Origin of the sequence: Rhodococcus sp. 105337 (assembly GCF_012844225.1) — a bacterium.
Lineage (GTDB): Bacteria > Actinomycetota > Actinomycetes > Mycobacteriales > Mycobacteriaceae > Rhodococcus.
Map to the genome: position 1 here is coordinate 57672 of NZ_JABAGQ010000013.1, position 57671 is coordinate 115342.

Genomic DNA, 57671 nt, shown 5'->3' on the forward strand with positions numbered 1-57671 from the left:
GAGTACTGCAAGCAGTCGGTGCTGCGGTACACGGGCGAGTGGCGCGACTATGTCACCCGGCAGGCCCGGTGGGTCGACTTCGACAACGACTACAAGACGCTGGACCTGGACTTCATGGAGTCGGTCATGTGGGCGTTCAAGTCGTTGTACGACAAGGGCCTGATCTACCAGGGTTTCCGCGTGCTGCCCTACAGCTGGTACGAGCAGACTCCCTTGTCCAACCAGGAGACCCGTCTCGACGACGCGTACAAGATGCGTCAGGACCCGGCCGTCACCGTGGACATGGTGCTGCGGGCACCGGGCAGCGAGCTCGACGGGGCGAACGCGCTGATCTGGACCACGACGCCGTGGACGCTGCCGTCCAACCTCGCGATCGCGGTACACCCCGACATCACCTATGTCGCGGTGCGGGCGGGCAGCGGTGACGAGGCCAAGACCTATCTGCTCGCGAAGGACCGGCTCGGCCATTACAGCCGCGAGCTCGGAGACGAGCCGGAGGTGCTCGCCGAGTACACCGGAGCGGATCTGGTCGGTCTCGCGTACGAGCCGCCGTTCGATTTCTTCGTCGGCCGGGACAACGCGCACCAGGTGATCGCCGCCGACTACGTCACCACCGACTCCGGTACCGGAATCGTCCACCTCGCACCGGCTTTCGGTGAAGAGGACATGGAGTACTGCCAGCGCAACGGCATCGAACTGGTGCAGCCGCTCGACCCGGGTGGCAAGTTCACCTCGATGGTGCCGCCGTACGAGGGCCTCCAGGTCTTCGACGCCAACCCGGTCATCATCAAGGACCTCAAGGCCGCCGGAAAACTCTTGCGCCACGAGACGATCGAGCACTCGTACCCGCATTCCTGGCGTTCGGGCCAGCCACTGATCTACATGGCGGTGCCGTCGTGGTTCGTCGCGGTCACCGAGTTCCGCGACCGCATGGTCGAGCTGAACAAGCAGATCACCTGGGTGCCCGAACACATCCGCGACGGACAGTTCGGTAAGTGGCTCGAGGGTGCACGCGACTGGAACATCAGCCGGAACCGCTACTGGGGCAGCCCGATCCCGGTCTGGGTGTCGGACAACCCGGAGTATCCCCGAGTGGACGTCTACGGCTCGCTCGACGAACTCGAGCGTGACTTCGGCGTGCGGCCCGACGATCTGCACCGGCCCATGATCGACCTGCTCACCCGGCCCAATCCCGACGATCCCACCGGGGCGTCGACGATGCGCCGGGTTCCCGAGGTGCTCGACTGCTGGTTCGAATCGGGCTCGATGCCGTTCGCGCAGGTGCACTACCCGTTCGAGAACACCGACTGGTTCGACTCGCACTTCCCCGGCGATTTCATCGTCGAGTACAACGGGCAGACGCGCGGCTGGTTCTACACGCTGCACGTCCTCGCGACCGCGCTGTTCGACCGTCCGGCGTTCAAAACCGTTGCTGCCCATGGCATCGTCCTCGGCGAGGACGGCCTCAAGATGAGCAAGTCGAAGGGCAACTACCCCGACGTCAACGAGGTGTTCTCCCGCGACGGCTCCGACGCCATGCGGTGGTTCCTCATGTCGTCGCCCATCCTGCGCGGCGGCAACCTGGTCGTCACCGAGCAGGGCATCCGCGAGGGCGTGCGACAGGCGCTGCTGCCGCTGTGGAACGCATGGAGCTTCCTGCAGCTGTACGCGTCGACCCCCGGAACGTGGCGCACCGACTCGTCGAACGTCCTCGACCGGTACATCCTGGCCAAGCTGGCCGAGACCCGCGACGTCATCACCGACGCGCTCGAGGCCGTGGACATCGCCGGTGCCTGCGACGAGTTGCGCACATTCTGTGACGCACTGACCAACTGGTACGTGCGACGGTCCCGCTCGCGGTTCTGGGACGAGGACCGCGACGCGATCGACACCCTGCACACGGTCCTCGAAGTCGTGACGCGGCTCGCGGCGCCGCTCCTGCCGCTGGCCACCGAAGTGATCTGGCGTGGGCTGACCGGCGAGCGCTCGGTGCATCTCGCCGACTGGCCCACCGCGGAGGAACTGCCCGCCGATCCCGCGCTCGTCACCGCGATGGACGAGGTCCGCGGTGTCTGCTCGACGGTGCTGTCGCTGCGCAAGGCACAGCATCTCCGCGTGCGGCTGCCGTTGCCGCTCGTCACGGTCGCGACCCCGGGCTCGGCGCACCTCGAACCGTTCGTCGACCTGATCAAGGACGAGGTCAACGTCAAGAAGGTCGTGACCACCGACGACGTGGAAGCGCACGGCCGCTTCGAGATCGCGGTGAACGCACGGGTCGCCGGACCGCGCCTCGGTAAGGACGTCCAGAAGGTCATCAAGGCAGTCAAGGCAGGGGACTGGACCGAGTCCGAGGACGGCGTCGTCACCGCAGCTGGCATCGAGTTGCTGCCGGAGGAGTACACGAGCAGGCTCGTCGCGGCGGAACCGGAATCCACCGCCGCACTGCCCGACGGCAACGGGCTCGTCGTCCTCGACACGGCCGTGTCCGAGGAACTCGAGGCGGAGGGCTGGGCCAAGGACCGCATCCGGGAGCTGCAGGACGCGCGCCGCAACCTGGGTCTGGATGTGTCCGACCGGATCTCGGTGCAGTTCGAGGTTCCCGCAGACCGCGCCGAGTGGGCGGCCCGGCACCGTGATCTGATCGCCGGTGAAGTCCTCGCGACGACGTTCGACCTCGGCCCCACCGGACCGGACGCGATCGAGCTGGGTGAAGGAGTCCGCGCGTCCATCACCAAGGCGTGAAGGCGCGGGCGGGCAGGCGTGAGCGCGTCGGTGTGGGGCTCTAACCTGGAGACGTGCCCGCCTCCGTGAGTCGGCGCTGGGTTCTGCACCTGGACCTCGACGCGTTCTTCGCGTCCGCCGAGCAACTGACCCGGCCGACCCTTCGGGGTCGGCCGGTGCTCGTCGGTGGGCTCGGTGCGCGCGGGGTCGTCGCGGGCGCGAGTTACGAGGCTCGTGTGTACGGCGCAGGCTCCGCCATGCCGATGAGCCGCGCACGCCGGCTCATCGGAGCGTCGGCAGTGGTGCTGCCACCGCGGGGGGTGGTCTACCACCACCTGAGTTCGGTCGTGTTCGAGACCTTGCGTGCCCACGTGCCGGTGCTCGAGACCCTGTCCCTCGACGAAGCGTTCGCCGAACCGACCGGGCTCGCGGGAGCGTCCGCCGCCGAGGTCGAGCGGTTCTGCACGGAACTGCGCGCACACGTGCTCGAGCGCACCGGACTGGTTGCCTCCATCGGGGCGGGTTCGGGAAAGCAGATCGCCAAGATCGGGTCGGGTCTCGCGAAGCCCGACGGACTTCTCGTCGTTCCGCCCGACGAGGAATTGGCGCTGCTGCACGGTCTTCCGGTCCGCAAGCTGTGGGGTATCGGACCGGTCTCGGAAGAGCGGCTGCGCAAGCTCGGAATCGACACCATCGGCGATCTCGCATCGATGCCGGTCGCGGAAGCCGCGTCCATCCTCGGGCCCACCGTGGGCCCGGGGCTGCACCGGCTCGCCAACGGGCACGACGACCGGCCCGTCGCGGAGCGGGCCGAAGCCAAACAGATCAGCGCCGAAACCACCTACGCCACCGACATCGTCGCGCTCCCGGACCTGCGACGCGCCATCTCGGCGAGTGCGCTCGCGGCGCACACCCGGCTGTGCAAAGACGGTCGTGCCGCGCGCACGGTGGTGCTCAAGCTGCGGAAATCCGACATGTCGGTGCTGACCCGGTCCTCGACGCTGCCGTACGCCACCGAAGACCTGCAGGTGCTCACCGCGGCCGCGCAACGGCTCTCCCTCGACCCGCTCGACATCGGCCCGATCCGCCTCGTCGGGGTCGGCTTCGCCGGATTGTCGGCGTCGGTGCAGGACACCTTGTTCCCGGAACTGGACCGGTCGGACGGCGATGCGCCGGACACCGTCGCCGACGACGCGGATCTCCCGGCGATCGCGCCGGTGCTCGCGGACCGGTGGCGTCCGGGAACGGATGTGTTCCATCCCGAATACGGGCACGGGTGGGTGCAGGGAGCGGGCCACGGGGTCGTCACCGTGCGATTCGAGACCCGCTCGACGGGACCGGGACCTGCTCGTACACTCCCTGAAGACGACTCGCGTCTCGAGATGGCCGATCCGCTGGCGAGCTTGAACTGACACGGGTTCTCACTACCCTCACGGTGTTCTTACTACCGCCGGGTACTGTTGCGGACGATCGCAACCGGATGAACCGGGCACGAATACTCGTGCACGACCGAGAAACGAGAAGGACGACAAGTTGAAGCTTCGCAAGATCACCGTGGCCACGGTGGCGCTCGCCGCCGCCCTCACGATGTCCGCCTGCAGCTCGGATGACGGAGGTAGCACCGAGACCACCGCGAAGACCACGACGGCAACCACGACGACCGAGGTCGTTGCGGACTACCCGCCCGTCCCGACCCCGGAGGAACTGCAGGCCTCGCTCGACCGCGCGTTCGACGAGACCGTGCCCGCCGAGGAGAAGACCGACCTGGTGCAGGGCGCCGAGCTCGATCCCACCCTGATCGACCAGGTCGCCATCGCTGCGAAGCAGGCCGGTGCGGTGATCACCATCATCGACGTCAACGACAACGAGAACGGCACCGCCACCGCCGGCATCGAAACCCAGCTCGGCGACCAGGTCGCCACCGGCACCGTCGATTTCGTCGCGGAGGACGGTGTCTGGAAGCTGTCGAAGAACAACGCCTGCGGCATCGTCGCGGCCGCGCAGCTGCAGACCCCTGCCTGCCCCTGATATCCCTGCCCGACCCTGATACAAGGGTTAGGCACAGAACGGTGCCCTACGCGGATTTCCGCGTAGGGCACCGTTTTTCGCTGTTCGGGCCCGCTCAGTTCTCGGGGGAGTGCCATTCCACGCGGTCGACCTGCGACTGCGCGAGCCGGGTGGTGGCGTCGGGGTCGACGTAGACCTGGTCGCCCGACAGCACGAGTGTCCCCTCGACTGGCAACGGAAGCATCGGATCGAATGTCATGCTGCCTTCCCCGGCCATCGTGTAGTGCTCGATGTCGAGTTGGCCCTGTCCGTTGGGCAGCATCCACACCGAGCCCTGCGGTGTCTGCTCGACCCGGACGTCGACGGTGACGCGCTCGTCGTCGTCGGAGACCAGCGTGGCGGTGCTCACCTGGTCGATCGTGACGCCGGCGCTCATCACCTGCTGACGGATCTGCCACACCGCGCCCACGCCGATCTCGGCGTCCGGGAACGAGACCATGCGGTACACGGACTGATAGAACGCCTGCTCGATCGCGGAGCGGGCGACGTTCGCCGTTTCCACCGTCGGCGCCAATCGGAGTGCACTGATCGCGCCGGTCGGGGCGACCGTCAGCCCGGCCCGGGAGCCGGCAGCGTCGGCGAGCGCCGACGCGAGCATCGGATCGGGCGACGTCCCTTCGCCGAGAACGATGTCGACGAGCGTGCTCGGCTGGGTGTCGGAGACCGCCTGCGTCACCGACGCGGCGAGGGGAAGGTTGAGTTCGGGAGTGGAGAAGTCCTGACGTGGCTCTTTGTCGATCTGCTGGAACACCTCCGAGCGGGTGGTCAGCACGACGTTCTGCTCGACGTCGGCCGGAGGTGCGAGCCGCACCACCGCGCGGGGCTCGCTGCCCGCCTCCAACACCGTGGTCGTCACCGCGGATACGGGCACCGTCACCTCGGAGGATGTCGCCGCGGATGTAGCAGGGGCCCCCTCCGAAGAATCGCCGCATCCGGTGACGAACGCGGCGAGGGAGAGAACGGCGGCGAGGGCACACGGCCTCGGGTGAGGGAATCTGGACAGCACAGGCACATCACCAGGGTAGCCACGGCGGGAGGGGTGACCGCTCACTCGTGCGGGTAGGGGATGATGTAAAGGTGACTGACGAAGCTTCCCGCCCCGATCCCGCGGGCGATCCCGCTGTGCCGAGGGCGGTGGAGACGCCCACGCCCGACGCGGTAGCGGCACCCCTGCCCGAGGCGGTAGCGGCCCCCCTGCCCGAGGCGGTAGCGGCACCCCTGCCCGACGCGGCAGAGGAACCCTTGCACGGCGCGGTGAAGTCCCCGGTCGGTCGTCGGGCGACCCGCGCCCTCTTCGTCCTCGCGTTCCTGATCTACGTGGCGGACCTCGTGACGAAGGTGCTCGCCGTCCGCTTCATCGATCCTGCCGATCCGGTGTCCATCGTCGGCGACACGGTGACGCTCACGCTCGTCCGTAATCCCGGTGCCGCGTTCTCCATGGCCACGGGCATGACCTGGCTGCTGACCATCGTCGCGATCGGCGTGGTCATCGGCGTGATCAAGATCGGGAGGACACTGCAGTCGCGCTGGTGGGCGCTGGGCCTCGGCCTGGTACTCGGCGGGGCGCTGGGCAACCTCACCGACCGCCTCTTCCGTTCCCCCGGCCCGCTGCAGGGTCACGTGGTGGACTTCGTGTCGGTCGGATGGTGGCCGGTGTTCAACGTCGCCGACTCCGCGATCGTGTGCGGAGCGATCCTCCTCGTCGCGCTGACCGTGTTCGGTATCGAGCCGAACGGCAGCAGGTCCACGAAATCCGACACCACCGGAAAGGAAAGCCGCCAGTGAGGGAAACCCGGTCGATGCCTGTACCCGACGGGCTCGACGGGATGCGTGTCGACGCCGGCCTCGCCCGCCTGCTCGGTTTGTCCCGTACCGCCGTCGCCGCACTCACCGAGGAGGGCGCCGTCCTCGTGGACGGGACGCCCGTCGGCAAGTCCGATCGTCTCTCGGCCGGGTCGTGGCTCGAGGTCGAACTCCCCGAGCCGCCGCGTCCGCTGACCATCGAGCCACAGCCCGTCGAGGGCATGGAAATCCTGTACGCCGACGACGACATCGTCGCGGTCGACAAGCCCGTCGGGGTGGCGGCGCACGCGAGCGTGGGGTGGACCGGGCCGACCGTCATCGGCGGTCTCGCAGCCGCAGGGTTCCGCATCTCCACGTCCGGTCTGCACGAACGGCAGGGCATCGTGCACCGTCTCGACGTCGGGACTTCGGGGGTGATGGTCGTGGCGACCTCCGAGCGGGCCTACACCGTGCTCAAACGCGCCTTCAAGCAGCGCACCATCGACAAGCGGTACCACGCGCTGGTGCAGGGCCACCCGGATCCGAGCAGCGGCACCATCGACGCACCCATCGGCCGGCACCGCAGCAGCGACTGGAAATTCACCGTGGCCGCGGACGGCAAGCCCAGCGTCACCCACTACGACACCATCGAAGCGTTCCAGGCCGCGAGCCTGCTCGACGTCCACCTCGAGACCGGCCGCACGCACCAGATCCGGGTGCACTTCTCGGCGTTGCGGCACCCGTGCTGCGGCGACCTCACCTACGGTGCCGACCCGCGCCTCGCGGCCAGGCTCGGTCTCGAGCGCCAGTGGCTGCACGCAAAGTCGCTGGGGTTCGCGCACCCGACCCAGGGGCAGTGGATCGAGATCGAGAGCAAGTACCCGGCCGATCTGGAACACGCACTCGACGTGCTCCGCAGCGCCTGACCGATGAGGCGCGCGCTCCCGTGGGCGGCTGTCGCCGTCCTCGTTCTCGCCGTGCTCGTCGCAGGGTGGCTCTCGCCCGTGCGGCCCGCCTCGGTACGGAGCGACGGCCTCGGTCCGGACAGCGGTGAACTCGTCGCCGACTATCTCGCACGCGCCGACGCGAGCCTTGCCGACGCGGAACGCGAACCGGACGCCCCGCACTGGGGCCTGATCTCGTTCGAGCGGGAGGTCGACACGGCCGCCGTCGCGGCTCTGCCCGGGCAACTGCGGATCGCGCAGGTGTTGTTTCGCGTTCCGATCGACCGAGTGCAGACGCCGCTCGTCCCGGTGGCCGTGTCGGCGCATCCGGAGGCGCTGCGCAAGGCTCCGCTCGTGGCGGCGGGACGGTTGCGTCTCCAGTCGTCCGGTCCCGACCGGGCCGCGCGGATCGCGGCGGTGTCGGCGGACCGGCTGGCCGCGGGCTGTGCCTGCGTCGTCGGCGTCGCGGTGCGGGGCACCGCCGCACAGTTGCGTGCCGCCGCCGACGACCCGGCAGTACGCGCGGTGGAAGTACTCCCGTCCGATGCCGTCGCGGGACGTTTCTCCCTGATCCCGCTGCTGCCCGAGCATGCCGAGACCGTCGTGCCCGGCCCGGACGACGCCGAACCCTGAGATCGTCCGCCCTCGGCGTGAGCCGGGATCGTCGCAGCCGTACGGTGTCCTCGTGAACCGCCCGACCGCTCCCGTTCTGCGCACAGGCGTGCTGTGCGGCCTCGGCGCATACCTGTCCTGGGGGCTTTTTCCCGCCTTCTTCGGGCTTCTCGCGCCGGCCGGTGCCATCGAGATCCTCGCGCACCGGGTGCTGTGGACGCTCGTGCTCATGGTCGTCGTGCTCGCCGTGATGGGCAGGCTCGGTTCGCTGCGCGGCCTGTCCCTGCGCACCTGGGCACTCGTCGCGGCGGCCTCGGCGGCGATCGCGGTCAACTGGGGCACCTACATCTACGGGGTCACGTCGGGGCGCGTCGTCGAAACCGCACTGGGGTACTTCATCAATCCGCTCGTGAGCGTGCTGTTCGGCGTGCTGTTCTTCCGCGAGCGGCTGCGGCCGGCCCAGATCGCTGCGCTCGTGCTCGCGGTGTGTGCGGTCCTGGTCATCACCGTCGACTACGGGCGGCCCCCGGTCCTGGCGCTGACGCTGGCGCTGTCGTTCGCGTTGTACGGAGTGATCAAGAAGGTCGTGCCACTCGACCCGAGGACATCGCTGGCGGGGGAGGGCGTGGTCGCGGCTCCGTTCGCGCTGGGATACGTGATCTTTCTCGCTGTGACGGGGACCGGCACCTTCATCGGTTTCGGCGCGGGTCACACCGCTTTGCTGATGTCCGCCGGGGTGGTCACCGCCGTGCCGTTGCTGTTGTTCGGGGCTGCCGCCCAACGCGTTCCGCTGGCTACGCTGGGGATGTTGCAGTACCTGACGCCCAGCCTGCAGATGGCGTGGGGGGTACTCGTGCTCCACGAGGACATGCCGGCGTCGCGGTGGATCGGTTTCGTCCTGATCTGGGTGGCCCTTGTGGTGTACAGCACCGACGCGCTGATCCGGTCGCGTCGTGGGCGCGCCGCGGTCAAGGCTGTCGGTAGCTCGGCTTAGACTCGTCGGTGCCCACAGACATCCCGGGAGAGGCACGCGTGGCTGACTCGTTCGTTCATCTGCACAACCACACCGAGTACTCGATGCTCGACGGCGCCGCCAAGGTCGGCCCGTTGTTCGCCGAGGCGCAGCGGCTGGGGATGACGGCCGTCGGCATGACCGACCACGGAAACATGTACGGCGCCAGCGAGTTCTACAACGTCGCCAAGAAGTACGACATCAAGCCCATCATCGGTATCGAGGCATACGTCGCGCCCGGCTCCCGCTTCGACACCAAGCGTGTCAAGTGGGGCGACCCGAGCCAGAAGTCCGACGACGTCTCCGGCTCGGGTGCCTATACCCACATGACGATGGTCGCGGAGAATGCCGCCGGCCTGCGGAACCTGTTCAAGTTGTCCTCCCTGGCTTCGATCGAGGGCCAGTTGGGCAAGTGGGCGCGCATGGACGAAGAACTCATCGCGTCGCACGCCGAGGGCATCATCGCCACCACCGGCTGTCCGTCGGGCGAGATCCAGACCCGCCTGCGGCTCGGCCACGACCGCGAGGCCCTCGAGGCCGCAGCGAAGTGGCAGGAGATCTGGGGCAAGGACAACTTCTTCCTCGAACTGATGGATCACGGTCTGTCCATCGAACGCCGGGTCCGTGAGGGCCTGCTCGAGATCGGCAACAAGCTCGGTATCCCGCCGCTGGCCACCAACGACTGCCACTACGTGACCAAGGACGCCGCGGAGAACCACGAAGCGCTGCTGTGCATCCAGACCGGCAAGACGCTCTCCGATCCCACCCGGTTCAAGTTCGACGGTGACGGCTACTACCTCAAGTCCGCCGACGAGATGCGCGCCATCTGGGACGCCGAGGTGCCCGGCGCGTGCGACAACTCGGTGCTGATCGGCGAACGCGTGCAGCCGTACGACGACGTGTGGACCCACCGCGACCGCATGCCGATCTTCCCGGTGCCCGAAGGCCACACCCAGGAGAGCTTCCTGCGCCACGAGGTGATGCGCGGACTCGACCGCAGGTTCCCGTCCGGCCCGCCGCAGGAGTACCTCGCACGCGCCGACTACGAGATCGGCGTCATCAACGAGATGGGCTTCCCGGCCTACTTCCTCGTCGTCGGCGACCTGATCAATCACGCTCGGGAGGTCGGTATCCGGGTCGGACCCGGTCGTGGTTCGGCCGCGGGTTCGCTCGTCGCCTACGCGATGGGCATCACCAACATCGATCCCATCCCGCACGGACTGCTCTTCGAGCGATTCCTCAACCCCGAGCGCGTGTCGATGCCCGATATCGATATCGACTTCGACGACCGCCGCCGCGGCGAGATGGTGCGGTACGCCTCGGAGAAGTGGGGCACCGACAAGGTGGCGCAGGTCATCACGTTCGGCACCATCAAGACCAAAGCTGCGATCAAGGACTCCGCCCGAGTGCAGTTCGGGCAGCCCGGTTTCGCCATCGCGGACCAGATCACCAAGGCGCTGCCGCCGCCGATCATGGCGAAGGACATCTCGGTGTCCGGCATCACCGATCCGAGCCACGAGCGGTACAAGGAAGCCGTCGAGGTGCGCGCGCTGATCGACTCGAACCCCGACGTGCGGAAGATCTACGAGACCGCGAAAGGTCTCGAAGGCCTGATCCGTAACGCGGGCGTGCACGCCTGCGCGGTGATCATGTCGTCCGAGCCGCTGATGGACGCGATCCCGCTGTGGAAGCGTGCGCAGGACGGCGCGATCATCACCGGCTGGGACTACCCGTCGTGCGAGGCCATCGGCCTGCTGAAGATGGACTTCCTCGGGCTGCGCAACCTCACCGTGATCGGTGACGCGATCGAGAACATCAAGGTCAACCGCGGGATCGATCTCGATCTCGACACTCTTCCGCTCGAAGACCCGGCGACCTACGAACTCCTCGCGCGCGGCGACACCCTCGGCGTGTTCCAGCTCGACGGCAGCGCCATGCGCGATCTGCTGCGCCGGATGCAGCCCACCGGCTTCGAGGACATCGTCGCCGTCCTGGCGTTGTATCGCCCCGGCCCGATGGGCATGAACGCCCACAACGACTACGCCGACCGTAAGAACGGCCGGCAGCAGGTCACCCCGATTCATCCCGAGCTCGAGGAACCGCTCAAGGAGATCCTCTCCGACACCTACGGTCTGATCGTCTACCAGGAGCAGATCATGCAGATCGCTCAGAAGGTGGCCGGTTATTCGCTCGGGCAGGCCGACATCCTCCGGCGCGCCATGGGTAAGAAGAAGCTCTCGGTGCTCGAGGAAGCGTATGCGGGCTTCCGGGAAGGCATGCTGAAGAACGGCTTCTCCGAGCCGGCGATCAAGGCCCTGTGGGACACGATCCTCCCGTTCGCGGGTTACGCGTTCAACAAGTCGCACGCAGCCGGCTACGGTCTCGTCTCCTTCTGGACGGCGTACCTGAAGGCGAACTACCCCGCCGAGTACATGGCGGGTCTGCTCACCTCGGTCGGCGACGACAAGGACAAGGCCGCGATCTACCTGTCCGACTGCCGCAAGATGGGCATCACCGTGCTGCCCCCCGACGTCAACGAGTCGCACACCAACTTCATGTCGGTGGGTGAGGACATCCGGTTCGGGCTCGGCGCGGTGCGCAACGTGGGCACCAACGTCGTGGCATCGATCATCAAGGCCCGTGAGGAGAAGGGGAGGTTCACCGACTTCTCCGACTACCTCGACAAGATCGACACGGTCGCCTGCTCGAAGAAGGTCACCGAATCTCTCATCAAGGCAGGCGGTTTCGATTCGCTCGGGCATCCCCGTAAGGGATTGATGCTCGTGCACGCCGACGCGATCGACGCGGTGATGAGCACCAAGAAGGCCGAGGCCATCGGCCAGTTCGACCTGTTCGGCGGCGCCGACGCCGACGAGTCGGTCGCGTCGGTGTTCAACGTGAAGATTCCCGACGAGGAGTGGGACAGCAAGCATCGTCTCGCGCTCGAACGCGAGATGCTCGGTCTCTACGTCTCGGGGCATCCCCTCAACGGTGTCGAGCACGTACTCGCCGCCCAATCCGACACGCACATTCCGGCGATCCTCGAGGGCGGGTTCAAGGACGGTACGCAGGTCACCGTCGGCGGCATCCTCGCGTCGGTGAACCGGCGCATCAACAAGAACGGTCTCGCGTGGGCGTCGGCTCAGCTCGAAGACCTCACCGGCGGCATCGAGGTGCTCTTCTTCCCGCAGGCCTACGCCGTCTACGGCATGGACGTCGTCGAGGACTCGGTTGTGCTCGTCAAGGCGCGGGTCTCCGTCCGCGACGACCGCATCTCGTTGATCGCCAACGACCTCGCCGTACCCGACCTGTCCCAGATCGGGGTCGCGAAACCGGTGTCGGTGTCGATGCCGACACGGCTGTGCACTCCCGACAAGGTCGGGGCGCTGAAGAATGTGCTCACGAGGCATCCGGGGACGGCCGATGTGAACGTGCGACTGATCACGGGGAGCAAGGTCACGGTGCTCCGACTCGACGACAGCCTGCGCGTCGAACCCTCGTCCGCGCTGATGGGTGACCTGAAGGCGCTGCTCGGTCCCAGCTGTCTGGCGACCTGACCGGGGACTCGGCACCGGGCTCCGGGGTCGGGGTGTTCCAGCTGTTGTTCCGCGACCGCGGCACACCGCAAAGCCGGAGTCGGGCCCGAGCCGCGCAACCCCTACACCGAGCTGCGCGATGCGCTGGTGGCTCGGGATAGACGAGAAGGCCCTCGCGCTCGAAGGCCCCGGTAGCGGGGTAGTTGTCGACAGTGGGCGATTCGGCAGCCCCCGCCGAATCCGGCACCGCTGCCACAGAAGATCGCCGCGCAGCCGCACTGCGGGGTCTCGTGTGCGCCACCCACCGACCCGGCGAAAGCTCGCCGTACGTGAGACTGCGCGTCAACACCCGATTCCTGATCGGGATCATCGCTGCTCCCAGCGGCGTCGCCGATGCCCTCGACCGCATCGACCTGTACGAACCGACGACACGGTGCCGGCCGCGGTCAACGACAGCATCGTCGAGTGCAGCCATATCAGGCGAGCCCGCCGACCCCGAAAACCGGATAGCGTTGCAGCCCTTCTCGACTGCTTACGCGCCCGGTTCTGGATCGACTCTGCGTGCAGGATCGGGTGCGGATTCGAGACCAGAAGATGAGTGACCGCCCATGCGTGGCTCGCTGGTTCGGGCAGACCGCGGCTGCTGCGCATGCGCTGCCGCAGCGGCAGCCAGTGCGGACAGCAGGGCGTCGCGTCCGCTGCGATCGGGTGCGACCTCGACCCCGGCCTCGTTGCGGCTACCCGGTCGGTTTGGGTTCACATCGGGGTCGGCGACGTGTGTGCGGATGAGAGCGGCGAGACGGCCCGGCGCGATCGTGAGGCCGTCGACCGGGCGGCGTCGGTCGATCATCGACACCAGAGCGAACAGTGCCTTGGCCGCATCGCCACGGGCACCCTTGTGTGGAGTGTCGAGCTTCCACTCGGGGAGCCGATCCCGATACTCGTGGGCGATGACCAACAGGGCGCACAGATCCGTGACGTCCTTCGGTGCGAGGCGGCTGCGCCAGGCAAGCGCTTTGAGCACGACCGCCTGCTCGACGTCGGGGACCGGCACCTCGAACAGCAACGTCTCGGAGGTGGTCAGGCGTGCGCGGACCCGCACGTCGAGCGCGTCGGTGGCGAGCGCGAGATTCAGGCCGGGAATCGCATGGAATCCTCGGCCGTCGTACTCGATCTTCGCCAAGGGTCGTCCGCTGGTGCCGGGGACCAGCAGGTCCACCGACAGTGGGGTCGCCGAGCCGGAGGGCGCTTCGTAGTGATTGCCCGTCACCAGCCGGTATCCGCGTTCGACGAGCGCGTCGTGCAGAGCGCTGTCGGCAGCCGCGACGGTGTCCATGCCGGCGTCCGCGTCGGCGGTCACCCGAGCGACCGAGTCGGTCGTCGGATAGATCCGGTTGAGCAGGTGCACCATGTGCCCGCCGATCACCCGATAGTTGCTGCCGTAGGCCGCCGCCGCGAGATCGGCGAGGGCGCGCAGCCCGCGATCGGCCGCGTTCGATGCGGCAAGGACTTCGACCTCTATCACAGTGCACCCTTCTTGATCGCGGCGAGCAGGTGCTCGGCGGCCTCGTGTGCGTCGGCACCGGAACTGTGGAGCACATCGTGCACGGCGATCAGCGGATCGGCCAGCAGTGCCGGTTCGCCCGCTGCGGCGGCGGTGCGCCACAGTGTCGGATCCGCCGGCACGGTGACCGCCAGCGTATGGGCCTCTGCGGAGGCGGGACCGAACCCGGCCGTGGCCACGTCGACGAACTCCGGGACATAGAGCACGGCCTGGGCCGGTAGACGCCACGGTGCGTACACGTCCGCGGCCGCATCCCCACTGAGGAGGGCGGTGACACCCCGGTCGGTGCAGAACTCCACCGCGGTGGCCGCTTGGGCGAGAACCGGGTCCGCGCCGTACCAGTACGTCGTCGCACCGCCCGGGCCGGGATAGTCGGCAAGATAGTCCTCGAGCAGTGCCTCGCGGGAGTCGGCGACCCAGCCCGCGGGGGTCCGGTGCACGTGAGGGCACTGTTGCAGCGCCAGCGACACCGCCTGCTGGGTGACGTCCAAAGTCGCTGCGAGTTCTCGTTGGGGCATCGGCTGGTCGGTCAACAGGAGCAACCGTTCGATCGCCCAGCGGGTCCACGGTTTGCGGCCGCGGGCCGGGTGCCCGGCGGACGCGGGCCGGGGGGCGGATTCGGGTGCCACCGGGTAGCGGGTGCCACCGAGCACGATCAGATTCTCACCGGGGGCGATCACGTCGACTTCGCCATCCAAGGCGAGAGTGCGCAGGTGCGGGGTGGCGTGTGGTGTGACGATCAGCAGGTGGCGAGCCGGGATCGGAGTTTTGCGAAGGGCGGTGAGCGTGTGTGGGGTGGGGGGACGCCGCCGCACTCGCACGATGGTGGACCGCGTACGGCCGTCGGGAAGCGTCAGGTCCAGCTCGTGCAGGGAGCCCGACGCGATGCGGATGCCGGCTCGGCGCAGCAGTTCTACCGCGTTGGTGAGGAGCTGTGCTGTCTCTTTCATGCTGGTTCACCCCCTCTGCCTGAGGATACAAGCATAGATGGAAATACCTGTCTTAGCTTGTATCGCTCAGCAAATCCCTAGGGACGGAGCGGTGACGCAGGGGTAGTAGGCGCTGGCTCCGACGCTGCGTTTAGACGCCAGATGCATTGCCGGATCAGCGGAGGTTGTTGTGCACGACGCGGTCGATCGGTTCGTTGGTACTCACCCCAGACGTGGCTAGCTCGAGTGACCCTGTCGATGACAGGACTGCGATTCCGTGGATGCCCACCCACAGGGCGGCGGCCACCTCTGCCGGGTCCGGCGTGGTCGTCGACTGTTGAACCAACCGGAGCACCTCTCGTTCCGGTCGCGATCACTGGAACCACGCCCGATCGCAGCGTGCCGTGGTGGCGTCGTCGGATGGTGGTCGAGGCCCTCGAACCGCTGGATCTGTCCGTCTATCGGAGAGCCGGCGTCGACGGCGTACGCGCAGCCACTGACGCCGTGATGGCCGCGATCCGGTCCCGAACAGGACAGGAATACGTCGACACCTACGCCAAGGGTTGGGTGCCACCGGCTGCCAGTCCTGAAGCGGCGTGACCAGCAAGGAGTCGCTATGGGTTGCTCTCGCGGTGGCCTGTCACGCGAGCCGACACCAACGCCATCTCGTCGACGGCACTTGTGTCGAGGTCATCGGTTCCTATCTCCAAATCCCAAGTTGCCCCATCGATGACTTCGCGGGCAATGTTGAGGTGTCCGAGATGACAGCTGGTCTCCCCGAGGAGATGCACAACACCCCTTGAGCGCGGATGTGGTGACGCGCTCGAACCGCCAGCACCTCAGTGCCGTTGAGGCCGGGATCGACTTCGAAGTCGCCAGGTACGGAGTAGTTGGGAGAGTTGCCGAGCATGATCTCGTCCAGAAAGAAGCGCACTCCCTCTCGTACATGGACGCTCATGCCGAGTGGAGACCACCCCGACTGCACGGCGGATTGGCGGAGCTCGCTCTCCGACAGTCCGACGAGCATTGTGGGGAACTCGCTCCACCTGCCTCGACAGCGCGCGAAGCAGCGGACGGTTGCCCGTCATGGGTTCGCCCTGGGGTCTGCTGACAAGTGCACTCATCTGCAGAGACCGTCTGATGCGACTCGATTTTCGGATCGTGTCGAAGATGATCGACCGGCTCCGATGTCACACTAGAAGGGCCGGGAGGCGGCTCTCGACGGAAGGCAGACCGATGAAGTACGTGATCCTTATCCACTCGAATCCCCAGCCCTGGGGCCACCCGACCGGTGACTACCTGGCAGAGCACCAGGCGCTGCCGCAGGCACAGCGCGAGAGGATGAACGCCGACTTCGAGTCCCTGCTCGGTCAGATGCAGGAGAGTGGCGAGTTGCTCGGCGGCGAAGCGCTCGGAGATCCAGCCGCATCGAAGCTGTACCGTTGGCAGGCCGGGGAACCCACCTCCAGCGACGGACCTTACGCGGAGAGCAAGGAGCACCTGGCCGGCTTTTTCATGATCGACGTCGACTCACCGAGTCGCGCCGAGGAGATTGTCGCAAGGTTCGCCGGGCCGGGTGAGACCGTCGAACTGCGGCCCGTCATGTGGCCCGGAGGCGATAGCAGCGAATGACTGCCACGGTCGGCGAGGATGTGTGGCGGCGCGAGACGCCACACATCCTCGCTGCGCTCGTCAGGAGGTATGGCGACTTCGCCGCCTGCGAGGACGCCGTGCAGGAGGCCCTGATCGAGGCATCCCGTCAGTGGCCCGCGAGAGGCGTGCCGGAGAAACCCCGAGGCTGGCTGCTGCGCGTGGCATCGCGACGCCTCATCGATGCCCGACGCCAGGACGCTGCGCGACGAGATCGCGAACGACACGTCTTTACGTCGGACCAGCCCTATCACGCGGTCGAGGCTGAATCGATGGTCGAGAACCAGGATGCTTCCCTGGAAGTCCTGACCCTGTGCTGCCATCCAGCGCTGACGCCGGAGTCACAGGTGACGCTCGCCTTGAGGACGGTGCTCGGGCTCACCACCAAGCAGATCGCCGCCGTACACATTATTCCGTCCTCCACCGCCGGTCAGCGAATCAGTCGAGCCAAGGCGGCCATCGATCTGCACCGCAGACGATTCCCGCCACCCGCATCGCCGAAAGAGCGACTTCCAGCTCTGATGCACGCGCTGTACCTGATGTACACCGCCGGACACAGCCGCGCTGACGGGAAACAACTGCTCGACGCTGCGGTCACGACCGAGGCGATCCGCTTGGCGCGCCTCCTGTACAAGGGGTTCCGCGATGAGCCGGAGACGGCGGGGCTGCTCGCACTGATGCTGCTCAGCGAAGCGCGTCGGCCTGCGCGCATCACGGTACGCGGCGACCTGATACCACTCAGGGATCAAGACCGCTCCCTGTGGGATCGGGAAGTGATAGCCGAGGGGATCGACCTCATCGAACATGCACTGCCCACCGGTCCGGTGGGCGCCTACCAGCTACAGGCCGCGATCTCGGCGGTGCACGCGGAGGCTCCCGGCTGGGAGGACACCGATTGGGAGCAGATCGCAGAGCTGTACGCCATGCTCGCCCATGTCGCCCCGTCGCCGGCCGTCACCTTGAACTACGCGGTGGCCGTCAGCGAAACACAGGGGCCGGTGAGCGCGTTGAGCATGGTGGAACCGCTCCTCGACGATCCGCGTATGAGCGGAAGTCACCGCCTGCACGCAGTACGGGCTCCCCTCCTTGAAGCCTGCGGTCGCCGGGAAGATGCGCTGGAGGCGTTCAGGACCGCGAGCAGGCTGTGCACAAACATTCCCGAACAGCGCTTCCTCAACAGCCAGATCACCCGTGTACAGGCTGACGCGATCGAGTAACAACCCCCTGCGTTCTGCTGCCGGCACGCATTCACCTGCGACGGGCAACTGCTCCGACGCGGCCTGCCTCTATTAGAGGCCACACCACCACGTCGCAGTCACTCCGGCATCAGCATGCCGCCGAGGACTCGGCGCACCACAGGCTCGAACATGTCACCGGGCTGGTCGGCGCCGGGATCCGAAATATGGAGCGCAGCTGCAAGATACGGATGATTGCCAACCGCGGCCGTTTTGTGCAAGTACATCACCTGAGAGGATCGACGCTCCCGACTTGCCGTTCCACCACCGACCTCGGCACGAGCGAACTGCTGGACAAGGGTGTTCAGAACGGCCACCACCTGAAGCTTCACCGCCCCCGTCGCGTCGACCGCCGCCATGGCCCGGAGCGCATACTCGAGAAAGTCGATTCCGCGAGGGCCGACGCGCATCGACTCGACCGGAATATCAAGCAGCCACGGGTATTTCACGTGAACGCCCTTCGCGCGAGCCGCGAGGGCGGTGAGGTCGTCGATCGCCTCGCCGCGCAGCGCCACATCGAGGTCGATCTCCCCGGCAGCGGCATCCACCATGAGGTCGAATACTTCGTCGTGCCCCGCCACGTAGCGGTACAGAGCCGACTGACTCACTCCGAGTTTCTGCGCGATCCGGCGAGTGGAGACGGCCGGCAATCCCCCCTCGTTTGCAAGTTCCATCGCCGCGGTAGCGACATCGTCGCGGCTGTGCGCCGGCGCCGGACCGCGTGTGCCGTACGAGCGTTCCCACACTGTCGTGTGCGGTTGCTTCATTCCGGACTGTGTCACTCGACGCCACTCTCCACTCGTTGCTGCCTGTCTTGACCTATACTAAAACTGCGTTCGGTGAACGCAATAAATGGAGGTTCAGGATGGCACTCGACAATCAATGGGGACCGCGGCGATGGGCACAGAACGGATCGGTACGTCTCGCGTTCGATCAATTCCGGCCGGAACTCGGCGGAGAACCGCTACTGATCGCGACGGGGCTGGGTGTCGATCGGCATGCGGTTCCCGACGGGTTCTGTGAGCAACTGGCCGACCACGGTTTCGCTGTCGTGCGGTACGACCAGCGTGACGGCGGCGAGTCGACACATCTGCCGCCGACGGCCGTACGAAACCCGATCGCCGCGCTGCTGGCCAAACGCGGGGAGACCTACACCGCCGAAGACATGGCGGACGACGCAATTGCGGTGATCGACGAGCTCGACTGGAGCTCGGCGCATGTGCTCGGAGTCTCGCTCGGTGGTGCCCTCGCGCAACGCGTCGCCCTTCGGCATCCCGACCGAGTGCGTTCCCTCACGTCGGTCGCGGCCGTCCCGGGCGATGTCGCCGGGTTGCGCACATTCCGCTACATCCGTTTGCGCACGCTTTCGAAGTTTGCGCGCCTCAGGTTTCCCGATACCCGAGAGGGCGGGATCGAGGCCGGCCTCGCGGTAGCACGACTGGTGACGTCCCCTCGCCGCGAGTTCGACGAAGCCGAAATGCGCGCACGATTGGAAAGTAATCCCGACCCTGGGATGCACGACCAACAGGCACAGAGCCGGCAAGTCGGCGCTCGGTGGAGCGGGCCACCGATCACCGCGATCACGCAGCCCACACTGGTGGTGCACGGCGAGGACGATCCTCTGATCAAACCCGAAGCCGCGCATGCCATCACAGCCAGGATCCCCGGCTCACGCATGCTCATCCTCCCGGAAGCCGGGCACGAGCTGCCTGCGCACGCATGGAAACCACTCGCTGCCGCAATCCGCGAACTTGCAGACACCACTACCTGTGCGAGGTCACGAACTCTTTCGAGCACGGATCGGCTCGGCCGGTCGCATCTGTTCACCCACGATCAGCGGCACGCCATCACGGAGGGGACAGACCATCGATACTCACGCGGTACTCGATGCCCTCGAGTGTTGCCATGGTCCAGCCGTCCTTGACTCGGTATCGGCACAGTGCGTTCCGGCCGCATCAACCAGACCGGAGAGGTAGGCGTCGTCCTCGAGTTGCCGCAGTACCAGGTCACGCTGCCCGCATCAACCAGTCACCGTTCACGCCTCGGGGCCGTCCCGTCCGGGCGGTTACGACCGCCGGTAATACGCCCGGCGGACCCACCACACGAGCGTGGTGGCTGCTGCGGCAGTGAGCACCGCGGTCTGTGCGGTGCCGGTGAGGACGAGCAGCGCCACGAGTACCAGGAACCCGACTGCGAGGGCCTCGAGTTTGTACATCGGCCATGCGGAACCGGCGATGTCGATGTGGCTGTCGCGCGCAGCGTCACGGGTCGGCGACTCGAGTGTCGTCATCGCACCTCCTGCGGGTCGGGAAAGCCTTCTGTCAGGGTAGTCGCATCCGAGAATTCGGGTCAACGAACTTTCGGACGGACGTGTGGCGGATCACGGGAACGTGTTCACTGGGTGCATGCCCCTTACCGGAGAATATGAACCCAGCCCCTCGTCCTGGGCGGCCGATCAGGTCGCGACCTACGAGTCGTCGGGCGGCACCGAGGGCACCACCCTCGGCGGCAGGCCCGTGGTGATCCTGACAACTCGCGGTGCCAAGACCGGCAAGCTGCGCAAGACCCCGTTGATGCGGGTCGAACACGACGGCACGTATGCCGTCGTCGCCTCGCTCGGGGGCGCTCCCAAGAATCCGGTGTGGTACTACAACGTCGTCGCAGATCCGCACGTCGAATTGCGCGACGGCACCGAGGTCTACGACATGATCGCTCGCGAAGTGCACGGTGACGAGAAGGCGCTGTGGTGGGAGCGGGCGGTCGAGGCGTACCCCGACTACGCCGACTATCAGACCAAGACGGAGCGTGCCATCCCCGTTTTCGTCCTCGAGCGGACCTAGCACGATGGCCGGGCGCACCGTCGCGGACCAGCTTGTGGCTCAGCTCGTCGATGCCGGCGTCCGCCGGATCTACGGCATTGTGGGCGACAGCCTCAATCCGGTCGTCGATGCGGTGCGCCGCACCGGCGGCGCCGCCCGGGGTGGCATCGACTGGATCCACGTGCGCCACGAGGAGGCGGCCGCGTTCGCGGCGTCGGCCGACGCGCAGATCACCGGTGAACTGGCTGTGTGCGCAGGTTCCTGCGGTCCGGGAAACCTCCACCTGATCAACGGGCTGTACGACGCCCACCGGTCGGGCGCCCCTGTCCTGGCGATCGCGTCCCACATCCCGTCGACGCAGATCGGAACGGCCTATTTCCAGGAGACCCACCCTGACCGGTTGTTCGTCGAATGCTCGGCCTACACCGAATTGATCGGCGCGGCCGCGCAAGCGCCGCGCGTCGTGCACAGCGCGATGGCGCATGCCCTGGCAGCCCCGGGTGTGGCGGTGGCGATCCTGCCCGGCGACATCGCCGCGCTGCCTGCGGCTGGTACGGCACCGCGCCTCGTCCGCACGGGCGCACCCACGCTCGTTCCCGATCCCGCCGACGTCCATGCGCTCGCCGAGGCCGTCAACGCAGCGGACAAGATCGCGATCTTTGCCGGCGAAGGGGTGCGGGGAGCGCGCGAGGAGTTGCTCGCGCTCGCCGATACGGTCGCGGCGCCGATCGGGCACAGCCTGCGCGGCAAGGAATGGATTCAGTACGAGAACCCGTTCGACGTGGGAATGACCGGCCTGCTCGGATACGGCGCCGCACACGACGGTTTGCACGGTGCGGATCTGCTGCTGCTCATCGGCACCGATTTCCCGTACGACCAGTTCCTTCCCGATGTCCGGACCGCCCAGATCGACGTCGATGCCGCGAGGCTGGGCCGCCGCACCGAGCTTTCGCTCGCGGTGCACGGGGACGCGGCCGCAACCTTGCGTGCCCTGCAACCCCTGCTCCAGCGCAAGACCGACCGGGGATTTCTGGAACACACCCTCCAGCGGCATCGCGACCTGATGGAGAAGGTCGTCGGGGCGTACACGACACCGGTGGGCCAGCGAAAGCCCATCCATCCCGAGTATGCGGCCTCGATCCTCGACGACGTCGCAGCGGACGACGCGGTGTTCACAGCGGACACCGGGATGTGCAACGTGTGGTCCGCCCGGTACCTGAACCCGAACGGCCGACGGCGATTTCTGGCGTCGGCCCTGCACGGTTCGATGGCCAACGCATTGCCGCACGCGATCGGCGCACAGATCGCCGCACCCGGACGGCAGGTCGTGTCCGTGAGCGGCGACGGCGGACTGGCGATGCTGCTCGGGGAACTGATCACGGTGGCGATGCACCGGCTTCCCATCAAGATCGTCTTGTTCGACAATTCGACCCTCGGGATGGTCAAACTCGAAATGCTGGTCGACGGTCTCGCGGACTTCGGGGTCGACGTCCCGGCGGTGGACTATGCGAAGGTGGCCGACGCGCTGGGGTTCTTCACCCGCCGCGTGGAAGATCCGGGCGACGTGGAGCACGCGCTGCGGGATGCGTTCGCCCAGCCGGGACCGGCGCTGATCGATGTGGTCACCGACCCACGAGCGTTGTCGCTCCCGCCGACGATCACCGGAGAACAGGTCAAGGGCTTCGCCCTGGCCATGTCGAAAGTCGTCATGAACGGGGGAGTGGGCGAAGCCGTGCAGATGGCGAAGTCGAACCTTCGCAACGTGCCGAGGCCGTCGCAGTTCGGCTCCTGACCGGGGCGTCCCGTGGCGTCCGAGAGGCGCGGGTGGGGGTCCCGCGTTGTCGCGCAACCACAGGTAGTGGCAGCATTGACCGGTGACCTCCACCGCGCGAACAGCAGAACCGACACACGAGACGACCGTGCCCAGCGCGGCTGACATCGATGCGGCTGCCGAGCGAATTTCCGCGGTCGTCGCCCCGACCCCCCTCGAACCGAACCCCCGGCTGTCCGCGCTGACCGGCGCCCACGTCTACCTCAAACGCGAGGACCTCACGCGGGTGCGGTCGTTCAAGTTGCGCGGCGCCTACAACGCAATGGCTCAACTCGACGCCAGCGAGCGTGCGGCCGGGGTGGTCACCGCGAGCGCCGGCAACCATGCGCAGGGTGTGGCATACGCCTGCCGCGCGATGGGAATCACCGGCCGTATCTACGTTCCGACGCGCACCCCGAAGCAGAAGCGCGACCGTATCCGCGCGCACGGTGGTGATTTCGTCGAGCTCATCGGTGTCGGCGACACCTTCGACGCGGCGGCCGCCGCGGCCGCCGCAGACGTCGCGCGGACCGGCGCCACGATGATCCCGCCGTTCGACGACGCGCGTACCGCCGCCGGCCAGGGCACCATCGCCCGGGAGATCCTGGAACAGTTGCACGGAGACCTCGACGTGCTGATCGTGCCGGTCGGCGGAGGCGGACTCATCGCCGGACTCGCGGCGTACCTGCGCGAACGATCGCCGCACACATCCATCGTCGGTGTCGAGCCTGCCGGTGCGGCGTCGATGACCGCTGCGCTGGTCGCGGGTGGTCCGGTGACGTTGCCGGAGGTCGAACCGTTCGTGGACGGCGCCGCGGTCAAACGGATCGGTGATCTTCCGTACGCCGTGGTCTCCCGTCTCGGCGCGGAGGTCGTCACCCACTCGAACCTTCCGCTCGTGGCCGCGCTGCGCCGGGAGGGTCTCGGCAGCGGGCCGTTCGGGTTGGCACAGGTCGACGAGGGAGCAATCTGCACCGCCATGCTCGAGCTGTACCAGAACGAAGGCGTCATCGCGGAGCCTGCCGGCGCGCTGGCAGTGACCGCGCTCGAGTCACTCGCGGTGCAGCCGGGAGCCAATGTCGTGTGCCTGGTGTCCGGTGGCAACAACGACGTCTCGCGCTACGGCGAGATCATCGAGAGGTCGCTCGTGCACCGTGGTCTCAAGCACTACTTCCTGGTGGATTTCCCGCAGGAGCCCGGATCGTTGCGCAGGTTCCTCGACGAGGTGCTCGGCCCCGACGACGACATCACCCTTTTCGAGTACGTCAAGCGCAACAACCGCGAGACGGGTGCGGCGCTGGTCGGCATCGAACTCGGTGCGGCAGAGAATCTTTCGTCGCTGCTTCATCGGATGGACGCGTCGCCTGTCGAGGCGCAGCGGCTCGAGCCCGGGTCGCCGGCCTACCGTTATCTGACGTAGGCCGGCGTCCCCGCCGACGGAGATTTCTCGTCAGACGAGCGGTTCCGATCGGGTCGCGCCGGTACGGGATTCGAGAATCACGAAGGAATGTCCCGGCACGAGCACTGCGGATTCGGTGCGATTGACGGTCGGTTCGTCCCACCACAGGATGGGGCGCCCTCCGACCGGTACCGTCACCGGATCCGGTCCCAGATTGCACACCACTCGTAATGCCCCACGGTACAAGGTGATCCAGCGTTCCTCTTCGTCGTAGGTGACGTGGAGATGCTCGAGCCACGGATCGCTGACTTCGGCCCGCGCGCGGCGCAGCGCGATCAGCTCCCGGTAACAGTCCAGCAGTCGTGCGTGCTCGGGTGCGGTGCGCTCGTCCCAGTTCAGTTTCGAGACCTCGAAGGTGGCCGGATCCTGCGGATTGGGAACGTCCTCGGTGTTCCACCCGTGTTCACCGAACTCCCGGCGCCGGCCCTCCACGACCGCCGCGGCGAGTTCCGGTTCGGGATGCGAGGTGAAGTAGCGGAACGGTGTACCGGCACCCCATTCTTCGCCCATGAACAGCATCGGCGTATACGGCGAGGTGAGGACGAGAGCAGCCCGAACGGCAAGCTGCCCGGCGTCGAGATAGGCACCGGGCCGGTCGCCGAGCGCCCGGTTGCCGATCTGGTCGTGGGTGCACGTGTAGGCGACCAGTGAACTCGCGGGCGTGCGGCGGATATCGAGGGGACGACCGTGTATCCGCCCGCGGAACGTCGAATACGTTCCGGCATGGAAGAACCCGTGTCCCAGTGTCTGCGCCAGGCATTCGAGAGACCCGAAATCGCCGTAGTAGCCCTGACGTTCCCCCGACACGGCGGTGTGGATCGCATGGTGGATGTCGTCGGCCCACTGTGCCTGCAACCCGTACCCGCCACCGGAGCGCGGGGTGATCATGCGGGGATCGTTGAGGTCGCTCTCCGCGATGAGGCTCAGGGGGCGTCCGAGATGCGTGGAGAGACGGAATGTTTCGACTGCCAGTTCCTCGAGAAGGTGGGTCGCGGTGTGGTCGAGGAGGGCGTGAACCGCGTCGAGCCGGAGCGCGTCGATGTGGAAGTCCCGGAACCAGCGGAGCGCGTTGTCGAGGATGTACCGGCGGACCTCGCCGGAGTCCGTGCCGTCCAGATTGATGCTGTCGCCCCAGATGCCCGGGGCGGGCGCCACATACGGGCCGAACCTGCCGAGATAGTTACCCGACGGGCCGAGATGGTTGTAGACCACGTCCAGCGCCACCGCGATACCTCGCGCGTGCGCAGCGTCGACGAAACGTTGCAGTGCGGCCGGGCCGCCGTAGGGCTCGTGCACCGCGTACCACAACACACCGTCGTAGCCCCATCCGTGGGGGCCGTTGAAGGCGTTGAGCGGCATGAGTTCGACGAAGCCGACACCGAGATCGGCGAGTTCGTCGAGCCGGCCGATCGCCGCGTCGAGCGTGCCCTCCTCGGTGAACGTGCCGATGTGAAGTTCGTAGAGGACGCTGCCCGGGAGTTGCCGGCCGGTCCACAACCGGTCGGACCACCCGCCGGGGTCGACGGCATGGAGTTGTGACAGTCCGTGCACCCCGTCGGGTTGCCTCGGAGAGCGGGGGTCCGGGAGCACCGTGTCGGTGTCGCCGTCGAGGACGAAGCCGTATCGGGCGTCGGGGGGGACGTCGACTTCGGCACGCCACCACCCTCGCCTGTCACGCTCCATGGGATGAAGAGCCTCGTGGGCGTACAACTGCACTGATGATGGGATCGGGGCCCAGACCTCGAAGGTATGCACCACACCAGCATGCCGTGTGTTCGCCTGCGGTGCAGCGTGTCACCTACGCCGGGACCGATTTCGGCGCGTCGGCGCTGCACGCGGTGCTGCTAGGGTGATCGTGATGTCCGAGCCCGTCCGAAGAACCTACAGCTCGCCGCTCAGAGAAGAAGCGGCGCGCCGGACCAGGGCCGCGATCCGTGGGGCAGCGGCGCGCCTCTTCGTTCGCGACGGATACGTGAGCACTACGGTGCGGCACATCGCCGAAGAGGCAGGTGTCGCGGTGCGGACCGTCTTCACCGCCTACCCCGGTGGAAAGGCAGATCTGTTTCGCGAAGCCCTCGACGAAGCCGTCGCAGGCCCCGGTGACACGTCGGCAACTCAGGGGCGTCCCACCGTGCGGCGACCCGGTGACCGCCCGATGACCGAGGCCGACCTGATCGTCGAGCGGGTCGTCGACTACGGCGCCGAGATGCTCGAACGTGCCGGCGGGCTCCTCATGACTTCCGTCGAGTCGTCGGGCGCCGACCCCGATATGCGCCGGTTCGCGGAAGAAGACGCACGTGCGACCGCCGACAACGCGCGCACCATCGCGGAAGGCCTGTACGAGGGCGGCTGGCTGCGTCCCGACATCACCGCCGAGCACGCCGCCGACGTGCTGTACACACTCATCTCGCCGCAGGTGCACTCGCTGTTACGCCGTGACTGTGGGTGGGACATCGCGCATTACCGCTCGTGGCTCGCGTCGACGCTCCGCGCGACACTTCTCCGCTGACCGGATCTACCGGCCACCGTCGGCGTCGAGGTAGAGCCAGTCGCCGTTCTCCCGCACGAACCGGCTGTGCTCGTGCATCGAGTCGGACACTCCTACGTGCGTCCAGTGGGCGCGGAACTCGACGGTGCCTTCCGCGTGGAGGAAACCCCCGCCGGTAGTGTGCAGGATTTCCAGACCGGTCCAGTGTTGTTCGGGATCCAGGTCGAGGCGTGCGGGCCGGGTGGACGGGTGCCAGGTGCGACGGAGATAGTCGACATCGCCGAGGACGAACGCGGTGTACCGCGACCGCATCAGTTGTTCGGCGGTCGGTGCGCTGCGCCCGGCGAGAAATACTCCGCAGCATTCGCCCAGGGGGATACCGCGCCCGCACGGGCACGCGGTGTCGGCGGAATGCACAGAATTCTGACGGCGTCGGACCATCGCGCCATTGTCCCACTGCCGCAGATCCCTCACCGAGGGGCGTGTGGTGGTGCAGAATGCCGACCATGCACGCTCAGCGATACGTCGGGGTGGTCGGACCGGGTGAGGCCACGCCCGAGCAGCGACGGATCGCCCGCACGCTGGGCGGTCTGCTCGCGGGGCGCCGCGCGATCGTGGTGACCGGGGGATTGGGCGGGGTCATGGCCGCGGCGTCCCGGGGAGCGATCGAGGCGGGCGGCACCACCGTCGGATTCCTCCCCGGTGACGATCGTGCCGACGGCAATCCGTATCTGACGGTGGCGATCCCCACCGGACTGGGCGAGATGCGTAACGCGCTTCTCGTCCGCAGTTGTGACGCTCTCGTGGTCGTCGGCGGCAGTTGGGGGACGATGAGTGAAATCGCGCTCGCGGTGCGAACGGGTGTGCCTGTCTTCTCCGTCGGCGGATGGAAGATGCCCGCTGGTGGCGTGCTCGACGTCGAATCTCCGGCCGAGGCGGTGGAGTGCGTGCACGCGCTGCTGTGGCGCCAAGAACCCCGGTAAGGCGCGCAACACCGGCCATCCGATGGGATGGCCGGTGCTGCAACGGATGCCGAGAGGAGACGGCGCCGTGTTTCCTGGTCCGGTACGGACGTCTACGAGTTCGCGAGTTCGTAACGCCGGCGGTACTCGCTCTTGGACGTCTCGCTGATGTCGACGTCCGTGGCCCGGGCGCGCAGAGCACCGACCGTCGCCTGCTCACGAGGGATGTGGGCGAACGGGTCCCAATCGAAGAACCGCGCGGCGTTACCGAAGGTGATCTTGTCGATCTCCTCGTCGGTGCACTCGGAGGCGACCAGTTCCTCCATGAGCATCTCGGGGGAGTTCGGCCACGTCGAATCCGAGTGCGGGTAGTCGCACTCCCACGCGATGGTGTCGATGCCCAAGTGGTTGCGGTTGTTCAGGCCGCTCGGCTCGGTGATGTAGCACGCCAGGAAGTTCTTGCGCCACACGTCCGTCGGGGTCATACCCGTGGGCAGGAAGCTCACTCCCGTCCACGACTGGTTGACGATGTGCCGCTCGAGACGGTCGAGCCACGGAGCCACCCAGCCCACGCCGCCCTCGCTCATGGCGAATTTGAGGTCCGGGAACTTCCGGAAGACCCCGCTGAGCATGACGTCGTTCGCGGCGATCGTGGAGATGAGCGGCGTCAGCACCATCATGTCGTCGATGTTGAAGCCTTCGGGCCGCTTGACCAGGCTGAAGCCGCCACCGATGTGCAGGCTGAGCACGATGTTGTGGTCGACGCAGGCCTTGAAGATCGGGTCCCAGTAGCCGGACTTGAAGTCCGGGTAACCTTCGCCGACACCGTAGGGAGTTTCGGGGATGCTGATCGAGCGGCAGCCCATGGCGGCGAGTCGCGCGATCTCCTTGACGGATTCGTCGACGTCGAAGAACGGGATGATCCCGAGCGGAATGAATCGTCCCGGGTGGGCGTTGGGGACCTCGCCGACCACCCAGTCGTTGAACGCCTTACAGGCGGCGAGGGACAGCTTCTTGTCGGGAAGGCTTGCCAGGTGGGTGCCGGCGAAGCCGGGGAAGGTGGCGAACAGCGTTGCGGCGAGGGTGCCGTTGGCATCCATGTCACGCACGCGCATGTCCATGTCGTAGACGCCGGGACGCATTTCGGCGTATCCGGTGGGGTCCATGCCCCATTCGCTCTTGGGCCAGGAGACGACGGCGTTGAGGCCGGAGCTTCCCACGACCTTGTCCTGGAACAGCCAGGCCTGCACGTTGGGATTGCGCGGATGGGCGGTCAGGCGCGGTGCCTGGTCCATCAGGCTCTTGGGGAAATACTTTTCGAAGATGTCAGCTGGCTCCACGACGTGGTCGTCGATGCTGATCATCACCATGTCATCAATGTTCATTTGGGTCCGTTCCTCTCCTGTCCTGCGCGGTGAGCGCTCGCAGCGATCCCGGTCACACAAGAGAATATCGCTTCCATGCACGAGAATCAGGTTCAACACTACTGAAAATGGTGCTTCTTGGGAATCCTCGGCCGCCGGAGGTCGGGTTGGCCGTCGTTCCGGTAGGGGAGGTGGGGCCGAGGGAATGTCCGGCGCCCGCTCACCGCGCTGTCCCGTGCCGATAGGTTCCCCTTCGATGAATTCGCTGAAATGCCAGTTCAGCGACAGTTTTTCGGGGCCGAAGACGCTAGGATCGGCCTCATGGTCCGGCACCGTCGACGAGGGATGTTCCGCGGTGCGGCAAGGAGGTCGTGTGGCAGACGAGGACACCCAGCGAGAGGCAGCCGGTTCCGGGGGTCAGGGAGGACGTAGTGGTGGCGCAGAGCGGAGAGTTCCCCCTGCCGGTCGAGGACAGCGATCCGGCGACGGAGGCCGAGCGGTGGGCCGACCGGACAGCGGAGCAGAAGTGGGAAACGGCTCGGACGGCGCGGGACCCGGATCGGTGGCGGACGCAGAACGTCCGGCCGAACCCGCTTGCGGTGCGTTGCTGAGAACGCCTCGGCGACCGAGCAGGTCTGTGGTCTCGACGGTGACGACCGGCCTGACGCCGCGGATCTCGTCTCCCTCGGCGAGCGCCTGACCGGCCTCCGCGTGCAGTGGCGTGAGCTGCACGACCTGGAAGCTCGACTCCGCAGCGAATTACACGCCTCGGGCATCGAGCCGGAGGTTGTGCCGAAGCGGGCGGTGCGTGACATCGCAACGGCCCGACCTTCCTGGAGGGAGCGCCCGGTCACCGCCCGTCAAGTGCAGATCCTCGAACGGCTCGAAGCCGAGACGGATGCGACGTTTCCGGCTGGGTCGACCAGCACCCGTGGCCAGGCCTACGACCTGATCGCCTCGTTGCTGGCCGGCAACATCCCGCAGGCGCAGATCAGGGACCGGCTCGCAGGACCCCTGTTCATGTTCGGCCCCGACGTCGCCGAAGAACGCCCCGATCTGGTCGATGCGACCTCGGACATTCCGCGTGCGCGTCTGGCTGCCGAGCTGCGCGGGAACATCATCCCGAATCTGCCTGCACTCGAGGCGCCGGATACCTCCGCATTGTTCACCGATGCCGGTGGATACTGTGCGTTGCGCTTGATCGACCATGTGGAGTCCGAGCTCCGCTACTTCCCGGTCCTCGGATGGGACTACACGCTCGACGGCGGTGCCTCGTTCACGCAATGCGGCCACAATGCTCGCGTAGCGACCGGCGCGATACTCGAGGCACGCGACAAGCCGGTCCCGGACTGGATCGAGCGCGTCTACCGCCCCTACGCCCAGGCTGATCCCACCTCATGACCGGGGTTACCGATTAGGTCCGGAACGACGAATCGCAACGCGATCGCGGAAGTGGTTGAAGAAGAGGGGCTTTCACCGATCGCAGGCACGGGCACGGCAGTGCTTGCGCGAACCGGATTGCACTGCGCCGCAGTAGGATTCCTCCGGTAGATTCACTATCCCTTCGTGAAGAATGACGTTCTGCAATGAGAGAACATTAGTATTACGCCCACGTATCCGCAAGGATTTCCGGGGAATTACTTTCCGAGTCGCCGAATTGCTTGGTGCCGTTGACAAATGGCCGATGCTCCGTGACAGTGGGCGTGCACCGGGCGGCTTTGCTCCTCGAATCCGGTGAGATGTCATCTGTTCTGTCGGGCGCGCAGCGCTCGAATCGAGTTCTGTCGATCCGTTGCACTGCGCATGGGTGGATGTGTGCGCGTGTGGTTCGGCTCGCCCCTTGTTCCGCACGTCGAGAGGTCCCCATGTTCCGACCCCACCGCTTCCTACCCGCGATCGCGGCGGCCTGCGCCGCTGCCCTTCTGCTGACCTCCTGTGGCGGCGCCGAATCCGGCAACGTCGCCTCCGCGGCAGGCGCCGATGCCGGCGACCCCGTGGCGGGCGGCACCCTCCGCACCATCCAGATGGGCGAGCCGCGCAGCCTGGATCCGGCCGCACTCTCCAATACCTGGGCGCACCAGCCTGTGCTCGGCAACGCGCTCTACGGAACGCTGATGATCAACAATCTCGACACCCTCGACATCGAGTACAAGATGGCGACCGACTTCGCCACCACGGACGGGGGAGCGACCTTCGACCTCGTCCTGCGCCCCGGGCTGACGTTCACGGACGGCACACCGCTCGACGCGGCTGCGGTCAAGTTCAACTGGGACCGGCTGCGCGACCCCGCGCTCGGATCGACCGCGATCCGGCAGGCCGCACAGGTGGCGTCTTCGGAGGTCGTCGATCCGACCACACTGAGGATTGCTTTGGCGGCACCCAATCCGCATTTTCCGCAGGGCATGCTCACTACCTCGATGAACTGGATCGCCTCGCCGGCCGCATTGCAGAAGGGCGCGGCGGAGTTCGACCGTGAGCCTGTGGGCGCCGGGCCGTTCTCCTTGGAGAACTGGGTGCGGGGTGACTCGATCGATCTGGTGAAGAACCCGGACTTCTGGGACGCACCCAAGCCGTACCTCGACAAGCTCACCGTCCGCACCGTGGCCGACAACTCCCAGCGGTTCAACATGATCTCCACCGGCGGCGCCGATCTGTCTCTCGAAGCGAGCTGGGGAACTCTGGCCAAGGCGGACGCAGCGGGTATCCCCGCCGAGGTCGTACCCGCAGGTGGCGGTCAGATCATGATCATGAACTCGGCGCGCGCGCCCTTCGACGATGTGCGGGCCCGCCGGGCGGTATCCCTGGCGGCAGACCTCGACGCCCTCAACAGCGTCGTCTTCAACGGCGAGGGTGAGATCCCCGAGACCCTGTTCCCCGAGGGCTCCCCGTACTTCGCCGACATCCCGCTCGCGACGAGCGACAAGGAGACCGCGCAGCAACTGTTCGACGAACTGGCAGCAGAAGGCAAGCCGGTTTCGTTCACCTTCATGTCCTACCCCACGCAGGAAACGAAGGCGGCCGCCGAGTCGCTGCAGGCGCAACTCGGTGCGTTCGACAACGTCGAGGTCAAGGTCGAGGTGGTGGACTACGCCGCGGCGACGGCCCGCGCCGGCTCGCGCGACTTCGACATGGTGATCTCCTCTGCGATCACTCAGGATCCGGACTACGCGCTGTGGACCGCATTCCACGGTGACTCTCCCGGAAACTTCTCGGGTCTCGACGACCCGGAACTCAACGACGCCTTGGATGCCGGCCGCGTCGCCGAAGGGGCGGACGAGCGCAAGGCAGCGTACGAGACAGCACAGAAGCGGCTCGTCGACCTGGTGCCCGGTATCTGGTACACCAAGGCCGCGCCCGCGGTGGTCTACAGCGAGAACGTCCACGGCGTCCGGATGTTCACCCTCGGCTCACCGATGCCCGAAGAAATGTGGATGACGAACTGATCCGGTTCGTCACGGGAAAGGTGAAGCGATGGAACTGTCTTCGGCGCGGCATGCATTCGTCACCGGCGGGGCCAGCGGGATCGGGCTCGGAATCGTCGACGCGCTGACGCAGCACGGGATCTCCGTGACGATCGCCGATATCGATCGGCAGGCTGTCGAGGCGGTGACGGCCGAGCGGGGGCCCGCGATCTGCGGAGTCGGTCTGGATGTTCGCGATCGCGATTCCTGGGCGCAGGCGAAGGCCGACGCCGAATCGGTGTTCGGACCGGTGGACATTCTCGTCAACAACGCCGGGATCGGGTTCAACGGCCGCGACGTGGTGGATACGGACGCGGACGTTTTCGACCTGCTTGTTGCGATCGATCTGGCGGGAGTGTTCCACGGCGTCACCGCATTCGGTGCGCAGATGCGGGATGCGGGGCACGGGCACATCGTCAACACGGCGTCGGTCATGGGGCTCACGGCGGGTGCTCCGGGCCGCGGTGCCTACAGCGCGGTGAAGAGTGCCGTCGTCTCCCTGTCGGAGGCGCTCCGTGCCGAGATGGCGTCACACGGCGTCGGCGTGTCCGTGCTGTGCCCGGGACTCGTGAGGTCGAACCTCGATGCGAACACCGCCCGGTTGGGAGGGCATGTGGAGGATGCTTCACACATCAAGGGCGCGGGAGATGTAGGGATGACACCGGCCGCGGCAGGGGCCTGCGTGGTGCGGGGGATCGCCGAGGATCTGCCCTACATCGTCACGCACCCGGAATATCTCGGGTACATCGAGAAGCGAATGGACGCCATCAGAGCCGCGGTGGAGGCAGTGGCCGCGGTGGAGATCGGGAGCGGAGCAGGGCCGGTGGCCTGACCTGGCCGGCCGGTGCGCTGCTGAGTGGGAACAGTTCGAAAGACAAGTATTCTTGACATGAAATGACAAGCAGGCTTTACTTCTGGCATGCCGGAGACACCGAGAGGCAACAAGGTCCGCGAGCTGCGCAAGCAGGCGCGCCTCACGCAGGCCGAACTCGGTACGGCAGTCGGGGTAAGCCGTCAGAGCATCGTCTCGACCGAGAAGGGTGATTACGCACCGAGTGTCTACCTCGCTCTGCGACTCGCTCGCACCCTCGGTACCACTGTCGAAGAACTGTTCCCACTCAACCCGGAGGGGCTCCCATGACCGCGTTTCTCAAGGCTGCTCGTGTCGTCGCCGACCTCGACGACGACTTCTACCACGACGAACGGCAACGCGATGTCTGGAACGAGGCCTCCGCGGTGGGGTTCCAGCTGTTCCAGTGGTGTGCCCTTGTGGTCGGGGCCGTCCTGCCGTGGGTCGCGGGCCGGGCCGGTGCCCACATCGCGATCGGTGTTCTGGCCACGTGGTTCGTCCTCTCGATGGTGACCATCGCCTATGCCCGCGCTCGAGATGTCGACGTCTACGCCACCGCGAAAACGCTACGTCCGCGAACCGTTTTCGCGGTCGTGCTCTACCTGGCCGGTGTCGCCGGCATCTACGTGGAACTCGCGAACCCCGTCGGCTACGACAGCGCGACCTGGGCAGGTATGGCCGTGGGGGCGTTCGTCGGCGCCGGTGCGGTGGCGGCTGTTCTGGTGTGGGTCCGCCGCCGCGACCGGCGCCGCGAAGCCGAGGAAGCAGCGCGGGACGAAACCGAGGTGTGAGCACGGGGCCCGCAAGTTTCGGTTAGTTTTTGCCCGCTGTGCGGGCATTTAACCACCAAGGTCAACAGACATCATCTCAGTCGCGCACCAGCGCCGCCACCGGCAGCGCTGCGAAAAGATCTGCGGGCCGGACGGTTCCGGAGAATTGCCGTCCCGAGAGCGCATCTGTCCAGGATCCGGGCGGGAGGTGGAACACCGTGTCGCCCCAGCCCGTCGCAGCGAGAGCCGCGGTATGCCGCATCGACAAGGCGAGCACATCGACGTCGTCGGCCGTCGGGCCACGGCCGAACGCCAGGACGTGCTCGGCTCCCGGCCCGGCCGCAAACAACGGGACGTACGCGCCGTCCACGAAACTCTCCGGCTTCTCCCGGCGCAGCCGCAGCGCACTCTTCACGACCGTGAACTTCGCGGGCACCGAACCGGATTCGCCGAGCAAGCCCTTGCGGATCGCGAAATCCACCGGACGCCGGTTGTCTGGGTCGACGAGGGAGTCGTCCCACAGTTCCGTCCCCTGGTAGACATCGGGAACGCCCGGCCCGAGAAGCTGCAGGAGCTTCTGCCCGAGGGATGCCGCGGCGACATGCTGCTCGAGTTCGGCGACCAGTCCGGTGAGAGCCACACCGACGGGTCCGCCGCACACGGCATCGAGCCAGTCCGTGACGGCGCCCTCGAACTCCGCGTCGACCTCTGTCCACGTGGAGCGGGTGCCGTTCTCGCGCAGCGCTTTCGTGGCGTAATTGTGGAGCCGCTCGCGCAGTTCCCCGGTGACAACACCGTCGGCCGGCCACACCCCGAACAGTGTCTGCCAGAGGAACAGCCCGATGGCGGCGTCGGGCGGCGGCGCGATCGCATTCCATTCGCCGAGCCGCTGTGACCACAGGTCGGAGACCTGGGACAGCACTCCGATACGAGCGCGCACGTCCTCGCTGCGTTTGGTGTCATGTGTCGACAACGTCGTCATCGCGCGGGGAAGACGACGTGCACGTTGGGTCCAGGAAAGGTGGAATTCGGCTGCGCCGAGGGAGAAGCGGCCCGGCTGCCCGCCGACTTCCTGCAGGGACACGAGCCGGGCAGCCCGGTAGAACAGGCAGTCCTCCACCGCTTTCGCGGTTGCCGCGCCACAGACCTGGCCGAAGCGTGCGGCTGCTTCGCCTCCGGTCGCGAGCGCCGTTGTGAGCATCCGGAGGGCGGGCTCGAGGTCCGGCTTCTCCCGGGCGACCTCGCCGACGATGCGGGGGAGCATCGTGGCGAGCGGAGCATAGTCGGCGCGGTAGACGGGCACCCGCGCCGCGACCGTGGTCACCGCATCGCGCAGGACTGCGTCCGAGAGTTCCTGTGCGGAGCTGGCCGCGCCGTATCCGGCGGTGTCCTTCCGGATCGCGCGGACGAGCCGGGCCACCTCCGGAGCAAGTCCGGACCGCAGCACCGAGCACTTGAGGTCGCGTTCCTGGGAATGCAACCACGCGGCGTCCCCGTCGGAGCCGGTGTAGGTCCGGGACACCGCGGTGAGCGCCTTGTCGCCGCGGGGGTCGACGAACACCGCGGCGAGTTCGTCGAGTGCGTCGTACCCCGTGGTGCCGTCGACCGGCAACGTCATGTCGAGGGGCTCACCCTCGGCGAGGATCTTTTCGATCACCAGCCAGCGCTGCGGTCCGATCAAGGAGCGCAGGCGCTCGAGGTACGCCGACGGATCGGCGAGACCGTCGGGATGGTCGACCCGCAGGCCGTCGACGAGGTCGTCGTCGATCCACGACGCGACCTGGGCGTGCACCGCGTCGAACACCCGCGGATCCTCGACCCGCACCGCGGCCAGATCGTCCACGGTGAAGAAGCGCCGGTATCCGATCAACCCCGAATCCCAGGGCACCAGCCGGTACGCCTGGCGTGCATGGATTTCGGCCGGGGTTCCGTCGTCGGTTCCCGGTGCGATCGGGAATCGCTTGTCGTAGTAGGCGAGCACGGGTTCGTCACCCGTGCGATCCACCGTCAGTTCCTGCACCGCGTCGGCGGAACCCAGCACCGGAAGGGCGATCCGGCCGTCGGCACCGTTGTCCTCCGACCAGTCGATGTCGAAGAACGACGCGTACGCCGAGTCGCGGCCGCGCCGCAGCACGTCCCACCACCAGGCGTTCTGGCGTGGGTCGCCCACGCCCACATGGTTGGGGACGATGTCGACGATCACGCCCATTCCGCGCGAGCGCACCTCTCGTACGAGGTGTTCGAAACCCGCACGCCCCCCGAGTGCCGGCGACACTGTGGACGGATCGACGACGTCGTATCCGTGATTCGATCCGGTGGTGGCGGTGAGCAGGGGAGACAGGTACACGTGCGAGATCCCGAGGCCGTCGAGATAGTCGACGATGGAGACGGCGTCGGCGAACGTGAACGCGTCACCTCGCATCTGCAGCCGGTAGGTGGACAGCAACGGGAGTGAGGTCATGCGGTCCTCCGCAGCACCACCATCGAACGTGCTTCGACCAGGATCGGCTTTCCTGCGGTGACGCTGAACTCCCGCACGCCGTCCGCGACATCGGTATCGATTGCCACGGACCATTCGTCCGCGTGCGCGCCGTCGGGAGTCACGAACTCGATCGGTTCGTGGTGGGCGTTGAAGCACAACAGGAACGAAGTGTCGACGACGCGTTGCCCGCGCTGGTCCGGTTCGGGGATGCCCTCTCCGTTGAGGAACACCGCGAGCGACTTGCCGAAACCGCTGTCCCAGTGCTCTGGGGTCATCTCTTCCCCGGAGGGAGTGAGCCACGCGATGTCGCGGGACTGGTCGCCGCTGCGGATCGGCCGGCCCTCGAAGAAGCGACGACGCCGGAACACCGGATGCTCGGTTCGCAGCGCGATGACATTGCGGGTGAACGCCACCAGATCGGCATTGGCCTCCGCGAGAGACCAATCCATCCACGACAATTCGTTGTCCTGGCAGTACACGTTGTTGTTGCCGCGCTGGCTGCGCCCCATCTCGTCGCCGTGCGCGAGCATCGGGGTGCCCTGCGACAGCACGAGCGTGGCGAGGATGTTGCGCTGCTGTCGCGCCCGCAGAGTCAGGACCTCGGGATCGTCGGTCGGACCTTCTACGCCGCAGTTCCACGACCGGTTGTGCGACTCGCCGTCCCGGTTGTCCTCACCGTTGGCGTCGTTGTGCTTGTCGTTGTAGGACACCAGGTCCGCGAGTGTGAAGCCGTCGTGCGCGGTCACGAAGTTGATGGACGCGCCGGGACGCCGGCCGGTGTCCTCGTACAGGTCGGACGAGCCGGTCAGGCGGGAGGCGAATTCCCCGAGGGTCGACGGCTCGCTGCGCCAGTAATCGCGCACCGTGTCGCGGTACTTGCCGTTCCACTCGGTCCACAGGCTGGGGAAGTTGCCCACCTGGTAACCGCCTTCGCCGATGTCCCACGGCTCGGCGATGAGCTTGACCTGCGAAACCACCGGATCCTGTTGCACCAGATCGAAGAACGCCGACAGCCGGTCCACATCGTGCAGTTCGCGGGCGAGCGTGGATGCGAGGTCGAACCGGAAACCGTCGACGTGCATCTCCGTGACCCAGTACCGCAACGAATCCATGATCAGCTGGAGAGTGTGGGGATGCCGGGCGTTGAGGCTGTTGCCGGTCCCGGTGTAGTCCATGTAATGGGTCTTGTCGTCGTCCACGAGACGGTAGTACGCGGCGTTGTCGATTCCCCGGAAGCTGATGGTCGGCCCGAGGTGGTTGCCCTCGGCGGTGTGGTTGTACACGACATCGAGGATCACCTCGATTCCCGCTTCGTGGAACGCGCGGACCATAGCCTTGAACTCGGCAACCGCCTCGCTCGGCTTCGACGACGACGAGTACTCCGTGTGCGGGGCGAAGAACCCGAAGGTGTTGTAGCCCCAGTAGTTGCGCAGACCCTGGTCGAGGAGCACCTGGTCGTGCATGAACTGGTGCACGGGCATCAGTTCGATCGCGGTGACCCCGAGGTCGAGCAGGTGGTCGATGACGGCGGGATGGGCGAGACCCGCGTAGGTGCCGCGCAGGTATTCGGGGACGTCGGGATGCGTGGCCGTCATCCCCTTGACGTGTGCCTCGTAGATCACCGTCTCGTTGTAGGGGCGCCGGGGATGCCGGTCGTTCGCCCAGTCGAAGAACGGGTTGATCACCACCGTCGTCATGGTGTGGCCGAGGGAGTCGAGCTGGGGGAAGTCGGCGTCCGGCGCGCCCGATTCCGCGCTCTCGTCGCTGTCGGACTCTGCGTCCGTGTCCGAGGGCAGCGCGTACGAGAACAACGACGCGTCCCCGTCGAAGTCACCGTCGAAGGCCTTGCCGTACGGGTCGAGCAGCAGCTTGCTCGGATCGCACCGGTGGCCGTTCTCGGGGTCGTAGGGGCCGTGGACCCGGTATCCGTACCGCTGGCCCGGCGAGACCGTGGGCAGATATGCGTGCCACACGTAGCCGTCGACCTCTTCGAGCGGAATGCGGGTCTCGGTGCCCTCACGCGAGATCAGGCACAGTTCGACTTTTTCGGCGATTTCGGAGAACAGTGCGAAGTTCGTTCCGGCGCCGTCGTACGTCGCACCGAGGGGGTAGGCACTACCGGGCCACACAGGGATCGGCTCCGGTGTTTCTTCGCTGGTATCCGTGGGGCTGGGCTGCATGACTGCACAGTAGCCGCACCCGGGCACATGAACTCGCCGGGCGTTCACCACCAGCCGGTAGCGGGACCCAGTTGCGCCTCGAGATCGGGTGTCATCGTGCGCACGTACGTCGTCGTGAGGTGGTTCTCGTCACGGTAGATCAGCACATTGCCCTCGACGACGCGGCAGAGCTCGGGCCGGCACAGGGAATCCGACAGGTCGATCAAGCTCACGTTGGGGGAGAAGGCCGAGGCCTCGATCGCCGGGTCGACCGGGTCGAGGGCGTCGGCGCGCGCCACCGCACACGAGTCGGAGTTACCGCCACCTGCAAGGCAATCGGCAGCCCGGTAGCTCATGTCGTCGTGGAACAACCACGGGTTGTCGCGGATCGCGACGACGGGGATGCCGTACTCGTCGAGTGTGCGCCACAGGTCGACGTACCAGAACGGGGTGAAATCGCCGGGCCCCTCGCCTTCGTCCTTCGTCCGCGTCGATGTGGTGAACAGGTAGTCGGGAGGATCGGCCTGGAGTTCTGCCAGCACCTTCACCGACCATGTGTCGCACTCCACCGTCGGAGATTCCTCCGTGAGCTCCGCGAGCGGGTCCGAGAGCGGGCACCCCACCTTGAGATAGGTGTCGAGCCGGAAGCCGTGTTTCTTACCGAGGGTGTCGAGTGCCGCGAGCCAGTGCTCGGAGTGGGAGCCTCCGGCGAGCACCATTCTCCGGGTCGACAACGGGTCGCCGTAGGTGCACGTCAGCGGTTCGCGGTTGGTGTGCTGGGCGATGCAGTGGTCGAGCGTCGCCGGCGGCAGATCCCGGTGTGCGACGAGCAGCGGGGGCTGGACGGGCTGCGGCTCGACGTCGACGAAGCCCTTCAGCGCAGCAGCACCGGGATACAGGTCGGGTGACAGTGCCACCACGCGCTCGAGGACATCGTCCTGACGGGCAACGTGGGTTGTCCAGCTTGCGGTCGCGGCCACGAGTGCGACACCGGCCACTGTGACGGACGCCACGAGAACCTTGCGGGTGCGGCCGGACTCGGACCGGCGGATCGGGTTCTCCAGCCATCGCGTGGTGGCCTCCGCGAGCGCGAGAGACACGGCGATCACGCCGAGGCCGCCGAGCAACCCGACCGAGGGCCTGTCCCGGAGCACCAGGTAGCCGATGAGTACCGGCCAGTGCCATAGATAGAGGGCGTAGGCGACGGCTCCGAGCCGTACCAGCGGGACGCTCGACAGCACCCGCGCGGTCGGTGTGTCGGCAACGCTGTCCCCGGCCCGGGTGTTACCGGCCACGACCAGCGCCATGGCCGCGCCGACCGGCACGAGCGCCCACGGTCCCGGGAAGAGACTGTTGCCGTCGAGGACGACACCACAGGCACACAGCACCGCCAGACCCACGACGCCCAGAACGATCCGCGCCGGACGGGGGACCCGCAGCCACGGGGCCACACAGGCGAGCACTCCGCCGAGTGTGAGCTCCCACATCCGGGCGGCGCTGTCGTAGTAGAGCCACGACTGGGGCACGTCGGCCAGGACGGCGTATGTGAGGGAGGCGACGGTGAGGATGGTGAGCAGCGCCGTGAGGGGAGCGCGGGCGGGTATCGATCTGCGTCGCAGGAACCACGTCGCGCCGAACACCACGATCAGTGCGCCGATGTAGAACTGGCCCTGGACCGAGATCGACCACAGGTGCTGCAGCGGGCTGACCATCGGGTCGGCCGCCAGGTAATCACTCGCTGTGCGCGCGAGATGCCAGTTCTGCATGAACAGCAGCGACGCACCGGTCTGCTCGGCGACGCGGAACCACTGCGTATACGGCAGCAGCGCCACAGCCGCGACGGTCGTCCCCAGCAGCACGAGCACCAGCGGCGGGAGCAGTCGCCTGCCCACCCGCCGCAACACCGGTCGCGGGTCCAGCGGGGCGTGCGACTCGGCAACCCGGAGCAGGGTGCCGACGAAGAAGAAACCGGAGAGCGCGAGGAAGACGTCGACACCGCCCGACACGCGTCCGAACCAGACGTGGAAGACCACGACGAGGGCGATCGCAAGGCCCCGCACGCCGTCGAGATCGGCGCGATACCCGAGACGGGTGCCCGGTGCCGCAGTGGCCTCCGGGGCCCGGTCCGAGGTGCGGACTGGCATACGTGTACTCCTCAGCGTCGTGGACTCGGCGGTGCCTCGGGCGGGACGCCGTGGAACACGCGAGCAGTTTTCCTGTGACCTTGGTACCCAGGAACTTGGGCAGACTACGTCCAATGCACCCGCCGATTCCAACCGCCTACAGTCGTGCCGTGGTTTCTCCCCGCATGTCCGCCGACCGGATCCGCACGCTCGACGCCGATCATCTGTGGCACCCGTACGGCGCGTTTCCGGCCTCCACGGAACCCCTGGTGGTGGACCGTGCGGCCGGTACGAGGCTGGTGCTCGCGGACGGACGCGAGCTTGTCGACGGCATGAGTTCGTGGTGGGCGGCGGTGCACGGTTACCGGCATCCGGTGCTCGACGCCGCGGTGACCGATCAGCTCGCGAAGATGAGTCACGTCATGTTCGGCGGACTCACCCACGCTCCGGCGGCGAGGCTCGCGGAGTTGCTCGTCGACATCTCGCCGGAGGGCCTGGACAAAGTGTTTCTCGCCGACTCCGGATCGGTGTCGGTCGAGGTGGCCGTGAAGATCGCGTTGCAGTATCAGCGGGCTGTCGGCCGTCCCGAGCGACATCGCCTCCTCACGTGGCGGGGTGGGTACCACGGGGACACGCTCGCCCCCATGAGCGTGTGCGACCCGGAGGGCGGCATGCACGCGATGTGGACGGACGTGCTGGCCAGGCAGGTTTTCGCGCCGGCGCCTCCCCGCGCGTTCGATCCCGGTTACGTCGCTGCCTTCGAGTCGGTCCTGACCGAGCACGCGCACGAACTCGCCGGGGTGATCGTCGAACCTGTCGTGCAGGGGGCGGGAGGTATGCGCTTCCACGACCCGGCGTACCTGCGCGAGTTGCGGCGCATGTGCGACGAACACGGATTGGTACTGATCTTCGACGAGATCGCGACCGGGTTCGGGCGGACCGGGGAGATGTTCGCCGCCGACCACGCCGGCGTCGCGCCCGACCTGATGTGTGTGGGGAAGGCGCTGACGGGCGGCTACCTGACCCTGGCGGCAGTGCTTTGCACGACGCACGTCGCAGAAACGATCAGTGCCGGGGAGGGCGGCGGTGTCATGCACGGGCCCACCTTCATGGCGAATCCACTCGCGTGCGCCGTCGCGGTCGCGTCGACCGAGCTTCTGTTGTCGCGGGACTGGCGGGCCGAGGTGGCCGATCTCACTGCCGGGCTCGTGTCCGGGCTGGCGACGGCGCGCGATCTTCCGGGAGTGACCGACGTGCGGGTGCTCGGCGGAATCGGGGTGGTCGAAACCCGGGAACCGGTCGACATGCGGGCGGCGACCGCGGCGGCGGTGGAGGCGGGCGTCTGGCTGCGGCCGTTCCGGAATCTCGTCTACACGATGCCGCCGTACGTGTGCACGCCGGAGGATGTCGCCGCGATCACCGCGGGTGTGGTCGCTGCGGCTGCCACGGTGCGGGGCTGAACACCCGGGGCTACCGTACTTGAACACTGTTCAAGTACGGTGTGGCCATGTCCACCTCCGCCGGTCTCGCCTGGCTCGACCACGCCGCGGAACGGCGACGGGTCGCCGGTCTGCACCGAGAACTCGTTCCCCGCACCGTCGCCGCACCGATCGTCGATCTCGCATCCAACGACTACCTCGGGCTCGTCCGCCATCCGGAGGTGCTGGCCGCGGCGACGGCCGCGCTACGCCGCTGGGGCGGCGGTGCCACCGGATCGCGACTGGTTACGGGCACCACCGCCGAACACGAGTTGCTCGAACGCGAACTCGCCGAGTTCACCGGCGCAGAAACCGGATTGGTGTTCTCGAGCGGATACGCCGCCAACCTCGGCGCTGTCACCGCGCTGGCGGGCAGGGACACCGTCGTCGTCTCCGACGCGGGATGCCACGCATCGCTCGTCGACGCGTGCCGGCTGTCCCGGTCGAGGATCGTCGTCACCCCGCACGGTGACGTCCGGGCGGTCGCCGGCGCCCTCGCCGCACGCACCGAACCGCGGGCGCTGGTCCTCACCGATTCGGTGTTCAGCACCGACGGCGACCTTGCCCCGCTGCGCGACCTGCACGAAGCGTGCCGCACCCACGGCGCACTCCTCCTCGTCGACGAAGCTCACGGGATCGGGGTCCGGGGAGCGGGCGGCCGCGGGCTCGTCCACGAGACTGGCCTGGCCGGGCAGCCGGACGTGATCGTCACCGCCACCCTGTCGAAATCGCTGGCCTCCCAAGGGGGTGTGGTTCTCGCGGACGCCCGGGTGCGTGAACACCTGATCGACACCGCCCGCACGTTCATCTTCGACACCGGACTCGCTCCCGCCGCGGTCGGTGCCGCGCGCGGAGCCCTGAAGGTGCTGCGCGCCGAGCCCGGACTCGCCGGCGCGGTCCTCGAGCAGGCGGCGCATCTCGCCCGGGTGACGGGTGTACTGCCGCCACCCTCCGCGGTGGTGTCGGTGATCCTCGGCGACCCGCACGTCGCGGCACGTGCGGCCCGGCGATGCCGCGAGCGCGGCGTGCATGTGGGCTGTTTCCGCCCGCCCTCGGTGCCCGAGGGAACCTCCCGCCTGCGCCTGACCGCACGGGCGAATCTCTCCGAGCACGAACGCTCGCTGGTGGACTCCGTACTCGCCGAGGTAGTGGCCGAGGCCCGCACGTGACCACGCTGTGTATCACCGGCACATCCACCGGAGTCGGAAAAACCGTCGTGACCGCCGCGCTCGCGTCACTCGCCACGAACCGGGGACTGCGGGTCGCGGTGTGCAAGCCGGCGCAGACCGGGGTCGGCGACGGCGAACCCGGCGACCTCGCCGAGATCGTCCGGCTCACCGGAACCGATATCGAGACCGTCGAACTCGCCCGATACCCCGACCCACTCGCGCCCGACACCGCAGCCCGGCGCTCGGGACGGCCGTTGCTCGATCTCGACCGAACCGTCGACGCGGTGCGTGCGCTCGAGGACACCGCCGACCTCGTCCTCGTCGAAGGCGCCGGCGGCGTGCTGGTCCGTCTCGGTGCCGCCGGGTTCACACTCGTCGATCTCGCCGGGGCGCTCGGCGCACCGACGGTGGTGGTCGTGGCCGCGGGCCTCGGAACCCTCAATCACAGCGCGCTGACCGTCGGGGCGCTGCGCGCGGCCGCCGTGGAATGCCGCGGACTCGTCATCGGCAGCAGTCCTGCCACACCGGATCTGGCGGAGCGCTGCAACGTCGGTGACCTGCCCGCGGTCACGGGTGTTCCACTGCTCGGTTCCGTACCCGAAGGGGCGGCCGCCCTCACGTCCGCGGAGTTCGCGCGCGCTGCGCCCCGCTGGTTGCGTGACGTTCCGGTCTAGGACGGCGAGTGCGCCACCACCCGGATACCGACTCCCGCGAACCCGGTGCGTCGCACCTCGTCGATCACGAATCCGGCCCGTTGCAGGTAGACGACGGGGTCGCGGGTGAGGTGATCTGCTCCGAACCGAATCGACACAGGTTCGAGCACGCGCATCGCCGCTGTCACCGCTCTGCTGGTGGAAGGGCCGTGCTCGGCGAGCACGACCTTGCCGCCGGGCACGAGTACACGCATCGCTTCACGCGCGGCCGACTCCGGATCGGGGATGGTGCAGAACGTGAGCGTCGACAGCACGGTGTCGACCGATGTGTCCGGGACGGAGAGCGACTGCACGTCGCCGCGGACCACGGCGCAGTGGTCGAGCCCGTATTCCTCGATGCGCCGCCGCGCCAGCCGCAACATGCCCTCGGAGAGGTCCACCCCGAGGACTTCGGTGACATCCGGCCCGTACAGGGGCAGATTGAGCCCCGTACCGACGGCGATGTCGAGCACTCGGCCACGGGCCTGCTCGACCGCCCATTGCCGGGGACGGCCGAGCAGGCGTCGCTCGACGACACCGATCTGCGAGTCGTATCGATCGGCCATGGCGTCGAAGACCTGCGCAATTCGTGCGTTGTCCGGCTGCGCCACGAGCCCTCCGTTCCGGGTGCCGGTGTGCGAGGGAAGGCAACCGCTCTTCGCAAACCGGAAACGGCTCGGGAGTACGCACACCTGTCGTAGTGTGAATGCAATCACATGGAGTCGGCGGGCGTCGGCGTGCCGACCGTTTTCCTCGGAGGTACGGATGTCCACCACCGATATGCACGAGCTGCAGAACGCGATCGGCCAGCTACGCCGATGCGTCGGGTCGCTACGGTCGCGCTACGGCGACGCCGCGCCGGTCCGCAGGCTCACCAACGACCTCGACCGGCTCGACATCGACGCGCGTGACTTCCAGGAGACACCGCCGCGTTCGCTGTGGGCGGCATCCGAGGACCGCATCCCGATTCCGGATTCGCCCTACGACGAGTCGTTGTTCCGCGGAGTCGACGCCGACGACGAAGGACTCGGCGGATTGCACGGGGAGCGGTGAGCGCCCCTGTCGGCGCCGGGGTCCGAAGTGCGGCCCGGGCGCGCATCGCCGCGCGCACATTACGGACCGATCGGTGGTGGCAGACACCTGCGCTGACCGTTCTCGGTCTGGCCGCGTTCATCGTCTACGCCACCGTGCGGTCGTTCACGCGCTCTGCCTACTGGGTCGACGAGTACCACTACCTCACGCCGTTCTATTCACCGTGTGTCAGCGCCTCGTGTTTGCCGGGTTCGTCGCACTTCGGCGTGTGGGTCGGCGAACTCCCGCGGTGGATTCCGCTGGCGTTCGTCTCGCTGCCGTTCCTGCTGCTGTTCCGGCTCACCTGCTACTACTACCGCAAGGCGTACTACCGGTCGTTCTGGTTGTCGCCACCGGCCTGCGGTGTTGCGGAACCGCACCGGACGTATACCGGCGAAACCCGATTCCCCCTCATCGTGCAGAACTCGCACCGCTACTTCTTCTACATCGGGTTCGTCATCTCGCTGGTCAACACGTACGACGCGATACTCGCGTTCCACAGTCCGAGCGGCTTCGGGTTCGGACTCGGGAACGTGATCCTGGTCGTGAACGTGATCTTGTTGTGGGGGTACACGCTCTCTTGTCACTCCTGCCGGCACGTCACCGGTGGCAGGCTCAAGCATTTTTCGAAACACCCTGTGCGCTACAAGATCTGGACGTTCGTCTCGAAGATCAATGCGCGGCACATGCAGTTCGCGTGGATCACTCTGGGCACGCTGGTCCTCACCGACTTCTACATCATGCTCGTCGCGAGCGGCACCATCTCCGACCTCCGATTCATCGGCTGACAGACCGGCACGACCGGCACCACACGAGGCACGACGCGATACGGAAAGGCACTACACATGGGGGAAGTCGAGCGGCACGACTACGACGTGGTCGTGATCGGAGCGGGGGGAGCCGGACTGCGGGCGGTCATCGAGGCTCGGCAACGCGGACTGAGAGTTGCGGTCGTCTGCAAGTCGCTCTTCGGCAAGGCCCACACCGTGATGGCCGAAGGAGGGTGCGCCGCCGCGATGGGCAACGCCAACTCGCGCGACTCCTGGCAGGTCCACTTCAAGGACACGATGCGCGGCGGAAAGTTCCTCAACAACTGGCGCATGGCAGAACTGCACGCCCGTGAGGCGCCGGACCGGGTCTGGGAACTCGAAACCTACGGGGCGCTGTTCGACCGCACCCCGGACGGACGGATCAGCCAGCGCAACTTCGGCGGGCACACCTATCCGCGACTCGCCCACGTCGGCGACCGGACCGGCCTCGAACTGATCCGCACGATGCAGCAGAAGATCGTCTCGCTGCAACAGGAGGACTTCGCCGCGACCGGCGACTACGAGGCGAAGGTGAGGGTGTTCTCCGAATGCACCATCACCGAACTCCTTCTCGACGGGCAGGGCCGCGTCGCGGGAGCCTTCGGATACTGGCGGGAATCGGGCAGGTTCGTCCAGTTCACGGCTCCTGCCGTCGTCATCGCGACCGGGGGAATCGGCAAATCCTGGAAGGTGACCTCCAACTCGTGGGAGTACACCGGGGACGGGCACGCCCTCGCGCTGCGTGCCGGTGCCTCACTGATCAACATGGAATTCGTCCAGTTCCACCCCACGGGCATGATCTGGCCGCCGAGCGTGAAGGGCATCCTCGTCACCGAAGGGGTCCGCGGTGACGGCGGTGTCCTGAAGAACTCCGAAGGGGAGCGGTTCATGTTCTCCTACGTCCCTCCGGTGTTCAAAGGGCAGTACGCGGAGACGCCCGAGGAGGCGGACCGCTGGTACGAGGATCAGGAGAACAATCTCCGCACGCCCGACCTGTTGCCGCGCGACGAAGTGGCACGGGCCATCAACTCCGAGGTCAAAGCGGGTCGCGCCACCCCGCACGGAGGCGTATTCCTCGATATCGCGTCGCGGATGCCCAGCGCGGAGATCATCCGGCGATTGCCGTCCATGCATCACCAGTTCCTCGAACTCGCGGACGTCGACATCACCCGGGAGGCGATGGAGGTCGGCCCGACGTGCCACTACGTGATGGGCGGCATCGAGGTCGATCCCGACACCGGCGCGGCGTCGGTACCGGGCCTGTTCGCGGCAGGGGAGTGCTCGGGAGGGATGCACGGATCCAATCGTCTCGGCGGTAACTCGCTGTCGGATCTGCTGGTGTTCGGCCGTCGTGCAGGGCTCGGTGCCGCCGACTACGTGCACGGTCTCACCACCCGGCCCGAAGTAGCCGACGAAGCGGTGGAAGAGGCGGCCCGCACAGTGCTCTCACCGTTCGATCCCGCCGACCACGACGAGGTGGAGAACCCGTACACGCTGCACCAGCGGCTACAGGGCGTGATGCACGACCTCGTGGGCATCATCCGCACAGCCGACGAGGTGGAACGCGCGCTCGCGGAACTCGACGACCTGCGCGCGCGGATCCCCAACATTGCGGTGGAGGGGAACCGGCAGTACAACCCGGGCTGGCACCTCGCGCTGGATCTGCGCAACATGCTGCTCGTGTGTGAGTGCGTGGCGCGGGCGGCGTTGCTGCGCACCGAGAGTCGCGGCGGTCACACGCGCGACGACCATCCCTCGATGGACGCGAACTGGCGGCGGACATTGCTGGTGTGCCGCAAGTCCGGTGAGGACCGCATCATCCCTGAGGTGTCCGTCGAACGGGAACAGCAGACCCCGATGGATCCGGAACTGCTCGAACTCTTCGATATCGAGGAACTCGCCAAGTACTACACCGACGAGGAACTCGCCGGTCACCCCGGACGGAGGCACTGAGATGGCCGACAGTGAGGGCTACACCGCCGAGTTCAGGATCTGGCGCGGGGACCGCGACGGCGGGGAACTGCAGGAGTATTCGGTGCGGGTCAACGAGGGTGAGGTGGTCCTCGACATCCTCCACCGACTCCAGGCCACCCAAGTGCCGGACCTCGCGGTGCGATGGAACTGCAAAGCCGGCAAATGCGGTTCGTGCTCGGCGGAGATCAACGGACGCCCGCGTCTGACGTGCATGACCCGTATGTCGCTCTTCGAGACGGACGATCCGATCGTCGTCACGCCCTTACGGGGTTTCCCGGTCATCCGTGACCTCGTCACCGACGTGTCGGGCAACTACGCCAAGGCCCGGGAGATTCCGGCGTTCGCGCCTCCCCCGGACCTCGCGCCGGGGGAGTACCGCATGCAGCAGATCGATGTGGAACGCTCGCAGGAATTCCGCAAATGCATCGAATGCTTCTTGTGTCAGAACGTATGTCACGTCACGCGCGACCACGAGGAGAACCGGCCCGCGTTTGCGGGACCCCGGTTCTTCATCCGCCTCGCCGAACTCGACATGCACCCACTCGACGTCGCGGACCGGCGCGACCTCGCTCAGGACGAAGCCGGACTCGGCCTCTGCAACATCACCAAATGCTGCACCGAGGTCTGCCCCGAATACATCCACATCACCGACAACGCCATCATCCCGATGAAGGAACGGGTGGCCGGTCGCCGGTACGACCCGGTCGTGTGGCTGGGCAACAAGCTGTTCCGGCGCTGACCTACCCGCGCGGTCGTCAGCTGACGCGCTCGCTCAGAAGCGGCACCAACTGCTCGAGCGCGAACGGAATCGACAGGGCCGAGTTCAGCGAGATGGCGTTGGCGATGTCGCTGCCGCTGTCGAGGACGAGGAAACGACCGTCCCGCACGGCAGGAAGCTGCTGGAACAAGGGATTGTCGGTGACCTCGGAGGTCTCGACGAAGATCGGCAGCACGACGAGCAGGTCGGCGTCGAGCATGCCCAGGTTCTCCTCCGAGACCGGGATGAAGAAGCTGTCCGTCTCCACGGCCTCCACCGCCGGGTTGTTGACGAACCCGAGGTCCTGCAGGAACTGCACGCGCGCGTCGCCGGAGACGTACGCACCCCATCCGTCCGAGGTGTAGGCGGCGACGGTGACGGTCTTGCCGGCGAACTCCGGATGCTCCGCCGCCGCGGTGGCGAACTGTTCGTCGATGTCCGCGACCACTTCGGCACCCTTGTCGGGGACGCCGAGCGCGGAGGCCACCATCGAGATCTGCTCGTCGCGCGGCGTCAGATATGCCGTGGCGCCCTTCGGGGGACCGACCGTGGTGGCGATCGCCGAGAGCGTGTCGTACCGGCCCTGATCGCCCGAACTGGCGGTGTCGAGGATGAGATCGGGTGCCAATGCGGCGATCTGCTCGAAGGACGGGTCGACGGTACCGATGATCTCCGGAGACTCCGAGTAGCCGTTCTCGACCCACGGGCCGACTCCGTCGCCACCGAAGGCCAGCCAGTCGCTCACGCCGACGGGCTGGACGCCGAGCGCCAGTGCCGTCTCCGCGTCGCCCCATCCGAGGGCGGCGACGCGCTCGGGCTGTGATTCGACGGTCACATCACCGAACATGGTGGCGATGGTGGCGGGAAACGCTCCGGATCCGTTGTTGCTCGTCTCGTCGGCCGAATCGCTGTCGGTCGAGCCGCACGCTCCCACGGCGAGCGTGGTGGCCGCCATCAGCGCCACAAGTCGGAGTTTCACAGGTGTCCTCGTTTCACTTGCCGGTGCACGTCGTATGTGCGTTAGGTGATCCTAACCCCCGGTGGGGGCGGCACGGTATCTCGGCGGCCGAGTTACATCGACTGTGCCCATCGACCGATATCGCCACGTTCGAGCGCGAGTGCGAGCAGGTCCGGGAAACGGTCCGGGGTGCACGCGAACGCCGGCACGCCCAGAGCGCCGAGCGCCGCCGCATTGTCCCGGTCGAACGCCGGAGCGCCGTCGTCCGATAGCGCGAGCAACACCACCACCTGGACCCCGGCGGCGAGCATCTCGCGCACCCGGGAGAGCATTTCGGCCCGGATGCCGCCCTCGTACAAGTCGGAGATCAGCACGAACAGCGAGTCCGTGGGGCGCGTGATGAGGGTCCGGCTGTAGGCGATCGCCCGGTTGATGTCGGTGCCCCCACCCAGTTGCGTGCCGAACAGCACGTCGACAGGGTCGGTGAGCTTGCCCGTGAGGTCCACCACGGCGGTGTCGAAGACGACGAGGGAGGTACGCAGCGCCTGCATCGAGGCGAGCACCGCAGCGAAGACCGCCGCGTACACCACGCTCGACGCCATCGATCCCGACTGGTCCACGGCGAGCACCACGTCCCGCTGCACCGCCTGGGAGCGTCGCCCCAAGCCGACGAGACGCTGCGGAACCACGGTGCGATAGTCGGGTTGGTAGTGCGCCAGATTGGCGCGGATCGTGCGGTGCCAGTCGATGTCGCGAGTTTTCGGATTCGAGGTCCGGGACGATCGGTCGAGGGCTCCCGACACCGCGGTCCGGGTGCGCTGGGCGATGCGTTCCTCGACCTCACGGACGACTTTTCCGACGACCGCTCGTGCTGTCGCCCTGGTGGTCTCGGGCATCACGCTGTTGAGGCTCAGCAGGGTGCCGACGAGATGCACGTCGGGTTCGACGGCGTCGAGCAGTTCCGGTTCGAGCAGCAGCCTGTCGAGTCCGAGGCGGTCGACCGCGTCGCGCTGCATCACCTGCACGACCGTCGTCGGAAAATACGTGCGGATGTCGCCGAGCCAGCGTGCGACCTTCGGGGCCGAGGCGCCCAGTCCGCCGCTGCGCGGTCCTCCGGTCCCGTCCGCGTCGGTGTCGTACAACGCGGCGAGGGCCGCGTCCATCGCCGAATCGGTTCCCGCGCCCAGCGCAGTGGTAGATTCTTCCGCGGCATCGCCGAGGAGAAGTCGCCAGCGCCGCATTCGCTCGTCGAACTCCGTTGTCATGCCGGGACCCCCAGAATCAAGGCGGATGCCGCGACTGCGCGACGGCCGCGTTCGGCATCGAGTGCCGCAGAGGTGCGGTGCTGCTCGGGGCCCCCTCGCACGGCCCGGCCGAGCAGGCTGCGTTCCCCGTGCGCGAACGAACCGAACGTGCGTCGCAGCACGGGCAGGACGTCGACGAATTCCTCGGAGCGCAGATCCGACACCCACGTGTCGATCAGGGACAGCAGGTCGCGGTCGTGCACGAGCAGCAGCCCTCCACCGCCGACGAATCCGTCGATCCAGCGTGCCTTCGCGGCCGCCGTGGACCCGACCGACAACGCGCGGGCGACCCGCACAGCGGTCGCGCGCTCGTTCAATCTCCCCACATCGCGAAGCATCCGGACCGTCCGGCCGGTGAGCACGCCGTCGACATCGTCGCGGTCGCACACCGAAGCGAGCGTGTCGAGCCAGCGGTCCGTCGCGCCGGGATCGTCGCGCAGCGCCAGCGCCGTGTGCACCTCGTCGACGGCATTCCGCACCGTGTCGGCGGCGTCGGTGTCGAGCCCGGTGACGGCGGACGGCAGGCCCGCGCAGACGCGAGCGAGGACCGCATCGGCGACATGCACCAGCGAGGACAGATCGGTCCCGCGCACGTCGCCGTAGCGGACCGTACGGATCAGCGACGGGAGTGCCGACATCAGATGCAGCACATCGTGATCGAGAGCGGCGGCCGCGTCGATCGCAGTGACCAGTTGGGGCACCGCGTCGCGCAGATCCGCGAGCAATGCCTGTTCGAGCAGGTCGGTGACCTCGCCGAGCGTGGTGCCCGCGGTCCGGGCGCGGTCGAGCACCGTGGCGGATGCGGCGGCCTCGACGGTGGTGCCCCACCGGGACGCCTCCACGATGGCGACCGCCAGTTCCGGATCCCATTGCAGCGACCAGGTCTCGCGAAACGTTCCCGTCGAACGCACCGCGCTCTCGGCCGGTAGCGCCCACTCGATCCCGAGCAGCGACAACTTGTGCAACAGGCGGGATCGTTGCAGATCGAGATCTTTGCGGAGGTCGAGGTCCAGCTTCTTGGCGATCGGGGCGCGTTTGAGCCGAAGGCTTTTCGAGCGCGCCTGCAGGTCGGCGTCCAGCGGAACCGTCGGGGTGTCCTCGGGGACCGCGCCGAGTGCTTCTCCGATCACGAGTGTGCGCGCCACGAAGTCGAGCAGCACCTCGTCGCCGTCGCACAGGACCGCACGGGTGGCCTCGACGGCCTCCGCCAAACCGGGCACAGCGCGGCCGCGCAGCGCCGCGAGCGTATCGGCGAGGCGGGTGGCTTCGATGACATGCGCGCTCGAGACCGGGAGGTCTTCCTCGCGCAGCACCCGCGCGACGCGGGTGAACCAGCGTGCGGTCGTGTCGTCCGGGTAGCGGAAGAGGTGGTCGTACCAGCCGGGCGAGGTGATGCCGGCGCCGTAGCCGGACGCGGCAGAGAGCCGCGAATGGGTCCACGGCACCCACGTGAGCGCCGCTTTCACCTTCGGAAGACCTCTGAGCACGCGCGCGTCCGGCGCGGCCGGACCGAGCGGGCCGCTCAGGGCGGGCGCGTGCATCGCCCCGCACACGACGGCAATGTTGCGGGCGCCGGCCTTGACGGCCGTGCGCAACACCTGCCGCATGTGGGCTTCGCGGCGCGCCGTGTGCTCGTCGAGTTCCACGTCGGCGCGCAAGGCCGCCATCGCCGCAGTGATTTCGTCGAACGCTCCGGCCCCCGACTCCTCCTCCGCCGAGGCATGCTCGATCACGGCATCCCACCACTGCTCGAAGTCGTCGTAACCCGCCGCGGACGCCAGCGCTGCGAGCGGGTCGGTGCGCTCCGCGGATTCCGGAGAGCGGTCCGCGGCCAACGAGATTGCCGCCGGAAGGTCGCAGAAGCGCACGTCGGCGTCGTGCAGGATCGCCCAGCGCAATGCCTGCCACTCCGGCGAGAACGCCGCGAACGGCCAGAACGCCGCGCGCGCGGGTTCGTCACGCACGTAGGCGAGCAGCGCGACCGGCGGTTGCATCTCGTCGGATGCGGCCAGGGCGAGGAACGGATCGGCGTCGGCCGGTCCCTCGATCAGGACGGTGTCGGGCTCGAACTCCGCGAGGGCGCGCAGCACCGCGCGCGCCGACCCCGGCCCGTGGTGCCGGATGCCGAAGACCCGGATCTCGGCGCCGTCGCTCACCCGGTGATCTCCCGGCATGCGCGATAGAAGTCCGCCCACTCGGGACGCTCCCGCACGACCGCCTCGAGATATTCGTTCCACACCACGCGGTCGGCGACCGGGTCCTTCACCACCGACCCGAGGATGCCCGCGGCGATGTCGGTGGAGCGCAGGACTCCGTCACCGAAGTGCGCCGAGAGCGCCAGCCCACCGGTGACCACGGAGATCGCTTCGGCGGTCGACAAGGTGCCGGACGGCGACTTGAGTTTGGTGCGTCCGTCGGTGGTCACACCCTGGCGCAGTTCCCGGAACACAGTGACCACGCGCCGGATCTCCTCGGCGGCAGCAGGGATCTTCGGGAGTTCGAGCGAGGTTCCGAGTTGTTCGACGCGACGGGTCACGATCGCGACCTCGTCCTCTTCGCTGGCGGGCAGGGGGAGCACCACGGTGTTGAATCGTCGTCGCAGCGCCGAGGACAGTTCGTTGACGCCCCGATCGCGATCGTTGGCGGTGGCGATCACGTTGAAGCCCTTGCTCGCCTGCACTTCGATGCCGAGTTCGGCGACAGGCAGTGTCTTTTCCGACAGGATCGTGATGAGGGCGTCCTGCACGTCCGCGGGGATGCGGGTGAGTTCCTCGATGCGGGCGATGGCGCCGTCGCGCATCGCCGTCATGATCGGCGACGGGACGAGCGCGTCCGCAGACGGTCCTTCGGCGAGCAGTCGCGCGTAGTTCCAGCCGTAGCGGACCGAGTCCTCGGACGTGCCGGCGGTGCCCTGGACCAGTCGGGTCGACGACCCACTGATCGCCGCGGAAAGATGTTCGGACACCCACGTTTTGGCGGTACCCGGGACACCGAGCAGCAACAGTGCGCGGTCGGTGGCGAGGGTGGCCACCGCGACCTCCATCAGACGGCGCGGGCCCACATACTTGGGGCTGACGACGGTGCCGTCGGACAGTTCGCCGCCCAGCAGGTACGTCACCACCGCCCAGGGCGACAGGTGCCAGGACGGCGGGCGGGGCCGGTCGTCGAGCCGCGCCAGCGCCGCGAGTTCGTGCGCGTACTGCTGCTCCGCATGGGGGCGCAACAGCGTTGGTTCGGAAACGGCGTCGGTCAACTCAGCTCCTCGTGAAGGGTCTTGCGCAGGGTCAAGGTGTCGGCGGCCGTCGCGAACAGGTTCAGCCGGTCGAGGTGGTCGGTGCGGTTCGCGGCGTCGGCGAGCAGTTCGGTGAGCTCGAACGGCGCGCGATGCGCGATCAGGGTGAGGATCGTCCGGAACGAGCGGACGCCGGTTCCCTCATCGCCGTACAGCGCGATGAGTACCTTCTCCGCCAGGTCCCGGGGCCACGGCGCGGGGAGAGCGCCGAGCAGGTCGGGGTCGAGCAGGGCGCGGCCGGCCGAGTCGCGCAGATGCGCCACCAGCACGGGGCGGGGCAGCGCCTGCGCGACGTCGGCACCGACCGTGCCGTCGCGGCGCAGCAGTGCGGCGGCCCATTCTCCGTTGCGATGCAGGGCAGTGGCCGCGGCCCAGCCCGCGTCGAGCGCCTCGCGTGCGGGTTCGCCGACGCGGTACCCGAGTACCTGCCGGGCGGTCGGAGCGATGTGCTGCCACGCGGACGGAGGAGCGGAGGACACGACCGTCGTCAGCCGGCGCATCGCGACACCACCCGGCCGGGAGGCGCCCTCGTCCACGCCGTCGCGCAGCGCTTCCGCGTCGAGTCGGTCCGGGACCTCGACCACGAGATCGCCGTCGTCGACGCGTGTCCACTCCCGCACCCGCCGGGACATCCGCTCGGCAAAATCGGAGTCGGGGAGGCGGCGCAGCAACCCGAGGGCGGTCGCGCGGACCTTGCGGCTGCGGTCGTCGAGCGCGTGCTCGAGCAAGGCTTCGTCGTGCTCGCCGAGGCCGTTCGTCAGCAGTTCGAGCAGCGCCGCTCGCTGCGCCGCCGTCTCCGACGACCACGACGCCGTCAGTCGCGCTGCGGCGGCATGGGGGTCGGCGGCCCGCGCCACCGCGAACCATCGGCGGCGCTGCGCAGGCGAGCCGTGCAGCCAGAGTCGTTCGTCGGCCGGGTCGGGTGTGACGAGGTGGGACCACTCCGGGTTGAGCGCCGCCACCCACTGGCCGCGGGCGCCGGCGAGGCGCAGCAGGTGCTCGCGGTGTGGGGTGTCGGGCGCGGCGAACCACAGCAGATCCACCACGATCTCGTGCGGTGCCCGGAACCGCTCGGCGAGCGCGAACCACTCCGGAAGAAGGGGCGAGCGGACGACGAGCAGTCCACGCAACCGCTCGGCTGCCGCCGGTGGGAGCGTGAGGCGGTCGTCGTCCGGGGCAGGGCTCGGCAGTGTGCGCACCGTGGGGAGGGTCGCGGCGGTGAGGAACGCGGACTCGAGGGCGGCGGCCGCGAGCAGACGCGAAGCCGGATCGCCGGTCAGCGCCGTCGCCGCGTCCGCGGTGTGCAGCGTCGACGTTGCCGGTGCCGAGCGGGCTGTGCCGAGCAGCGCCGCGGTCGACAGGGTTTCGAAGGTCTCCGTCACAGTGACAACTCCTGTCCTGCCGTGAACAACGACGCCGGTGCCAGGCGGGTACCGTCCCAGTCTCCGCATACCGTCAGCGGGTGGCCACCCGCGACCGTGAGTAGTCGCCACCGCGTGTCGTCGTCACCGCCGAGCGGCAGCGCGCGACCGTGCCGGTCGACGAGGTGCCAGGACCCGTCCGATCCGACCGGAACCACGCTGTCGAGCAGCATCGGCCACGAGCGGATCCACGGGTCGGCGCCCAGCACACGGGCGTACTCGTCGAGTGCCGCATCGAAATCCGGTGCGGTCCCGGGCAAGGAGGCAGGCAGCGTGGTGAACGGTTCGGGATCGGCGTACCGCTCGCCGACGAGCGCGCGGAGCGGTGCGGCACCGGGATAGAAATGCAGGTCGGCGTCGACGAGCATGCCCGGCGGGGGAGTCGCGTCGGGGAACCGGGCGGTGCCGTGGGAGAAATCCAGAAGGATCGCCCAGCGTCCGGTGTCGCGGCCACGTAACCACACCTTGCGGGTGAACAGTCGGCTGTCCTCGGAGATGCGGGTCGCGAGTACCTGCCATCGGTCGCGGACGGGCGGCTCGGAACGCACGTCGTCGGCGCGGGTGGGGAATCCGAGGTGGGTGCGCACCGACCGCGCGAGAGGGTCGGGCAGGTCGTCGATCTGCCGGTACGCGACCACCAGCAGATGCAGACGCGCGTACTCGGTGAGCACCCGGGCGGGCCAGTCCACCTCGGTCGCGACGACCCCGGCGAGAGCGCGCAGTGTCGAGGCGACGCCGGGGACCTGCGCATCGACCATGCGAGCCGCGATGTCGTCGTAGGTGGAGTACCCGTGGTCGACGGCACCGAGACCGCTGCGGATCCGGTCGGTCAGCCAGCGGTCGAGTTCGTCGAGCCCGGCGGCCGCGCGCTCGGCGCGGCGCTGGACGGTCGCCGGATCGGGAGCCTTTGCGGGTTCGTCGCCCGGCTCATCCGGGGGAGTGGTCTGCGCGGCGCGTGACGCGAGCCATTCGGTGACCGAGCCGGGTGGGTCAGCCTTCGGCACCATGCCGTCGGACCAGCGCATGAGCAGGGCGAGTGCGTGCTTGCACGGGAGTTTCCGGCTCGGGCACGTGCATGTGTAGGCGGGGCCGTCGAGGTCGATCGCGGTGCGGTAGACAGCGGTGCCCCGGCCGCGGCATTCGCCCCAGAGCGCGCCGTCCTGCCGCCCCGTATCGATCCACCCCGACACCAGTCCGCGCGCAGCGGTCAGCGAGGACGGATCAGGTGCGGCGGCAGCGATCCGATCGGGGGGCCAGGGGCTTGTCACGTCCTGAGAACGTACGGCAGGGTTCCGACAGCGACCGAATCGTCAGGATGTGGCACGGGTGTTCAAACGCCTCCGGATGCCGTCGACGAAGAGTGTCAGGCCGAAGTCGAAACGGATGGCGGGATCACCGTCGAGGAGATCGTCGTCCGAGGTCGGCGCCGTCTCCGTCGCGACATCGGGCGATACCGGCCCCCGCGTCAGCGCGCCGAGTTCGGCGAGTTGCGCGCGGGACTGCTCGTCGACGGTGTGGCCGAGTACATAGTGCAGCAGCGCGTAACCGGCGAGTTCGGCGTGCGCGCGGGAAAGCCCTCCGCGCTGCGCCGCGGCGACGAACGCATCGCGGGCGCGGGAAGTGGTCAGCCGCGACGCGTAGGTGGATGCGACGAGTTCGGCGCCGTCGCGATGGGCGAGCAGAGCGGAGCGCAACCGGTGGGCGAGTTCGGTGAGCGCATCGTCCCAGTCGGGGGAGTCCGGTTCCGCGTCGACGCCGTCGAGGATGCGGTCGGCCATCGCGCCGAGAAGAGTCTGTTTGTTGGGGAAATGCCAGTACAGCGCGCCGGGCTGAACGCCGAGCGAGGTGGCGAGCTTGCGCATTGTGAGGTCGCCGAGCCCGTATTCGTCGAGGATCGCCATGGCGCCGTCGAGAACGTCGCCGCGTCGCAACTGCACCGTGTCCGCT

The 57671-nt window shown here is 67.6% G+C and carries 49 protein-coding genes (1 of these 49 only partly in view); 30 read left to right on the forward strand and 19 right to left on the reverse strand.

All coding sequences use genetic code 11. The features are described from left to right. The 3 genes from ileS to HF886_RS18130 form a co-directional block, all read left to right on the forward strand. On the forward strand, positions 1-2742 hold the 3' portion of the coding sequence (gene ileS, locus HF886_RS18120; protein ID WP_346765079.1) for an isoleucine--tRNA ligase. The gene continues 357 nt to the left of window position 1, outside the view; the window shows 2742 of its 3099 coding nt (coding positions 358-3099); its start codon lies off the left edge, out of view; it ends in the stop codon at positions 2740-2742. A gap of 53 nt (positions 2743-2795) precedes the next feature. Then, positions 2796-4133 carry a DNA polymerase IV gene (locus tag HF886_RS18125; RefSeq protein ID WP_296549080.1) on the forward strand — a complete coding sequence of 446 codons (1338 nt, stop codon included), beginning with the start codon at positions 2796-2798 and terminating at the stop codon, positions 4131-4133. Between the two features lie 121 nt (positions 4134-4254). Beyond that, positions 4255-4749, forward strand: coding sequence for a hypothetical protein (locus tag HF886_RS18130; protein ID WP_169620152.1), 495 nt, complete (start codon positions 4255-4257; stop codon positions 4747-4749). Positions 4750-4843: 94 nt separating this feature from the next. On the opposite strand, the gene HF886_RS18135 is transcribed toward HF886_RS18130, so the two are convergent. Then, on the reverse strand, positions 4844-5800 hold the full coding sequence (locus HF886_RS18135) for a hypothetical protein (protein WP_169620151.1): 957 nt from the start codon (positions 5798-5800) through the stop codon (positions 4844-4846). Between the two features lie 230 nt (positions 5801-6030). Between HF886_RS18135 and lspA the strand changes: the two genes are divergently transcribed. Genes lspA through dnaE form a run of 5 tightly spaced genes read left to right on the forward strand, consistent with a single transcriptional unit; the run spans position 6031 to position 12695 of the window. Beyond that, entirely contained in the window at positions 6031-6573 is a 543-nt protein-coding gene (gene lspA, locus HF886_RS18140) for a signal peptidase II (RefSeq protein ID WP_240955216.1), read from the forward strand. 14 nt (positions 6574-6587) lie between these two features. After that, positions 6588-7496 (forward strand): RluA family pseudouridine synthase, encoded by a 909-nt coding sequence (locus tag HF886_RS18145; RefSeq protein ID WP_206036640.1) that lies wholly within the window; start codon positions 6588-6590, stop codon positions 7494-7496. A gap of 3 nt (positions 7497-7499) precedes the next feature. Then, positions 7500-8147 carry a hypothetical protein gene (locus tag HF886_RS18150; protein WP_169620149.1) on the forward strand — a complete coding sequence of 216 codons (648 nt, stop codon included), beginning with the start codon at positions 7500-7502 and terminating at the stop codon, positions 8145-8147. 52 nt (positions 8148-8199) lie between these two features. Further along, positions 8200-9120 carry an EamA family transporter RarD gene (rarD, locus tag HF886_RS18155; protein ID WP_296549082.1) on the forward strand — a complete coding sequence of 307 codons (921 nt, stop codon included), beginning with the start codon at positions 8200-8202 and terminating at the stop codon, positions 9118-9120. 38 nt (positions 9121-9158) lie between these two features. After that, entirely contained in the window at positions 9159-12695 is a 3537-nt protein-coding gene (gene dnaE, locus HF886_RS18160; protein ID WP_169620147.1) for a DNA polymerase III subunit alpha, read from the forward strand. A 511-nt stretch (positions 12696-13206) separates the two neighbouring features. On the opposite strand, the gene HF886_RS18165 is transcribed toward dnaE, so the two are convergent. Together HF886_RS18165 and HF886_RS18170 are read right to left on the reverse strand one after the other, a co-directional pair. Beyond that, positions 13207-14199, reverse strand: coding sequence for a hypothetical protein (locus tag HF886_RS18165; RefSeq protein WP_169653074.1), 993 nt, complete (start codon positions 14197-14199; stop codon positions 13207-13209). Then, positions 14196-15188, reverse strand: a complete 993-nt coding sequence (locus HF886_RS18170; protein WP_169620015.1) for a hypothetical protein — start codon at positions 15186-15188, stop codon at positions 14196-14198. The genes HF886_RS18165 and HF886_RS18170 overlap by 4 nt, the downstream gene beginning before the upstream one ends. A 399-nt stretch (positions 15189-15587) precedes the next feature. Between HF886_RS18170 and HF886_RS18175 the strand changes: the two genes are divergently transcribed. The 3 genes from HF886_RS18175 to HF886_RS18190 all read left to right on the forward strand — a co-directional run bounded on the left by HF886_RS18175 (position 15588) and on the right by HF886_RS18190 (position 18034). Further along, entirely contained in the window at positions 15588-15767 is a 180-nt protein-coding gene (locus HF886_RS18175; RefSeq protein WP_169620145.1) for a hypothetical protein, read from the forward strand. 636 nt (positions 15768-16403) lie between these two features. Further along, on the forward strand, positions 16404-16799 hold the full coding sequence (locus HF886_RS18185) for a YciI family protein (protein ID WP_169620143.1): 396 nt from the start codon (positions 16404-16406) through the stop codon (positions 16797-16799). Next, a complete protein-coding gene (locus tag HF886_RS18190) occupies positions 16796-18034 on the forward strand; it encodes a DUF6596 domain-containing protein (protein WP_169653075.1) in 1239 nt (412 codons plus the stop codon). The genes HF886_RS18185 and HF886_RS18190 overlap by 4 nt, the downstream gene beginning before the upstream one ends. Positions 18035-18132: 98 nt before the next feature. On the opposite strand, the gene HF886_RS18195 is transcribed toward HF886_RS18190, so the two are convergent. Next, positions 18133-18633 carry a TetR/AcrR family transcriptional regulator C-terminal domain-containing protein gene (locus HF886_RS18195; RefSeq protein ID WP_346765406.1) on the reverse strand — a complete coding sequence of 167 codons (501 nt, stop codon included), beginning with the start codon at positions 18631-18633 and terminating at the stop codon, positions 18133-18135. A gap of 284 nt (positions 18634-18917) precedes the next feature. Here HF886_RS18195 and HF886_RS18200 point away from each other — a divergent pair, with 284 nt between their 5' ends. Next, complete coding sequence (locus HF886_RS18200; RefSeq protein WP_169653077.1) at positions 18918-19976, forward strand: alpha/beta hydrolase; 1059 nt, start codon at positions 18918-18920, stop codon at positions 19974-19976. Positions 19977-20117: 141 nt separating this feature from the next. Here HF886_RS18200 and HF886_RS18205 read toward each other — a convergent pair whose 3' ends face one another. Continuing rightward, on the reverse strand, positions 20118-20342 hold the full coding sequence (locus tag HF886_RS18205) for a hypothetical protein (RefSeq protein WP_169620139.1): 225 nt from the start codon (positions 20340-20342) through the stop codon (positions 20118-20120). Between the two features lie 115 nt (positions 20343-20457). Between HF886_RS18205 and HF886_RS18210 the strand changes: the two genes are divergently transcribed. From HF886_RS18210 to ilvA, 3 genes are all read left to right on the forward strand, one after another. After that, positions 20458-20892: a nitroreductase family deazaflavin-dependent oxidoreductase gene (locus tag HF886_RS18210; RefSeq protein WP_169620138.1), complete on the forward strand. Its 435-nt coding sequence runs from the start codon at positions 20458-20460 to the stop codon at positions 20890-20892. Positions 20893-20896: 4 nt separating this feature from the next. Continuing rightward, positions 20897-22663, forward strand: a complete 1767-nt coding sequence (locus HF886_RS18215; protein ID WP_169653078.1) for a pyruvate dehydrogenase — start codon at positions 20897-20899, stop codon at positions 22661-22663. 127 nt (positions 22664-22790) lie between these two features. After that, the gene (gene ilvA, locus HF886_RS18220; RefSeq protein ID WP_296549093.1) at positions 22791-24101 is read left to right on the forward strand and encodes a threonine ammonia-lyase IlvA; all 1311 of its coding nucleotides are present in this window, start codon (positions 22791-22793) and stop codon (positions 24099-24101) included. A gap of 30 nt (positions 24102-24131) precedes the next feature. Here ilvA and treZ read toward each other — a convergent pair whose 3' ends face one another. Further along, entirely contained in the window at positions 24132-25895 is a 1764-nt protein-coding gene (gene treZ / locus HF886_RS18225) for a malto-oligosyltrehalose trehalohydrolase (protein ID WP_169653080.1), read from the reverse strand. Between the two features lie 103 nt (positions 25896-25998). On the opposite strand from treZ, the gene HF886_RS18230 reads away from it, so the two are divergent. Then, a complete protein-coding gene (locus tag HF886_RS18230) occupies positions 25999-26649 on the forward strand; it encodes a TetR/AcrR family transcriptional regulator (RefSeq protein ID WP_169653081.1) in 651 nt (216 codons plus the stop codon). A 6-nt stretch (positions 26650-26655) separates the two neighbouring features. Here the strand turns inward: HF886_RS18230 and HF886_RS18235 are convergent, their stop codons facing one another. After that, positions 26656-27069, reverse strand: a complete 414-nt coding sequence (locus HF886_RS18235; protein ID WP_169653082.1) for a YchJ family protein — start codon at positions 27067-27069, stop codon at positions 26656-26658. Between the two features lie 56 nt (positions 27070-27125). On the opposite strand from HF886_RS18235, the gene HF886_RS18240 reads away from it, so the two are divergent. Next, the gene (locus HF886_RS18240; RefSeq protein WP_169620132.1) at positions 27126-27611 is read left to right on the forward strand and encodes a TIGR00725 family protein; all 486 of its coding nucleotides are present in this window, start codon (positions 27126-27128) and stop codon (positions 27609-27611) included. Between the two features lie 92 nt (positions 27612-27703). Here HF886_RS18240 and HF886_RS18245 read toward each other — a convergent pair whose 3' ends face one another. Then, positions 27704-28975 (reverse strand): amidohydrolase family protein, encoded by a 1272-nt coding sequence (locus tag HF886_RS18245; RefSeq protein ID WP_169620131.1) that lies wholly within the window; start codon positions 28973-28975, stop codon positions 27704-27706. A gap of 413 nt (positions 28976-29388) precedes the next feature. Between HF886_RS18245 and HF886_RS18250 the strand changes: the two genes are divergently transcribed. From HF886_RS18250 to HF886_RS18275, 6 genes are all read left to right on the forward strand, one after another. After that, a complete protein-coding gene (locus tag HF886_RS18250) occupies positions 29389-29565 on the forward strand; it encodes a hypothetical protein (RefSeq protein ID WP_169653051.1) in 177 nt (58 codons plus the stop codon). Next, a complete protein-coding gene (locus HF886_RS18255; RefSeq protein ID WP_169653083.1) occupies positions 29549-30355 on the forward strand; it encodes a hypothetical protein in 807 nt (268 codons plus the stop codon). Before HF886_RS18250 ends, HF886_RS18255 begins: the two co-directional genes overlap by 17 nt. 464 nt (positions 30356-30819) lie before the next feature. Next, positions 30820-32397, forward strand: a complete 1578-nt coding sequence (locus HF886_RS18260) for an ABC transporter substrate-binding protein (RefSeq protein ID WP_169653084.1) — start codon at positions 30820-30822, stop codon at positions 32395-32397. A 28-nt stretch (positions 32398-32425) separates the two neighbouring features. Further along, entirely contained in the window at positions 32426-33247 is an 822-nt protein-coding gene (locus HF886_RS18265; protein ID WP_169653085.1) for an SDR family oxidoreductase, read from the forward strand. A gap of 87 nt (positions 33248-33334) precedes the next feature. Then, entirely contained in the window at positions 33335-33556 is a 222-nt protein-coding gene (locus HF886_RS18270) for a helix-turn-helix transcriptional regulator (RefSeq protein WP_169620127.1), read from the forward strand. After that, positions 33553-34056, forward strand: a complete 504-nt coding sequence (locus tag HF886_RS18275; protein WP_169620126.1) for a DUF2029 domain-containing protein — start codon at positions 33553-33555, stop codon at positions 34054-34056. The genes HF886_RS18270 and HF886_RS18275 overlap by 4 nt, the downstream gene beginning before the upstream one ends. 76 nt (positions 34057-34132) lie before the next feature. Here the strand turns inward: HF886_RS18275 and treY are convergent, their stop codons facing one another. Genes treY through HF886_RS18290 form a run of 3 tightly spaced genes read right to left on the reverse strand, consistent with a single transcriptional unit; the run spans position 34133 to position 40820 of the window. After that, on the reverse strand, positions 34133-36496 hold the full coding sequence (gene treY / locus HF886_RS18280) for a malto-oligosyltrehalose synthase (RefSeq protein ID WP_169653086.1): 2364 nt from the start codon (positions 36494-36496) through the stop codon (positions 34133-34135). Beyond that, positions 36493-38697, reverse strand: a complete 2205-nt coding sequence (gene glgX, locus HF886_RS18285; RefSeq protein WP_169620124.1) for a glycogen debranching protein GlgX — start codon at positions 38695-38697, stop codon at positions 36493-36495. Before glgX ends, treY begins: the two co-directional genes overlap by 4 nt. Before the next feature lie 44 nt (positions 38698-38741). Beyond that, a complete protein-coding gene (locus HF886_RS18290; protein WP_169653087.1) occupies positions 38742-40820 on the reverse strand; it encodes an SGNH hydrolase domain-containing protein in 2079 nt (692 codons plus the stop codon). A 149-nt stretch (positions 40821-40969) separates the two neighbouring features. Here HF886_RS18290 and HF886_RS18295 point away from each other — a divergent pair, with 149 nt between their 5' ends. The 3 genes from HF886_RS18295 to bioD are packed head-to-tail and all read left to right on the forward strand — an operon-like array spanning position 40970 to position 44120. Next, entirely contained in the window at positions 40970-42259 is a 1290-nt protein-coding gene (locus HF886_RS18295; RefSeq protein ID WP_169620122.1) for an adenosylmethionine--8-amino-7-oxononanoate transaminase, read from the forward strand. Positions 42260-42306: 47 nt separating this feature from the next. Next, a complete protein-coding gene (locus HF886_RS18300) occupies positions 42307-43446 on the forward strand; it encodes an 8-amino-7-oxononanoate synthase (RefSeq protein ID WP_169653088.1) in 1140 nt (379 codons plus the stop codon). After that, positions 43443-44120 carry a dethiobiotin synthase gene (bioD, locus tag HF886_RS18305; protein ID WP_169653089.1) on the forward strand — a complete coding sequence of 226 codons (678 nt, stop codon included), beginning with the start codon at positions 43443-43445 and terminating at the stop codon, positions 44118-44120. The genes HF886_RS18300 and bioD overlap by 4 nt, the downstream gene beginning before the upstream one ends. On the opposite strand, the gene HF886_RS18310 is transcribed toward bioD, so the two are convergent. Then, on the reverse strand, positions 44117-44749 hold the full coding sequence (locus HF886_RS18310; RefSeq protein WP_169620119.1) for a methyltransferase domain-containing protein: 633 nt from the start codon (positions 44747-44749) through the stop codon (positions 44117-44119). The two genes, bioD and HF886_RS18310, sit on opposite strands and share 4 nt — an antisense overlap. Before the next feature lie 154 nt (positions 44750-44903). Here HF886_RS18310 and HF886_RS18315 point away from each other — a divergent pair, with 154 nt between their 5' ends. From HF886_RS18315 to HF886_RS18330, 4 genes are read left to right on the forward strand one after another with little or no spacing between them, the layout of a single operon-like run. Continuing rightward, positions 44904-45191 (forward strand): hypothetical protein, encoded by a 288-nt coding sequence (locus HF886_RS18315; RefSeq protein ID WP_169620118.1) that lies wholly within the window; start codon positions 44904-44906, stop codon positions 45189-45191. Then, positions 45188-45997, forward strand: coding sequence for a hypothetical protein (locus tag HF886_RS18320; RefSeq protein WP_169653090.1), 810 nt, complete (start codon positions 45188-45190; stop codon positions 45995-45997). The genes HF886_RS18315 and HF886_RS18320 overlap by 4 nt, the downstream gene beginning before the upstream one ends. A gap of 57 nt (positions 45998-46054) precedes the next feature. Next, complete coding sequence (locus tag HF886_RS18325; RefSeq protein ID WP_169653091.1) at positions 46055-47971, forward strand: fumarate reductase/succinate dehydrogenase flavoprotein subunit; 1917 nt, start codon at positions 46055-46057, stop codon at positions 47969-47971. Between the two features lies 1 nt (position 47972). Further along, positions 47973-48731 (forward strand): succinate dehydrogenase/fumarate reductase iron-sulfur subunit, encoded by a 759-nt coding sequence (locus tag HF886_RS18330; protein ID WP_169620115.1) that lies wholly within the window; start codon positions 47973-47975, stop codon positions 48729-48731. Positions 48732-48747: 16 nt separating this feature from the next. On the opposite strand, the gene HF886_RS18335 is transcribed toward HF886_RS18330, so the two are convergent. The 7 genes from HF886_RS18335 to HF886_RS18365 form a co-directional block, all read right to left on the reverse strand. Beyond that, complete coding sequence (locus tag HF886_RS18335) at positions 48748-49728, reverse strand: iron-siderophore ABC transporter substrate-binding protein (RefSeq protein ID WP_346765065.1); 981 nt, start codon at positions 49726-49728, stop codon at positions 48748-48750. A gap of 92 nt (positions 49729-49820) precedes the next feature. Continuing rightward, positions 49821-50972, reverse strand: coding sequence for a VWA domain-containing protein (locus HF886_RS18340; protein ID WP_169653092.1), 1152 nt, complete (start codon positions 50970-50972; stop codon positions 49821-49823). Then, positions 50969-53185, reverse strand: a complete 2217-nt coding sequence (locus HF886_RS18345; RefSeq protein ID WP_169653093.1) for a DUF5682 family protein — start codon at positions 53183-53185, stop codon at positions 50969-50971. Before HF886_RS18345 ends, HF886_RS18340 begins: the two co-directional genes overlap by 4 nt. Further along, positions 53164-54264, reverse strand: a complete 1101-nt coding sequence (locus HF886_RS18350) for an AAA family ATPase (RefSeq protein WP_169620112.1) — start codon at positions 54262-54264, stop codon at positions 53164-53166. The genes HF886_RS18345 and HF886_RS18350 overlap by 22 nt, the downstream gene beginning before the upstream one ends. Further along, positions 54261-55685 (reverse strand): DUF5691 domain-containing protein, encoded by a 1425-nt coding sequence (locus HF886_RS18355; RefSeq protein WP_169653094.1) that lies wholly within the window; start codon positions 55683-55685, stop codon positions 54261-54263. The genes HF886_RS18350 and HF886_RS18355 overlap by 4 nt, the downstream gene beginning before the upstream one ends. Then, complete coding sequence (locus HF886_RS18360; RefSeq protein ID WP_169620110.1) at positions 55682-56992, reverse strand: SWIM zinc finger family protein; 1311 nt, start codon at positions 56990-56992, stop codon at positions 55682-55684. The genes HF886_RS18355 and HF886_RS18360 overlap by 4 nt, the downstream gene beginning before the upstream one ends. A gap of 42 nt (positions 56993-57034) precedes the next feature. Then, a complete protein-coding gene (locus HF886_RS18365) occupies positions 57035-57661 on the reverse strand; it encodes a TetR/AcrR family transcriptional regulator C-terminal domain-containing protein (RefSeq protein WP_169620109.1) in 627 nt (208 codons plus the stop codon). Between the last annotated feature and the right edge of the window lie 10 nt (positions 57662-57671).

What these genes read in the sequence shown, in the direction of transcription:
- HF886_RS18145 (WP_206036640.1), top strand. Translation starts at nt 6,588, where the DNA reads ATGCCTGTACCCGACGGGCTCGACGGGATGCGTGTCGACGCCGGCCTC.
- HF886_RS18150 (WP_169620149.1), top strand. Translation starts at nt 7,500, where the DNA reads ATGAGGCGCGCGCTCCCGTGGGCGGCTGTCGCCGTCCTCGTTCTCGCC.
- HF886_RS18170 (WP_169620015.1), bottom strand. Translation starts at nt 15,188, where the DNA reads ATGAAAGAGACAGCACAGCTCCTCACCAACGCGGTAGAACTGCTGCGC.
- HF886_RS18175 (WP_169620145.1), top strand. Translation starts at nt 15,588, where the DNA reads ATGGTGGTCGAGGCCCTCGAACCGCTGGATCTGTCCGTCTATCGGAGA.
- HF886_RS18185 (WP_169620143.1), top strand. Translation starts at nt 16,404, where the DNA reads ATGAAGTACGTGATCCTTATCCACTCGAATCCCCAGCCCTGGGGCCAC.
- HF886_RS18190 (WP_169653075.1), top strand. Translation starts at nt 16,796, where the DNA reads ATGACTGCCACGGTCGGCGAGGATGTGTGGCGGCGCGAGACGCCACAC.
- HF886_RS18200 (WP_169653077.1), top strand. Translation starts at nt 18,918, where the DNA reads ATGGCACTCGACAATCAATGGGGACCGCGGCGATGGGCACAGAACGGA.
- HF886_RS18205 (WP_169620139.1), bottom strand. Translation starts at nt 20,342, where the DNA reads ATGACGACACTCGAGTCGCCGACCCGTGACGCTGCGCGCGACAGCCAC.
- HF886_RS18210 (WP_169620138.1), top strand. Translation starts at nt 20,458, where the DNA reads ATGCCCCTTACCGGAGAATATGAACCCAGCCCCTCGTCCTGGGCGGCC.
- HF886_RS18215 (WP_169653078.1), top strand. Translation starts at nt 20,897, where the DNA reads ATGGCCGGGCGCACCGTCGCGGACCAGCTTGTGGCTCAGCTCGTCGAT.
- HF886_RS18230 (WP_169653081.1), top strand. Translation starts at nt 25,999, where the DNA reads ATGTCCGAGCCCGTCCGAAGAACCTACAGCTCGCCGCTCAGAGAAGAA.
- HF886_RS18235 (WP_169653082.1), bottom strand. Translation starts at nt 27,069, where the DNA reads ATGGTCCGACGCCGTCAGAATTCTGTGCATTCCGCCGACACCGCGTGC.
- HF886_RS18240 (WP_169620132.1), top strand. Translation starts at nt 27,126, where the DNA reads ATGCCGACCATGCACGCTCAGCGATACGTCGGGGTGGTCGGACCGGGT.
- HF886_RS18245 (WP_169620131.1), bottom strand. Translation starts at nt 28,975, where the DNA reads ATGAACATTGATGACATGGTGATGATCAGCATCGACGACCACGTCGTG.
- HF886_RS18260 (WP_169653084.1), top strand. Translation starts at nt 30,820, where the DNA reads ATGTTCCGACCCCACCGCTTCCTACCCGCGATCGCGGCGGCCTGCGCC.
- HF886_RS18265 (WP_169653085.1), top strand. Translation starts at nt 32,426, where the DNA reads ATGGAACTGTCTTCGGCGCGGCATGCATTCGTCACCGGCGGGGCCAGC.
- HF886_RS18270 (WP_169620127.1), top strand. Translation starts at nt 33,335, where the DNA reads ATGCCGGAGACACCGAGAGGCAACAAGGTCCGCGAGCTGCGCAAGCAG.
- HF886_RS18275 (WP_169620126.1), top strand. Translation starts at nt 33,553, where the DNA reads ATGACCGCGTTTCTCAAGGCTGCTCGTGTCGTCGCCGACCTCGACGAC.
- treY (WP_169653086.1), bottom strand. Translation starts at nt 36,496, where the DNA reads ATGACCTCACTCCCGTTGCTGTCCACCTACCGGCTGCAGATGCGAGGT.
- glgX (WP_169620124.1), bottom strand. Translation starts at nt 38,697, where the DNA reads ATGCAGCCCAGCCCCACGGATACCAGCGAAGAAACACCGGAGCCGATC.
- HF886_RS18290 (WP_169653087.1), bottom strand. Translation starts at nt 40,820, where the DNA reads ATGCCAGTCCGCACCTCGGACCGGGCCCCGGAGGCCACTGCGGCACCG.
- HF886_RS18300 (WP_169653088.1), top strand. Translation starts at nt 42,307, where the DNA reads ATGTCCACCTCCGCCGGTCTCGCCTGGCTCGACCACGCCGCGGAACGG.
- HF886_RS18315 (WP_169620118.1), top strand. Translation starts at nt 44,904, where the DNA reads ATGTCCACCACCGATATGCACGAGCTGCAGAACGCGATCGGCCAGCTA.
- HF886_RS18325 (WP_169653091.1), top strand. Translation starts at nt 46,055, where the DNA reads ATGGGGGAAGTCGAGCGGCACGACTACGACGTGGTCGTGATCGGAGCG.
- HF886_RS18330 (WP_169620115.1), top strand. Translation starts at nt 47,973, where the DNA reads ATGGCCGACAGTGAGGGCTACACCGCCGAGTTCAGGATCTGGCGCGGG.
- HF886_RS18340 (WP_169653092.1), bottom strand. Translation starts at nt 50,972, where the DNA reads ATGACAACGGAGTTCGACGAGCGAATGCGGCGCTGGCGACTTCTCCTC.
- HF886_RS18345 (WP_169653093.1), bottom strand. Translation starts at nt 53,185, where the DNA reads ATGCCGGGAGATCACCGGGTGAGCGACGGCGCCGAGATCCGGGTCTTC.